We start from the raw sequence: 57,671 nt of genomic DNA on the forward strand, positions 1-57,671 counted from the left end.
CATTAAAGCCTACTTCAAGCGATTCACCCGTGTAATCCACAGTGACCTGCTCTTCTGCTTCTTCCTGCTCGGGGTTGTTGGCCACTATAGTCAGGGTGCCGTCCGACAATAACAGGCGCACACCACGATACTTTTCATTCGACAAAATCGCTGTGCGGCCAAACGCTTGTTTCAATTCCAGACGTGAACCTATCACGACTTTATTACCACCACGCGGCAATACCCGCTCGTACTCGGGGAACTTGCCATCAACCAATTTTGAGGTGAAGGTGTAATCCATAGAAGTGACGCGAATATGGTTGGAGCTGAGTACCACTTCCACTTGCGCACTGGAATCATCCAGCAAGCGTGATAATTCCAACACACCTTTGCGCGGCAAGATTGCCTGGATAACATCGCTGGTATTAACCGCTACTATGCGGGTACACATGGCCATACGGTGACCGTCGGTAGCCACTACACGCAATTGATCCTGGCGAACTTCCCACAACATACCGTTCAGGTAATAGCGTACATCTTGCTGTGCCATGGCAAAGGCAGTTCGTTCAATAAGACGTTTAACTTCTTGCTGGGCACAGCTGAAACGCAGGTTGCCGGGTGTGTCTTCCACATTGGGGAAATCTGCCGCCGGTAAAGTAGAGAGGGTAAACCGGCTGCGGCCAGACTTGACCATAATTCGGCTCTCTTCCAGAAAAAACTCAATATTGCTACCATCAGGCAGGGATTTGCAGATATCTAGCAGCTTACGTGCAGGAACTGTGATATCACCCGACACACCCGCTTGCTCCAGCGTAATACGCCCGACAATCTCAACTTCCAGATCAGTACCAGTGAGCGAGAGTTGATCGCCGTTGAGCTGGATCAACACATTGGACAACACCGGCAGCGTTTGACGACGCTCCACCACACCAGCTACCAGTTGTAAGGGTTTGAGCAGGGCTTCGCGGGATACGGCAAATTTCATGTGATGGTCTCTTAAGTAATCTTCCAGGACTTATGGTGTTTTTATCGCTACGGGATGATGCACAAAACAACAACGTTTATAAATCAAGTTGTCAGGGAACGCAGCAAGTTTTTCATATCTTCGCGGATATCTGCGGTCTCTTCCTGTAAATCCTTAATCTTGCGGCACGCGTGCAATACCGTGGTATGGTCGCGGCCGCCGAATGCTTCGCCAATTTCCGGCAAGCTGTGGTTGGTCAATTCTTTCGCCAAGGCCATCGCCACTTGGCGCGGGCGCGCCACTGAACGACTGCGACGCTTGGAAATCATATCGTTCATTTTGATTTTGTAGTATTCACATACCACGCGCTGGATATTGTCGATACCGACCTGTTTATCCTGCAGGGCTAACAAATCTTTTAAAGCTTCGCGCACCAGTTCGACATCAATTGGACGGCCGGTAAAATTGGCGCTGGCGATGACGCGTTTTAAGGCGCCTTCCAGGTCGCGCACATTGGCGCGAATACGCTGAGCGATAAAAAAGGCAGCTTCGTGCGGTAAATCAATATTCACCTGCTCGGCCTTTTTCATCAAAATTGCCACCCGCGTTTCCAACTCTGGCGGTTCTACCGCCACGGTCAGACCCCAACCAAAGCGGGATTTTAATCGCTCTTCCAACCCATTGATTTCTTTCGGGAAACGATCACATGTCAGAATGATCTGGCGGCCCCCTTCCAACAGGGAGTTGAAGGTGTGAAAAAACTCTTCCTGCGAACGCTCCTTACCAGCAAAAAATTGGATATCGTCAATCAGCAGCGCATCCATCGAACGGTAGTATCGTTTGAAATCATTTATCGCATTCAACTGCAGCGCCTTTACCATATCGGCAACAAACCGCTCGGAATGCAAGTAAACCACTTTCGCATTAGGGTTGCGCGCCACCATGGCGTTGCCGACAGCTTGCATCAAATGGGTTTTCCCCAAGCCAACTCCACCATATATAAAGAGAGGGTTGTAGGCACCGCCCGGATTTTCCGCCACTTGGCGCGCGGCGGCCAAACCTAGCTGGTTGGACTTTCCTTCGACAAAGGTAGCGAAAGTAGATGACACATTTAAATAGTTGCTGTGCTTAAGGCCGCCTTCAACTTCCAACTCGGGCGTTACACGAGTGCTATCAAAACCAGTTTCTAGAAGAATATCGCGTGACTTTGTGTCGTATTCAATGATTTTAGACGGAGATTTCGCCCTATTCGACGAATTTGAATAGCTATCACTATTAACTTCCTGCACCACACCTTGACTACCAAACGCGAGATTGTCCTCCTTCATATCAACTGAAGCTGGAGCTAAAGCAGCGGATTCATAGCTGGGCACCGAGCGCTGGTTTACCGGGTTCGCTTGAAAACCTGCTGCCGGTCGCGGCGCAACACCCACCGCCACCAGCAGGTTATTGTCCTGATGGTAGTGACTGGCCAGTTCGCGGATACGATTGAGAAATTTTTCTGTGACCCAGTCGCAAATAAATCGATTGGGTGCTAGCAAGCGCAATTCTTGGGGAGAGGCTGATTCATCAATTTGCAATGGCCGAATCCAGGTATTGAACTGCTGTGAAGGCAATTCATCCTGCAGGCTGGCGGCACATAATTTCCAAATCGATTGCAGCAAAACCAAAACTCCCGAAACGCCAATTGCGGTTATTGTTCATTGATGTGTTGATAAACAGAGATAAAGACTGAGGCCCGCTACTATTTGATGAATTCTGGATAGGATTAAACCCAGATTTATACGGGGGAGCTAAGTCTACTCCCGCCCCCCAGAGTTATCCACAACAAAAGTCAAAATTAATTTGAACGGGCTAAAATTTAGCCATTAAAATTCAATTAGTTACACCATATCAACCAGCTTATAACAGAGCCCCGCGGGGCGGCAAAAAGAATGAATAAAACGACAAACCTGTGGATAAACCTGTGAATAATATATGAATTAACTGGGGGAAAACTGGTAGAAAATGTGCACAGCTCAATTTGCCACTTTTTGTAGATTATTTGCTCAAAATAATTTGCTTTAGACAGTGGCATTCATTAGAATCCCGCCTCTTTTCGCACGCCGTGTGAATTAACTCAGGATTTTTAACAGGTTTATCATGAAAAGAACATTCCAACCCAGCAATCTAAAACGCGTTCGTAACCACGGCTTTCGTGCTCGTATGGCTACCAAAGGTGGTCGTTTGGTATTGGCTCGTCGTCGCGCCAAAGGCCGTGCCGAGCTGACTCGCGTTTAATCGTTCGCGCTTCTTGGTTCACTAGCAGTTTGTTGAAATTTGTTATTGGCAAACGTGAGACAAAGTAGTCGATAACGGTCATTCCCAGACTATTTTTAGCGCACTTATGCCAGCCAAAATAGAATTTCAACAGTCTGCTAGTTCGAATCAACCCCAAAGCGATGTCCGCTTTGGTCCAGGTTCCAACTCCGCTTCTTTTTGTTTTACCAAATCCCTGCGTTTACTCTGCGCCGCTGATTTCAAACCCGTGTTTGATGACGCTCCTTTTCGCGCTTCGCATCAGTATTTTTTGATCCTCGCCCGCCTCAACCAACAGACCCAGCCGCGTTTGGGTTTAGTGATGGCCAAAAAACACATGAAGTTGGCAGTGGAACGCAACCGCATGAAACGCTTGATCCGCGAAAGTTTTCGCCTGCAGCAGCAGGAGTTAGCCGGGTTGGATATTGTGGTGCTGTCACGCAAGGGGATGGATAGCCTGTCCAATAGCGAATTTAGCCAGCAATTAAATCAACAATGGCAGCGAATTTTCAAAAAAGTGCGCCATCATCGGTTAACATCGCAGGCGCAAAATCAAGGGGCAGAGTAAAAGGTCAATGCAGATGCTAAAGCGACTGATCAATAACGGCCATTCCGGCCTGATCTGGCTGGCAGTCAAACTACTGCACGGATATCGCTATTTTTTAAGCCCCTGGATTGGCAACCAATGCCGCTTTTATCCCAGCTGCTCACATTACTCGGAAGAAGCAATTGTGCGGCATGGATTTTTTACAGGGTCTTATCTAACCCTGCGACGCCTACTAAAATGCCATCCCTGGCATGAAGGTGGCCTGGATCCGGTACCGGAATTGAACAAGACCTGTTGTTCTTCTATTCACTCACACACTACTGATGGCAGTCATTAAGATGGATTGGCAAAAAAACCTATTAATTGCAGCAATTCTCGCTACCTTATTGATGTTGGTTATTCGCTGGCATGAATATCAGGAACAGCTACCCACACAAACACCGGTAGCCACCCAAACCACCACTAACACGGGTTCAATCCCCGCAGCGACGGCTATCAACAGTGATATTCCAGTTGCTGCTAATAGTCTGTCTGAAGCAGAAAAAACTACTTTGGCTGCAAACCAACTGATTAACGTGAAAACAGACAGTTTTGATCTGGTCATAAATCCTCTGGGTGGCGACATTGTGCAGCTTGCACTTCCACGTCACTTTCTCAAACTGGACACTCCCGACCAACCTTTTGTGTTGCTCGATAATCGCGACAACCACACTTATCTGGCACAAAGCGGTTTGATTGGCACCAACGGAACCGATACCGCCCAAGGTCGCCCACTGTTTAGCAGTGAGAAAAATGAATACATCCTGGCCGATGGTGAAAAGCAGTTGGTCGTTGACCTAGTATTGCAACAGGGCGAAGTCAAGATCACCAAGCGCTACACCTTTACCCGTGGCGATTACCTGATCAATGTTGAATACCTGATCGATAACAAAAGCGCCAATCCCTGGTCAGCACAGCTTTACGGCCAGATCAAACGCGATAGCCAAAACTTTGTAAAAGTCAGCGCTTTGGAAATGAACCCTTTCCTGGGTGCCGCAATTACCACCGCGGAAGAAAAGTACAAAAAAATCACCTTTGCCGATATGGCTGAAAAAGAAGAAAAAGTGGGCGTTCAAGGTGGTTGGGTGGCGATGGTACAGCACTACTTTATCAGTGCCTGGATTCCCGATGCCGACAGTCAAAATACCTATCATTTGCGCAAGTTAGGCGACAATGACCTTTATTTGATGGGTTTTACCGGCAAGGTTAATGAAGTTGCTCCGGGAACCCAAGCTAGTATCTCAGCCGGTTTTTACGCAGGACCCAAAGACACCGAGCGTCTGGAACAAATCTCCCCCTACCTCGACCTGACCGTAGACTACGGCTGGCTCTGGTGGGTAGCCAAACCGCTGTTCTTTGTTCTTAAGTGGATTCACGGTTTAGTAGGCAACTGGGGCTTGGCCATTATTGGTTTGACCCTGATTGTAAAAGCCTTGTTCTTCAAACTTTCGGCAACCAGCTATAAATCCATGGCGAAAATGCGCAAGTTAGCGCCGAAAATGGCTGAATTGAAAGAACGTCTTGGCGATGACCGCCAGAAGTTCTCGCAAGAAATGATGAAAATGTATAAAACCGAAAAGGTAAATCCTTTTGGTGGTTGCTTACCGCTGCTGATCCAGATGCCGGTATTCCTCGCTCTTTATTATGTGTTGATGGAATCGGTAGAACTGCGTCATTCACCGTTCTTCGGTTGGATCTTCGATCTCTCGGTAAAAGACCCCTACTTTGTGCTGCCAGTTATTTACGGTATCACCATGTATTTTATGCAGAAGCTCAACCCACAGCCGACTGATCCTATGCAAGCGCGCATCATGCAGATGCTGCCGTTGATCTTTACCTTTATGTTCCTTTGGTTCCCGGCTGGGCTGGTACTTTACTGGGTGACTAACAACACCTTGTCGATTATCCAACAGTACATCATTACCAAACAAATCGACGCCGAACCCGCCGCTAAATAAGTTAACGCTATGATCATTACCGACACCATCGCCGCCATCGCCACCGCCACTGGCCGCGGTGGTGTCGGTATAGTCCGCATCTCCGGAGCCAAAGCCCGTCTGGTTGCCGAACAACTGCTTAACATCCAACTCCAACCGCGCCACGCCCATTATTGCGATTTCAAAAACCGCGCTGGCGATGTGCTCGACCAAGGCATAGCCCTATTTTTCCCAGGCCCCAACTCTTTTACCGGTGAGGATGTCCTTGAACTCCAGGGCCACGGCGGGCCAGTTATTCTTGACTTACTCCTGCGCGAAATCACCCAGCTCGGTATCCGCCTCGCCCGTCCGGGTGAGTTTTCCGAGCGCGCATTTTTAAATGACAAACTCGACCTCGCCCAGGCCGAAGCTATTGCTGACCTGATCGATGCCACCAGCGAACAAGCGGCACGCAATGCTTTGCACTCACTGCAAGGTGCGTTTTCCAAACGTATCCATGAACTGGTTGAAGCCTTGATTCACTTGCGAATTTACGTTGAAGCATCAATTGACTTCCCCGAAGAAGAGATCGACTTTTTAAGTGACGGCAAAGTTGCGCGCGATCTGGATAACATCATCGGAAAACTGGAGCAGGTATTTAAAGAAGCGCGTCAAGGTGTGTTAGTGCGCGACGGTATGCGCGTGGTGATTGCCGGCCGCCCTAATGCCGGAAAATCCAGTTTGCTTAACGCACTGAGTGGACGTGAGTCAGCCATTGTCACCAGTATTGAAGGCACTACCCGAGATGTATTGCGCGAACATATCCATATTGATGGCATGCCGTTGCATATTATTGATACCGCCGGCTTACGCGACAGCCCGGATGAAGTTGAACAGATCGGCATCCAACGCGCCTGGCAGGAGATCCAACAAGCCGACCGGGTGCTGTTATTAGTCGATAGCCGCCAAAGTCAGCTGACTAAGCCTAACGAAATATGGCCTGAGTTTGTCGAAAAACTGCAAGATCCCAGCAAAATCACTCTGGTTCGCAACAAAATTGATCTTAGCGCTGAAGCAGCTGGATTGTTTCACTCAACATCGAATGACCTATATATAGGTATTAGTGCTGCAACCGGTGCCGGGATTGATGATCTAAAAAACCATCTGAAAACCATTATGGGTTTTAGCGGCAGTGGTGAAGGAGGATTTACCGCCCGCCGCCGCCACCTGGATGCACTTGAACGCGCACAATTGTTCCTCGCTTCCGGCAAAACCCAGCTGCAAGGTTATGCCGCCGGCGAATTGCTGGCTGAAGATTTACGCCAGGCGCAATACTCGCTCAATGAGATAACCGGCGAATTTACCCCGGATGATTTACTTGGGCGCATCTTCAGCAATTTTTGTATCGGCAAATAACCTATTATCCAGTCGCCTGTTTCCACTCAAATCCGCCTTGTGTGAACCCCTGCCAACAATGCCTTAGCGCTATGTCTATACTGTTTATTAATTAAACAATATAGACCTACGCGATGAATACCCCACCGCAAACCAGGATTGCCAAAACCCATGCAGAACCTCTGGTTGCCATCCAGTTACTTTCTGCTTGCCGGATTTTGGTAATTAATGGCAAAGGCGGATCGGGTAAAACCACCGTCAGTACCAACCTTGCCTCCTGGTTAGCAAAACGTGGGGATACCACCGTACTGGTCGATGCAGATCCCCAGGGTTCAGCCAGCCATTGGCTAAGTTCACGCGGACCCGAACTCCCAAAAATTTTCGGCGTAAAAATAGAACTCAATAGCCGCATCACGCGCAGCTTCCAATGGCGAGCGCCCAAATCGACACGCTGGTTGATAACCGATGCCGCACCCGGCCTTACTGATATGGCACTGGACGATATCATCCAGAACCACGATCTCATCATAGTGCCGGTGCTACCCTCGGATATTGATATCCGCGCCAGCGCCCGTTTTATTGGCGAACTCCTGTTAACCCGCAGCATGCGCCGCCAGCGTCGCCCTATCGCCGTAATTGCCAACCGCGTTAAACAACAGGCAAATGCCTGGGAGCGATTACAAAAATTCCTGCTCAGTTTGAATATTCCCTATCCCGCGACCTTGAGGGACACTCAGCATTATGTACGCGCCTATAGTGAAGGGCGCGGTATTGCCGATTACCCTCAGCAGAGCCATGCGCGCGATCGCAACGATTGGGAATTACTTTTATGTTGGCTTGATGCCCAGGCTTCACCTATCCAATGGTTGGATGAATCACTCGCCAATGACCCGGATACCGATGTGGTAAGTGCGTCTTGAATAGCAAAACTTCCCTCCCTGTTTACCTCTTTGTTCCTGCATTCAGATTTACACATTAACTCCTTAACCTTCCAGTAAAAGACACCTTAATACCGGCTTATCTTCATGTTTTTCCACACAGTTACACAGGTTATCCACAGTTAAATCGAGTTTTATGGTGTAAATAGTTGTTTTTAATACTATTTTGATTGTGATCAAACACTCATGTGTACAAACCTGTGGGTGTGTATGACAAAAGCTGGGCAGGCTTTTGGGGATAAGTCCCTTTTTTCTCCACTTCTGTATAACAAAGGCTTTTACAACCAGCTTCCGAGCAGCTTAAGACCAGCTTGCGCGATGCTTTTCCAGTTCCTTATCCTACAATTAACCTATTGAAAAATAATGACTTTATTGGCTTATCCACAGAAATATCGCGCTATATATATAACAACATCTTTTAAATACCTAAATAACAATACATATATTCATTTCATAAAATATTTTCCTTTGTTGTAACGCGAGCTGTTTTTTTGAATAACTAAAAACGCATGCGATCTACAAACAGGACTTAGGTATTTGAGTTGAAACGCTTAGCGGCAGGAGTTCACTGTTGAGCCCATATGGAGGGTTAAAATTTATATTGATTAATCCCTGTACAAGTTTTGTGCAAACCGCTGACAAGCCCTATAATGTCGCCCCTTTTGTCCCTCGCCTTCCCAAGGTATTTGTACGCAGCCCGGCTGCAAGGTAGTAAGCGATGATTTTCCCGGATCGTTTTGATGTGATTGTGATCGGCGGCGGCCATGCTGGTACTGAGGCTTGCTTAGCTTCCGCGCGTATGGGCTGTAAGACTTTGCTGCTGTCGCACAACATCGAAACCCTCGGCCAAATGTCTTGTAACCCGGCCATTGGCGGGATTGGCAAAAGCCATCTGGTAAAAGAAATCGATGCCATGGGCGGCGCTATGGCACTCGCAACAGACAAAGGCGGCATCCAATTCCGTGTATTGAATGCGCGCAAAGGCCCTGCCGTGCGCGCGACCCGTGCCCAGGCCGACCGCGTCCTCTACAAAGCGGCGATCCGTGAAACCCTGGAAAATCAGGAAAACCTCTGGATTTTCCAACAAGCCGCTGACGACCTGATTGTGGAAAACGATCAAGTACGCGGTGTGGTTACGCAGATGGGCCTGAAATTTATGGCCAATCAAGTTGTCTTGACTGCTGGTACATTCCTTGGTGGTTTGATCCACATCGGTATGCAAAATTATTCTGGTGGCCGCGCGGGTGATCCGCCGTCGATTGCACTTTCAAAACGCCTGCGTGAATTGCCGCTGCGCGTTGATCGTTTAAAAACCGGTACGCCGCCGCGGGTTGATGCGCGCACCGTCAATTTGGATGTGCTGGAAAAACAATACGGCGATGAGCCGCGTCCGGTGATGTCGGTGATGGGCAATCGCGCCATGCAACCGCAACAAATTTGTTGCTACATCACTCACACTAATGAAAAAACCCACGATGTGATTCGCCGCAACCTTGATCGCTCGCCCATGTACTCAGGCGTGATTGAAGGGATTGGCCCGCGCTACTGTCCGTCAATTGAAGATAAAATTCACCGCTTCGCGGATAAGGATTCACACCAGGTATTTATCGAGCCGGAAGGTTTGACTACCCACGAGCTTTATCCGAACGGCATTTCCACCAGCTTGCCGTTTGATGTGCAGTTGGAAATCGTGCGCTCGATGAAAGGTTTTGAGAACGCACATATCCTGCGACCGGGTTACGCGATTGAATACGATTATTTCAATCCGCAAGATTTGCAACACAGTCTGGAAACCAAAGTGATCGGCGGTTTATTTTTTGCCGGCCAGATCAATGGCACCACCGGTTACGAAGAAGCCGGTGCACAGGGTTTGCTTGCGGGAATAAATGCGGCGCTGCGCGCGCAAGAAAAAGCGGCCTGGTGCCCGACACGCGATCAAGCTTACGTCGGGGTATTGGTGGACGACTTGATTACCCTCGGTACCAAAGAACCCTACCGTATGTTTACCAGCCGCGCCGAATACCGTTTGTTGTTGCGCGAAGACAATGCCGATTTGCGCCTCACCGAAAAAGCGCGCGAATTTGGTTTGATCGGCGATGCGCAATGGAAAATTTTCTGCGACAAGCGTGAACAAATCGCACTTGAACAAGAGCGTCTGCGCTCCACCTGGATCCAAGCGGGTTCTGCTGAAGCAGAACAAGTAGAGCAAAAAATCCAGACTAAACTGACACGCGAATACAGTTTGATGGATTTGCTGCGCCGCCCGGAATTGAGCTACACCGATATCGCCTCGCTTAAAGGTAAAGCTATCGCCAATGAAGCAGCGGCTGAACAAGTAGAAATTGAAGCAAAATATTCTGGCTATATCGAACGTCAACAGGAAGATGTGGATCGTTTGCGTGCATATGAAAATACGATTATTCCGGATGACTTTGATTATTCGGTGGTTGATGGACTGTCCAATGAGGTCAAACAAAAATTGACCGCTGCGCGGCCACAAACGCTAGCGCGTGCAGCGCGAATTTCCGGCATTACGCCAGCGGCGATTTCGCTGGTGTTGATTTATCTGAAAAAACGCGGTGTGTTAAAACGCTTGCAGGAAGATGCTCCGGAACAACAAGCATCGTAATTGTGAAAAATCGATGGGTATCGCTTAGGCTCCACCCATCCTACAAAAAGCCTATAGCGAATTTATTAAAGAGAGACGAGTGACGGATTTAAACACTGAATTACGCGCGCAATTGTTGCGCGGCGCCATTGAGATGTCGGTTGCGCTGAGTGAAGGCCAAATTGAAAAGTTGTTGGCCTATGTGCGCGAGTTCGAAAAATGGAACAAAGCCTATAATCTATCGGCGGTGCGCGATATTCGCCAAATGGTAGCGCGTCATCTGCTGGATAGCTTAAGTGTGGTGCCTTGGTTTACTGCCAATAAAAATTTTTCCGCTACGCGGATAATTGATGTCGGCACCGGCGGTGGCCTGCCGGGAATTCCATTGGCTATTATGTTCCCGGAAAAACAATTTACCCTTCTCGATAGCAACGGTAAAAAAACCCGCTTTTTATTTCATGTTAAAACCCTGCTGGGGTTAACCAATGTAACGGTTGAGAATCGGCGGGTCGAAGAATTTCAACCCGAGCAAAAATTTGATGCAGTGATAAGCCGTGCCTTCGCCAGTTTGCAAGATATGACCGACGGTTGTGCACATATGTTGGTGCCGGGCGGAATTTTTCTGGCGATGAAAGGGATATTTCCGCAAGATGAACTTGCACCTATCGCTGGCAAAATTGAATTACTAGAAAGTGTAAAGCTGTTGGTTGCCGAAACAGATGGCGAGCGCCACCTGTTAGTCTTGCAGCCGAAACAATAAAAATTTTTCAACCACTGGGTGGTTATAGGATTTTCACTTGACCAAGATATACGCCATTGCCAATCAAAAAGGTGGAGTCGGTAAAACAACCACTTGCGTGAATCTAGCTGCATCACTGGTAGCGACAAAAAAGCGTGTCTTGCTGGTGGACCTCGACCCACAGGGCAACGCCACTATGGGCAGTGGTGTCAACAAAAATGAAATTGAAGAAAATATTTACGATGTGTTGACCGAGCGCGCTGCGATCAAAGATTGCATAGTGGTTTCGGAAAGCGGTAAATACCATGTGCTGCCCGCCAATGGCGATTTAACTGCGGCCGAAGTTGAAATGCTCGCGCTGGATAACAAAGAGCGCCGTCTACAAAATGCACTCAATCAGGTGCGCGACCAATACGATTATATTCTTATCGATTGCCCTCCTTCGCTTAACATGCTCACCTTGAATGCACTTGCCGCCTGTGACGGCGTCATTATTGCGATGCAGTGTGAGTATTATGCATTGGAAGGTTTATCGGCATTGGTTGGTACCATTAATCAAATTCAGAAAGTATTGAATCCCAATTTAAAAATCGAAGGTTTACTGCGCACTATGTATGATCCGCGCAACAGTTTGACCAACGATGTATCGGCGCAGTTGCAGCAGCATTTTGGCGATCGCTTATACCGCACTTGCATCCCGCGCAACGTACGTCTTGCGGAAGCGCCGAGTTTCGGTATGCCGGTGTTGGCGTTTGATCGTCAATCCAAAGGCGCAATTGCCTACCTCGCGCTGGCGGGAGAAATTTTGCGCCGCAACGAAACGCCCAAACAATCCGCCGCTGCGGCAGAAACCCTCTAACAAAAAATTGAAATAAGGCTGGTTGAGATGTCGACAAAACGCAAAGGATTAGGAAAAGGCTTGGATGCACTCTTGAGTGCTGGTTTGGGTGTAACTGCACCAGCGCCCGAAATGCCGATCAATCCTGCGGAAGTAGATAGCAAACTCGATTATCGCGATGGCAAGCTCGCACATTTACCGGTGGAATTAATCCAGCGCGGCAAATACCAGCCGCGCCGCGATATGCACACTGAAGCTCTGGAAGAGTTGGCGGAATCGATCAAAGCCCAAGGCGTGATGCAGCCGATTGTGGTGCGCCCGATTGGTGAAGGCCGCTACGAAATTATCGCCGGTGAACGCCGCTGGCGCGCTACCCAAATTGCCGGCTTGGATAAAATCCCTGCAGTGATTCGCGATGTCCCCGATGAAGCCGCAATTGCGATGGCGCTGATCGAAAATATCCAGCGTGAAAATTTAAATCCGATTGAAGAAGCAGTTGCGCTCAAACGCTTGCAAGACGAATTTGAATTGACCCACGCGGAAGTGGCGCAAGCAGTCGGTAAATCGCGTACAACTATCACCAACTTGCTGCGTCTGATTGCCTTGAGCGACGAAGTCAAAACCCTGCTCGAACACGGCGATTTGGAAATGGGTCATGCGCGGGCGTTGTTGACCCTCGACGATGAAACCCAGCGCGCGATTGCACGGCAAATCGTCGCCAAGGGGCTGTCGGTACGCCAGACGGAAGCCTTGGTGCGTTTGCACCAGGAAGGACAAGATACCGACAAAGTAAAACCCGAAGTTACCGTCTCTGCCGATATTCGCCGTTTACAAGATCAGCTTTCCGATACGTTGGGTGCAGGAGTTGAAATCCAGCATGGCCCCAAGGGTAAGGGTAAATTGGTGATTAGCTATAATTCGCTCGATGAACTGGATGGTATCCTTGGCCATATCAAATAAATTTATTCCTTTTCCCGCTTTGCTGGCACCTGTGCAAAGGGTGCCATTTCCCTACATCTAGTTACCGATCCCGACTCTAAACACAAATTGCAGTAATCGATAAATTGGTTGCTAAATTTACAGCAAATTTACTAGGCAGTTTTTATGTTTGGTGTTAGCCCGACGGTTGCTGCTGGGGGGCTTAATCTCTATAATGCGCCACGTTTGGGCGTCTGGAACATAAGCATGTTACTAATGGTAATAAGCAGCTCTTTGTGACAGAATGCCGCCGCAAAAAATGAGGGCGGAATCCAGAATGTCGCGTTATCTCAAAGGGCGTGACTTTGCTCTCCAGACAGTGGCAATCCAGCTATTGGTAACCTTGGTAATCAGTGCCTTGGGTCTTGCGATCAATAAGCAGATCGCAATTTCGTTGTTTGCCGGTGGAATTATTTGTGTGACAGCCAATTTGTGGCTGGCACTTGTGGCGTTTCGTCCCCAATTGGGCGCGCCACCCCAAAAGATACTCGCCGCTTTTTACACTGGTGAGCTTGGAAAATTTGTAATCACAGCCTTGATGTTTTTGCTGGCCTTTAAGCAAATTGGGCTTCTTAAAGAAGCCGCTTACGCCGCAACCATGATTCTGGCTTATGTGATGGTTCAGGTAATTGCCTGGCTATATCCGCTAGTCCGCAGCTCCGATGGGCGCCACTAGTGTGAACCGATTTCAACTTTGGTCATTTGGGATTTAACGATGTCATCCGCTGAACACGCAGAAGCTCTAACATCTTCAGAGTATATCAAGCACCACCTTACCAACCTCACCTATGGCAAATTGCCGGATGGTACTTGGGGATTTGCGCATAATAGCGACGAAGCCGCACAAATGGGCTTTTGGGCTGTTAACGTAGATACCATGGGTTGGTCGTTATTTTTAGGTGCGCTGTTTTTCTTTATTTTCCGCAGCGTTGCTAAGAAAGTAACCTCCGATGTACCCACCGGTGCACAAAACGCAGTTGAATTCGCTATCGAGTTTGTTGATAGCAATGTAAAGAGTATGTTCCCTTACAAAAACAAAATGATTGGGCCTATGGCGCTAACGATTTTTGTATGGGTATTTTTCATGAATGCGATGGATTTGATTGCCATCGATCTTCTGCCAGAAATTGCTAAATTAGTTGGTGTTTCACTTGGCGCTGATCCTCACGCGGTGTTCTTTAAAGTCGTTCCCTCAACTGATCCTAACATCACGCTGGGTATGGCATCTTGTGTTTTCATTCTGATCCTGTGGTACAGCATTACCCAAAAAGGTGTAATAGGATTTATTAAAGAATTTACCTTACACCCTTTCAGCAGCAGTAATCCCATTGTGCAAACCTTGTTTATTCCAGTAAATCTGGTGCTTGAACTGCCTGGTTTGTTTGCCAAGCCGGTATCGCTCGGCTTGCGTCTGTTCGGTAATCTCTACGCTGGTGAAATTATCTTTATCCTGATTGCGATTTTGTACGGCGCTGGATATTTGTTCGCAGGTGTTGCTGGTTTGATCCAGATAGTATGGGCACTCTTCCATATTTTGATCATCTATCTTCAAGCGTTGATTTTCATGGTGCTGACAATTGTTTATATGAGTTTGTCTTACCAAACCGATGAGCAGCATTAAGTTTTTTAGTTTGTTTTTTTAAGTTTTTGTTTTTCGTTTTTTATTTTTATCAACTTAAGTAGGAGAAAACACTGTGACTGAAGCTCAAGCTTTGATTTATCTGGCAGGTGCACTGGTAATTGGTTTAGGTGCTGTAGGTGCTGCGATTGGTGTAGGTATTCTTGGTGGTAAATTTTTGGAAGGCGGCGCTCGTCAACCAGAATTGATCCCAATGTTGCGTACCCAATTCTTCGTTGTTATGGGTCTGGTCGATGCGGTTCCAATGATTGGTGTTGGTATCGGCATGTACATCCTGTTTGCTACAGGCGCCTAATTTTAAGTAGTCGCGTTAGCGATTAATCCCTCTAACAAAGGCATCTAAACGTGAACCTGAACGCAACTTTTATCGGTCAGATGGTGGCATTTGTCATCTTTATTTATCTGACACATCGTTTTGTATGGCCACCCATTGTTGCGGCAATGGCTGAGCGTACCAAGCGTATCGCTGATGGTCTCCAGGCTGCGGATAAAGCTGAAAAAGATCTCGAATTGGCCAAACAGAAAGTGGTTGAGCAACTGACATCTGCAAAGAAAGAAGCGGCCATCATTATCGATCAAGCCAACAAGCGCGCTATCGAAATTGTTGAAGAAGCAAAAGAGAAAGCCCGTTTGGAAGGTGATCGTCTGAAAGCCTCTGCCCAAGCTGAAATTGAACAGGCTACCAGCCGTGCGCGCGAAGAACTGCGCAGCAAAGTGGTAACCCTGGCATTGGCTGGTGCAGAAAAGATTCTCGAATCTTCTATCGATCAAAATGCTCACAACGAGTTGGTAAACAAACTCGCTGCCGAGCTCTAAGAGAGGTAGATATGGCTGAACTGACCACCTTGGCTAGACCTTATGCCAAAGCAGCATTTGAATTCGCCTTGGCTGCAAACAAGTTGCAGTCATGGTTTGAAGCTCTGGAAGTTTCAGCCGCTGTAGCAGAACAAGATCAGGTGAAAAAAGCCTTGGGCGTATCTGGTCTGTCTGCCGCACAGAAAGCTTCCATCTTTGTACAAGTTTGTGGTGAGAAGATGGATGAAAATCAACAGAATTTCATCCGCACCCTTGCGAGCAATAAACGTCTGGCGCTTCTTCCGTTTGTGAAAGAGCTTTTCGCCAGAATGAAAGCCCAGCAAGAAAAAACCATCGATGTTGAGGTGACCGCAGCTTATGAGTTGCCGGTTGACTTGATAAACAAATTGGCTCAAGCACTGAGCGCCAAGTTGGATCGTAAAGTCAGTGTTCAAGGCTCGGTTGATAAGAGCCTGCTGGGTGGTGTTGTTATCCACACCGGCGACATGGTGATTGACGGTTCAGTACGTGGTCGCTTGGCGAAGCTCGCCGAAGCAATGAAATCCTAATGTTAGGGTCGAGGAACAGAGCATGCAGCAACTGAATCCTTCTGAAATCAGTGAAATTATCAAGCAGCGCATCGCTGGCCTTGAGTTTTCAACAGAAGCACAAAACGAAGGTACTGTCGTTTCCGTAACAGACGGTATTATTCGTATTCACGGTCTCGCCGATGTTATGTACGGTGAGATGATTGAATTTGAAGGCGGCATCTACGGGATGGCACTGAACCTGGAGCGCGACTCTGTAGGTGCAGTAATTCTCGGCGATTACCGCGGTGTGGCCGAAGGCCAAAAATGTAAGTGTACTGGCCGTATTCTGGAAGTTCCTGTTGGTCCGGAAGTATTGGGTCGTGTACTCGACGCATTGGGTAACCCGATTGACGGCAAGGGTCCACTCAACACCAAAATGACCGACGCGATCGAAAAAATTGCGCCCGGCGTAATTTGGCGTAAGTCGGTTGACCAGCCAGTACAAATTGGTTTGAAAGCCATTGATGCGATGGTACCTATCGGCCGCGGCCAGCGTGAGCTGATCATCGGCGACCGTCAAATCGGTAAAACCGCCATTGCGGTTGATGCGATCATCAACCAAAAAGGTTCTGGCATTAAATGTATTTATGTTGCTATCGGCCAGAAAGCATCTTCTGTAGCAAGCGTTGTACGCAAGCTCGAAGAGCACGGCGCTATGGATCACACCGTTGTGATCGCAGCGACTGCTTCTGATCCAGCTGCTATGCAATTCCTTGCAGCCTTCACCGGTTGCACCATGGGTGAATACTTCCGCGACCGTGGTCAAGATGCACTGATTATTTATGACGACTTGACCAAGCAAGCTTGGGCTTACCGTCAAATTTCTCTGTTGCTGCGTCGTCCACCGGGCCGTGAAGCTTATCCTGGCGACGTATTCTATCTCCACTCCCGTCTGCTTGAGCGCGCTTCTCGTGTAAGCGAAGCTTATGTTGAGAAATTCACCAAGGGTGAAGTGAAAGGTAAAACCGGTTCTTTGACCGCGCTGCCAATCATTGAAACCCAAGCAGGTGACGTGTCTGCATTCGTTCCAACTAACGTGATTTCTATTACCGATGGACAGATCTTCCTAGAATCGTCCATGTTCAACTCAGGTATTCGTCCTGCGATGAACGCCGGTATTTCGGTATCGCGCGTAGGTGGTGCTGCACAAACTAAAGTGGTTAAAAAGCTCTCTGGTGGTATCCGTACCGCACTGGCGCAATACCGCGAACTGGCTGCGTTTTCGCAGTTTGCTTCCGATTTGGACGAAGCGACCAAATCACAGTTGGAACACGGTCAACGTGTTACCGAATTGATGAAGCAAAAGCAATTTGCTCCATTCAGTGTTTCGCAAATGGCGCTGGTCTTGTTTGCTGCTAACGAAGGTCATCTGAAAGATATCGCCGTTAACAAGGTGCTGGATTTTGAAGCTGCCCTGCTCTCTTTCGCAAAATCAGAAATCGCAGACACTATGGCTCACATAGATGCCACTGGCGATTGGAATGGCGAATTGGAAGGCAAGTTCAAAGAGCTGATCACCAAGCTGAAAGCAAGCCGCACCTGGTAATTTGGCGGTCAATAAAAGCCGGTGATTCATTGGCTTTTATGACCTCAAGCGTCTTAGGCCGTTAACCTGAGTTCGAGAGTATGGCAAGCACTAAAGAAATCCGGACGCAAATTTCGAGCGTCAAAAGCACGCAGAAAATTACCAGCGCGATGGAAATGGTCGCTGCAAGTAAAATGCGTCGTGCGCAAGACCGTATGCAATTGGGCAAACCTTACGCCAATCGCATCCGCGAAGTAGTCGGGCACTTGGCTAACTCCAGCCCCGAGTACAAACACCGTTTTATGAAAGAGCGCGAAGTGAAGCGCGTTGGTTATGTTCTGGTATCCAGTGATCGCGGTCTCTGCGGTGGTTTAAACACTAATCTGTTTAAAGCAGCGATTAGAGATATGAAATCCTGGAACGACAAGGGCATTGCCATTGATCTGTGTCTGGTGGGTGCAAAAGCGGCCCAGTTTTTCAAAAGTTTCGGTGGCAATGTAGTTGCTTCCACACGCGATATCGGCGAAGCCCCTGTGGTTGCTGATCTTATCGGCAGTGTGAAAGTTATGCTCGATGCATTTGAAGAAGGCAAGATCGATAAACTGTTTATGGTGAGCAACGATTTTGTTAACACCATGACGCAAGCGCCGAAAGTTCGCCAGTTGTTGCCTCTGGTGGCCGAAGAAAATACCAAGTTGAAACATCACTGGGATTATATCTACGAGCCGGATGCTGAGTTCCTGTTGAAAGGTTTGTTGACTCGCTTCATTGAATCGCAAGTCTATCAAGCGGTAGTTGAAAACGCGGCTTGTGAGCAGGCAGCGCGTATGATTGCGATGAAAAGCGCAACCGACAACGCCGGTGAATTGATTGATAGTTTGAAACTGATTTACAACAAAGCGCGTCAGTCAGCCATTACGCAAGAGCTGTCAGAAATCGTCGGCGGTGCAGCAGCGGTATCTTGATACCCTGCTCCCATCCGTGCGCAGCAAGCCAAACTGTTTTTGTGTTTAATCTTTCAGCTCCCTTATATTTAATAAAAGGGATCTGAGATTTCTGGAACAAAGAGGAACCGGAAATGAGTAGCGGACGTATCGTTCAGATTATCGGCGCGGTTATCGATGTGGAATTCCCACGCGATGCAGTGCCTAAAGTTTATGATGCACTGGTCATCACCGATGGCAACCTGACCCTCGAAGTTCAACAGCAATTGGGCGACGGTGTTGTGCGCACTATTGCCTTGGGCTCTTCCGAAGGTTTGCGTCGCGGCCTGGTTGTGACCAACACCAACCAACCAATCCGTGTACCTGTGGGCAAAGAAACCCTGGGTCGTATTATGGATGTGTTGGGCAATCCAATTGACGAAGCTGGTCCAATCGGCGAACAAGAGCGTATGCAGATTCACCGCGCTGCGCCCAAGTACGAAGAGCTGTCAGCGTCAGACGATTTGCTCGAAACCGGTATCAAAGTAATCGACCTGGTTTGCCCCTTTGCTAAAGGCGGTAAAGTCGGTTTGTTCGGCGGTGCGGGCGTAGGCAAAACCGTAAACATGATGGAACTCATCAACAACATCGCTAAAGAACACAGCGGTTTGTCGGTGTTTGCCGGTGTAGGTGAGCGTACCCGTGAAGGGAACGACTTCTACCACGAAATGAAAGAATCCAACGTAGTCGATAAAGTTGCGATGGTATACGGCCAAATGAACGAGCCGCCGGGGAACCGTCTGCGCGTTGCTTTGACTGGTCTGACCATGGCGGAGAAATTCCGTGACGAAGGTAAAGACGTTCTTTTCTTCGTAGACAACATCTACCGTTATACCCTGGCTGGTACTGAAGTATCTGCACTGCTGGGTCGTATGCCTTCAGCAGTAGGTTACCAACCGACTCTGGCGGAAGAAATGGGCGTTCTGCAAGAGCGTATTACTTCTACCAAGATTGGCTCTATTACCTCTGTTCAAGCCGTATACGTACCAGCGGATGACTTGACCGACCCATCGCCAGCAACCACCTTTGCGCACTTGGACTCAACTGTAGTACTGAGCCGTGATATCGCTGCAAAAGGTATTTACCCGGCGATCGATCCACTGGATTCAACTTCACGTCAGTTGGACCCAATGATCATTGGTAACGATCACTACGAAGTAGCGCGCGGTGTACAAACCGTACTGCAACGTTACAAAGAGTTGAAAGATATCATCGCGATTTTGGGTATGGATGAATTGTCAGAAGAAGACAAACAAACCGTATCCCGTGCGCGTAAAATCGAGCGTTTCCTGTCACAACCTTTCCATGTAGCTGAAGTATTTACCGGTTCACCGGGCAAATACGTTCCACTGAAAGAAACCATTCGCGGTTTCAAAGGCTTGTTGGCCGGTGATTACGATCACTTGCCAGAACAAGCTTTCTACATGGTAGGTACTATCGACGAAGCGGTCGAAAAAGCTGCCAAACTCAAGTAATCGCCAACCCCCGTGTTAAACCGCGGGGGTTGTCTGCTGTCCTGTTGCAGGGCAGCGTTATTTCAGTGAAGAGACACAAGTATGGCCATGACTATTCAATGCGATATCGTCAGTGCTGAGCGTGAAATTTTCTCCGGCTTGGTGGAGATGGTAATTACCACCGGTAGCCTGGGTGAAGTAGGTATTGCCTATGGTCACGCGCCATTGCTGACCGGTATCAAGCCAGGTCCTGTGCGTCTTATCAAACAAGGCGGCACCGAAGAAATTTATTTCGTTTCTGGTGGTTTCCTTGAAGTTCAGCCTTATCACGTCACTGTATTGGCAGATACTGCCTTGCGTGCCGACGATATGGATGAAGCTGCGGCATTAGAAGCACAGCAACTGGCGCAACAACAGCTGTCGGAGCAATCCAGCGAGATTGATTTCCAACGCGCTGCCGCCCAATTGGCAGAAGCTGCTGCCCAATTGCGAACCCTGCAAGCGATTAAACGCAAAGCAGGTAAGTAAGCGGTTAGTGTTGAACCTGAAAAAGGCGACTTTCGAGTCGCCTTTTTTATTGGATGCGCTTTTTGTTTTAACGAGACATTGCCATTTCAATAGTGACTTAAATCGTTAAAATGCAGCAATTACCTTAGTGCTAACAATCGATAAGCTGAACACCACTCCTCTTCGAAACTCCAAAGGACTCTATCATGCTCGACATCCTCGTTCTCGCCGCTGGCAAAGGCACCCGCATGCGTTCCGACTTACCCAAAGTTTTGCACCCAATTGGCGGCAAAGCTCTGGTGCAACATGTGGTCGATACGGCGCGGCAAGTGGGTGGAGAACAGATCCTGATTATCGTTGGTCATGGCGCTGAAAAGGTCGAAGAAAAAATGGCCGCGCCCGATGTGAAATTTGTCCTGCAAGCGCAGCAACGCGGCACTGGCCACGCGGTACAACAAGCCCTGCCCCAACTTAGAAATGATGCAACCGTATTAATCCTCTACGGCGATGTGCCGCTCACCCGCGCCGAAACCCTTCAAAAACTTATCGCCGGTGTGAATGAAACCCAAATGGGTTTGCTCACCGTGAATATGCAAGACCCAACCGGCTACGGTCGAATTGTGCGCGATAATTCCGGTGCAGTGATTGCGATTGTTGAACACAAAGATGCAAACGATGAACAGAAAAAAATTGCTGAAATTAATACCGGTATCATGGCCGTCAAAGCAGTGCATTTACAAAAATGGTTACCGCAATTAAAAAACAATAATGCCCAGGGCGAATTTTACCTGACCGATATTATTGCTATGGCGAAAGCCGATGGCATCGCGATCCATGTTGAACAACCCAATGCAGTTGAAGAAGTAGAAGGAATAAATAATCGTCAACAACAGGCGGCACTTGAGCGCTTTTATCAAAAACAAAAAGCCAATGAGTTGATGGTAGCAGGTGTGACTTTACTCGATCCTTCGCGCATCGATATTCGCGGCAACCTAACCGCAGGCCGAGATGTGGTTATCGATGTGAATTGTGTATTTGAAGGTGATGTCGTGCTTGGTGATGGTGTTGTCATTGAACCTAACAGCATCATCATCAATAGCAAAATTGGTAATAATTCCCATATCAAAGCGTTTAGTCATATTGAAGATTCAGTGCTCGCTGAGCATTGCGATATTGGCCCCTATGCGCGCCTGCGTCCCGGTACAAATCTCGCTGATGACGTAAAGATTGGCAACTTTGTCGAAACCAAAAAAGCTGTGATTGCCAAGGGCAGCAAAGTGAATCACCTGAGTTATATCGGCGATGCCACTATCGGTAGCAAAGTGAATGTCGGTGCGGGAACTATTACCTGTAACTACGACGGCGTAAATAAATTCAAAACTGAAATTGGCGATAACGCCTTTATCGGCTCCAACTCGGCATTGGTTGCACCGGTTAAAATTGGGGTGGGCGCCACCGTAGGTGCAGGGTCAATTATCACCAAAGATGTTGAAACTGCAGAGCTGGCGATTGCGCGCAGCAAGCAGCGCAATATCCAAGGGTGGGAGCGTCCGACAAAAAAATAAAGTGTGAAGTAGATAAAGTGTAAAACGAGGCCAAGCGCCTCGTTTTTTATGGAACCTGCCTAATATTTAAGGAGCGTTTTATGCGCATGAATGTAAGCACCAAACTCTGGTTGGCTTTTGTCGGCACCATAACGCTGTGCGTGTTGGCGCTCTATCTTTTATTGCATAACAGCTTGCGCCAGGGTTTCCTGGATTACACATCAAAACAATCTGTGCAGCGCTTGGAAATATTACGCAGTGCCCTGGCTAATGTGTATCGCGAAGACAATTCATTCCATGCACTTGAAACCAATCCATCGCGTTGGCTTGAGTTAAAAGACATAATTTTTGCTGAAAGCGAGTCCCTGTTTGAAGGCCTTCCGGCAACACCAGAGGCTGAAGCGAGCGCTCCGCGTGCCTATTATCGCGAGTTTGTCAGTAGTATCAGTTTGCATGACGCGGATAAAAAATTATTGCTGGGTGTTAACAAACCCAACCAAACATTGGATTGGATTCCAGTGACCAATGCAAACCAGCTGGTTGGTTTTATCGGCTTTGTAAAACCCACTGTTGTGAGTAGGCAGCAAGACCAAAATTTTATCCAGCACCAGTTTAAAATCTTCAGCATTATCAGTTTATTTGTGTTGGTGATTGCGACGATTGTTGCAACCCTACTCGCGCGACGAATCAGCCAGCCGTTGACTACCCTCGCTCAAAAGGCCCATGCATTGGCGTCTGGCGATTATTCGCAAACAATTCCGGTTACTAGCCAAGATGAAATCGGCCAACTCTGCAATAGTTTTAATCAGCTCAGTGAAGCGCTGGCGGCAAACCAACAATCGCGTGCACTTTGGGTTGCCGATATTTCCCATGAAATGCGCACACCGCTTTCTGTGCTCAAAGTGCAAATAGAAGCGATGCAGGATGGAATTCGACCCGCTAATTATGAAAACCTTGCATTGCTCTATGAAAAAATTCTAGGGTTGAGCAATTTGATCGATGATTTATTTGAACTGTCATTGTCTGACGTGGGGGCACTTAGCTACAACAAAAAAACTGTTTCTCTCGCACCTTTGGTCAAAACCTGCGTTCAACATTTTCAAGTGAAAGCGGAAGCGGCGGATTTAACGTTAAAAGACAATATCGATGCAACTCAAGACTACTCAATAGTCGCTGATAGCGACCGACTGCAACAGTTATTCAGCAACTTGTTGGAAAACTCCATACGCTACACTGATGCGGGTGGTGAGATTCAAGTGGGCATCAGCACCAGCGATACGAAAGTTTTCATCACTATTGATGACAGTGCGCCCGGCGTGGCACCTGAGCAATATGACAAAATTTTTGAGCGACTTTTCCGGTTGGAAAATTCACGCAGTCGCGCAACGGGCGGCGCGGGCTTGGGCTTGGCGATTTGTAAAAATATCGTCAATGCACATCAAGGCAATATTAGGGCGGGTACTTCGGCATTTGGTGGATTGCAAATTTGCATCGAGTTACCCAAAGCCCAACAATAAATATCCATCGCGTTTATTAAGGATGTAAAGATGCAAACATCACCATTGATTTGTTTGGTTGAAGATGAAGTTGATTTGGCAAAATTGATGGTGGAGTATCTGAACGCCAGCAACTTCCAAACAATTGTATTTAATCGCGGCGATGAAGCGCATCGCTGGTTGCAGCAAAATGAACCTGCATTAATTTTGTTGGATTTGATGTTGCCCGGTATGGATGGTTTGGAAATTTGTAAGCACCAGCGCCAACACTCGGCGGTGCCAATTATTATGATGACTGCCAAAGTAGAAGAAATTGACCGGTTATTGGGGCTTGAGTTGGGTGCGGACGATTATGTGTGCAAACCTTTTAGCGCGCGTGAAGTGGTCGCGCGCGTTAAGGCAGTGTTGCGCCGCAGCCTTCACACACCACAACATTCTGTTGTTTCAGCGCCGGTTGTTGTTGATGAGCAGAGCATGAGCCTGCGAGTTTTCAATCAAGTTGTTGAATTGACCAACGTGGAATTTCAATTATTTTCCCTGCTCTATTCCCAACCCGGCAGAATATTTTCCCGCCAGTATATCCTCGACAATATCTATCAGGACTACCGCATCGTGGGTGACAGGACAGTAGATGGGCACATCAAAAAATTGCGCAAAAAGCTCAACGATGCCAATGATCAGGTTGAGTTGATCCGCTCAGTCTACGGTGCCGGTTACAAATACGAAGCGCCCTAGCCGAGCAAACCAGCGCACCGCCCTACCCGCGCAAAAGACACAATTCATTCACAATTCACACATTTTGCTTCCTCATTTGAGGCCTACATTGGCACCTGTAGACCACAACCACAGAGGAACAATATTATGAAAAAGTTAATTATCACTGGATTGATTGTTGGCAGTATCGCCTGTGCATCGTTTGTTGTTGCAAAAGATTGGAGCGGCGAGGCTAACTGGAATAGCAAGAATGATTGGACGGCTGGCCATCAGCGTTTTGTTGCTGAGTTAAATCTGGATGCCGAACGTGCCGAAAAAATGTCGGCTATCCTCGACTCATATCGCGAAGTACCCAAGCTCTACTTCACCAACCAAAGCGACAAAATTCCGGAATTTCTTGCGCAAAAAGAAACGGAATTAGCCGCGCTCTTAACGCCGGAAGAACTGGCGCAATTCAAACAGTCATTTGCTGAATGGGCCAAAACCAAAAAATTCGGCTTCATGACATTTTCATACAGCCAACCACAATCACTTCAGCAAGTTCCCGCATCACCACTGCCTGAATCCTTGCGGCAGGAAATCCGCAAGACCTTTGATAGCGAATTGATGCAACTGCGCCAGCAATTGCAGCAACAAACATTAAACGCGTAAACCTCTACTACTGCATCGATTGGTGATTCATTACATACCGGGAGTAATGCCTCCCGGTCAGTCCACAGCCACATAAAAATTAAACGGTATTCATCATGTTCAATACCCTTACCCATTTCGCTACAAGACTTGCTCAATCGTTAACGCCACTGCAATGGTGGTGTATTGCCATAGTGTTGGTTGTCATCCGTCAGTTAACTCAGGTGTGGTTGGACGGGCTTTATGTTGATAGCCAATTTCCTGTCCCTTTTTATATTGGCCAAACCACCTTTAATGCGGAAGAACTCAAAGGTTATTACGCAGTGCTCATTAGCAAGGGAACACTGGAGGATTATTTTTGGGTACAGATGGCAGATTATCTGTTTATGGTGACGGTATTTGTGTCGTTTTTTGCGCTGATGACAGCGGTCTACCGCAGCTTGCCGAATGTGAAATGGCTAAAGGATTTGGCGTGTGTGATGGTATTTATCGCGCCGACAGCTGCATTGTTTGATGCGGTGGAAAATCTGGTTTCGTTCTTTTTTATCGCCGATGCACAAGGTTTTGCTGATTGGTTGGTGTATCCCTACTCCAGTTTTGCAGTAATTAAATTTGCCATTTTTATACTGGCCTACCTCTGGGCAATTGTCGGATTGTTAATCAGCGTGATTGGCTTTTTAGTTAGACGTTTCCAGTCCTAATTGATTGTCATCGCACAAATTACATTGAAAAATCCAGCTGGAAGATATTATGAACTTACGCACTATTTCCACCATTACCTTATCCGTTGCCTTTGCCGTATTGCTGATTACTGGCGTGCTTTTGTACGCAACACCTTACAATTATTTTGTCGGCTCACTGCATATCTGGGGCGCGGTGCTATTTCTGGTTTGCATTGTGTTGCACATTAAACACAATGCAAAAACTTACAAAAATCATATGCAAAAACGTCCGGGAAAATGGTCGATGGGTTTGGCGATTGCGGGCATAGTCCCGCTGGTGATGGGGCTGATTTTTAATTTGCCGCCGGTCTCATCGGTTGCGACCTTTGGTTACAACCTGAAAAAATCCGCTGAGCAGGATAAACGCGAATACACACTCATCGATTTAAGTGCTGATCCCGCTGCGCCAAAATTGCATGTGTTTTTTAAAGCAGGCCGCGAGTATCACTCTGCACCTCAAGAGCTATTTTTGAGTTTGACTTACACCAGCACGCCGCAAATTGTGGTGTGGATGGAAACGCTGGAAGGCAAATATATCGATACGCTGTACATCACTGGCAAAACGTCCGATTCCAGTTACCGCTCAAAAGATCCGGCGATTGATGTAGTGCGCCGTCCGGAGGCCTTGCCCTACTGGAGCCATAAACGTGGCATTAAATCGGTTGACGGACTTTACACCCCTGATCAACACAATTCGGATTTGGACGGCATCGCCGCCGCTACGCCGAAAGTGGATTATCAAGTCACTATGTCTGCACCGCGTATGGGGCGCTACAAATTAATGGTTGAGGTTAATCGCACCTATGATTTTAACGACTTCTACAGCAAGACCCGTTTTCCTGATGATGCAATTTATTCTGGTACAGGTTCATCAGGCCAGCCTTCGCTGATTTATGAATCGATTATTGATTCACAAAAACCGGGACAGCATCTATTTAACCTGGTCGGCCATGGACATCATTCCGGTAGGGATGGTTCGCTTTACACCGAGCTGGATAATGTCACCACGGCAAAACAGATTCTGGAATTTATTGTGGCGAATGTGGAATAGAAAGTGACGAGCATAATGTAATTTCTACCGTACCTGTTGGGGAAAAAGGCTGTCGTGCGATAGTCGATCAGAGGGCAACCGGGTATAGTATGAGGCGCCACAGGACATGATGAAGTGGCATTTTTAAATAACTGAAAACTAAGGATTATTACTAATGAAAAAATTGATTTCGTTAATAGCGTTGAGTTTTTGCGTATCTCTATCGGCTCATGCCAGCCTGATCAGCGACACCATAAACGGAGAAATCCAAAATGATTTTGGTGGAAATATTGATCAACAATTTTCATCAAACGCAGTTGTTGATAGCAATACCGAGTTTACGGGAACTTACACCGACGTATTTAATTCTATCTGGAATTTCAACGTGGATTTTGACAGCGACTCGCTAGTACTGAACATCATGGGCTCATCAGACTGGGCAAATGTTCGTATGAGCGATAGCGTCTATAGCGTATTGAAGTTTAGTTTTACTGATCTGGATTGGGGTGTTCCCGTTCAGAGCCTCGCGCTAACAGGCTATTCATGTGTATCTACGGGTTTCTCTTGTGATGTCAGAGAGCTGATAGGTGTGGATAACGTTAATATCCTCGATTTCACTAACAATGAAATCCTTATTGGACTTAACGGTCTCTACCACGGAGAAACATACAAGTTCACGATTAATGGGGGTCAAGTACCTGTCCCGGAATCATCGTCATTGTTGCTCCTTTTAGCAGGATTGTTTGCTGTGATGCTGAAGTGTTCGCTAATCAGAAAAAAATAATAATTTAGATCAGTTAGTCAAAAGCCCAGCCTTGCGCTGGGTTTTTTATGGGTGAAAACTCAATCGACCAGCGTGGTACAAAGGTAAAGATCTAAAAAGATAACAAGAAAATGATGTATAGAAACCGCCTAAGCGGTAGTATCGCTAATTAAATCAGATAATTAATAAGAGCGATTTATGAATACGTCCAAACTACTTCTGACGGTTACCCTGAGTGGATTAATAACGGCCTGCGGTGGAGGAGGTGGAGGGGGTGGCGGATCAACGCCAGCATCCAAAGCGGCTTCCTCAGCAGCTCCTGCCAGTAGTGTGGCGCCATCGTCGATGGGAGCTTCTTCCCTTGCTGCTTCATCAACTCCGGTTGCCAGTTCAATTGCATCGGTTGCCGCCAGTTCTGTCGCCAGCGGAGCGCCAACGATTAGTGCCTTTATTGTGGTAGATCAGTTTGGCTATCTGCCTGATGCGAAGAAAGTCGCGGTAGTTCGCGATCCGCAAACTGGTTACGACGCGGCGCTCAGCTTTACTCCCGGTGCGACTTACCAACTAATCAATCTGGATACCAACACGGTGGTGCTCAGTGGCAGCGCGGTGAGTTGGAAATCCGGTGCAACCTTTGAAGCCGCCGGCGATAGAGCCTGGTGGTTCGACTTCTCCAGCGTCACTACTCCAGGCACGTTCGCGGTGGTGGATGTGGAAAAAAATGTGCGCTCACCCGGCTTTAAAATCGGGGCTGATATTTATAAACCCGTGCTGAAACACGCCATGCGCAGCTTCTTTTACCAGCGCGCCGGTTTTGCCAAACAAGCGCCGTTTGCCGAAACGGGTTGGACGGATGGCGCAAGCCACATAGGTGCGGGGCAAGATAAAAACGCGCGCCTGTTTAGTGACAAAAATAACGCCGCAACGGAAAAAGATTTATCCGGCGGTTGGTATGACGCGGGCGATTACAATAAGTACACCAATTGGCACGCCTATTATCTGGTCGCCCTGCTCCACGCCTATGCGGAAAACCCGACGGTGTGGACAGATGACTACAACATCCCCGAATCTGGCAATGGCATCCCCGATATTATCGACGAGATCAAATGGGGTTTTGATTGGCTGAAGAAAATGCAGAATGCCGATGGTTCTGTGTTGTCCATTCTCGGCCTTGCTCATGCCAGCCCGCCGTCTGCAGCGACCGGCCCCAGCTATTACGGCCCGGCCAGCACCTCAGCAACACTGACTAGCGCGGGTGCATTTGCGCTCGGCAGTAAAATCCTGGCTAGTTTGGATAACCCTGAGCTGAATACTTACGCTGCTGATCTGAAATCCCGCGCCGAAAAAGCCTGGGTTTGGTCAGTGGCCAACCCCAATATCACCTTCCGCAATAACGAAGGCACATCGGCGGGCTTGGGGGCTGGCCAGCAGGAAGTTGATGATGCCGGGCGTGCAACGAAAAAAACCACCGCTGCGATCTACCTATTTGCAGCGACCGGCGCTTCAACCTATCGCGACCATGTCGATGCCAATGCCAATAACGCGACCAATTGGGTAGATGTCTGGGGCGAGCCAGAGTTAACGGCCTGGCTCTATTACGCCAATTTACCGGACGCCACGAGCGCTATCGCCAACACCCTGAAAAGCCAATACCAGTCGGCGTTCAACGCCAATCACAATTGGCCTGCGGTGCGTAATGGCGAAGATCCCTATCGCGCCTATATCGGCACCAGCAACTTCACCTGGGGCAGCAACCGCACTATTTCGCGCAAGGGGCTGACGTTTAACAACCTGATCGATTACAACATCAGCGGCACAGATACCGCCGAAGTGCGCAACGCTACAGTGGCTTACCTCAACTACATCCACGGTGTTAACCCGCAAGGCATGGTCTACCTGTCCAATATGTACAGCCTCGGTGTGCACCGCTCCGTCAACGAGTTCTACCACTCCTGGTTTACCAATGGCAGTGCGCTCTGGGATCGTGTTGGAAGCTCTACCTACGGTCCGGCGCCAGGGTTTTTAGTGGGCGGTCCCAACCCTTCTTACGATTGGGACGGCAATTGCACTTCGGGTAGCCCGAATGCCGGTTGTGGCGCTGCCGCGCCCAATCCACCCAAAGGCCAACCGGCGATGAAAGCCTATCTGGACTTTAATACAAGCTGGCCGCTCAATTCGTGGCAGATCACCGAGAACCATAACGACTATCAGGTCGCTTATATCCGCTTGTTGTCCAAGTTTGTGAATTAATTAATCTCCCGTCAGTTTACGGAGGGCATACCAATGCCCTCCAACTCCCCGCATAATCACCGCCCGGTATTTTGATTCTTTAGTCAGGGCTGATGTGATAGAAACCAGTGTTATCTCCCATATTGATTTTTTTATCCGCTACGCCTGTATAGGTCAGTTGCTGCTATTGGTCGCGTATCTTTTTTATAAACCCTATCGCTCACAATCTACTTTTCGCGCGCAGATTATTCCGTTGATGTTGGCGTTGGGTGTTGCTGCGTATTTATTGCTGACCGCGCCTTACTCACCGCGCCCACAGGGATTTATTCGCAGCATTCTGTTGATGTTTACCCACACCATGCCGGTTTTTTTATGGTTGTATGGCAAACAATTGTTTGATGACGAATTCAATTTACAGCGCTGGCCAATTTTTGGAAAAGCAGCCTTGGTGCTGTTGGCCTGTTTTTATATTTATGTTTTCTTGATTCGTGGCGGTGGTGGCTATCTTCAAATGGCTAGCCATGTCATCGCGTTGGTGTTTATTGTGCATCTCCTGGCGAGCGTGATGCTGACCTGGCGCAATGACTTGGTGGAACAGCGGCGTGTCGCGCGCTTCTGGTTTGTGCTGCTGGTGGGATTATTTTTTCTGATGTTGGATCTGGTCGAACTCAGCAATACCCGGTTAAATCGCCACCAGATTTTTATGCTGATGAACGCATCTATTTGTTTAATTGGAACCAGTGTGACGGCTGGGCTGATATTTTTTCATGAGTTATCGATAAAACCAGAATCAGTATTCATATCAGATCCAATACCGGAGGCACCGCGCTACTCACGTTTAATCCCTCAAGAAAATGCGCTCGCTAAAAAATTGCATAGCTTTATTGAGGATGAAGGTTACTTACAACCCGATCTCACCATCAGCAAATTAGCCGAACAATTGGAATGTCCAGATCACCATTTGCGTAAATTGATCAACCAATCGCTTGGTTACACCAACTTCAACGCGTTCCTGAATCACTACCGAATCGAGGCGGCGAGCAAACGCTTGGTGGAAACGTCATTACCGGTACTCACGATTGCGCTGGATATAGGTTTCGGTTCCATCGCCTCTTTTAATCGAGCGTTTAAAGACATTGTGGGCACTACGCCGACGGTTTATCGAACTACAGCGCAACAGTCGAATTCACCTGAATAATATTGAATATTGCTGGTCAATTTTAAAATTGATCAGCTTTTTTTGATTTTGCTAAGCCAATTTCCAAATCTTTCACCAAAGTGCGTGTTTTTGATAAACACACGATGGTGAAAAACAATGCGCAATATTTCCTACAAAAAAATCAGCCTGCTCGCCGGTGCGATGGCATTTATTTGGTTTGCCGCCCCGATTTACCAATTCCTTGCCTATGAAGGCAAGGTGCCTATGTGGTTCCCAGCCGATATAGCGGCACCGGATGCTTATCCTCAAACAACGGCATTTTCTGCTCATCCGCAAGCCACCGCCGCGTTGCAATTATTGGCGCAACATCGGGAAGAAATTCACGCACCCGCAATCTCCGCCGCAGTCGCGGTGGATGGAAAAATCGTTTGGACGGGTGCAGTGGGTTGGGAAAATATCGAACAACAAATACCTGCAACCGATAGAACACAATTCCGGATTGGCAGCACGTCTAAAGCAGTGACGGCAACGCTACTAGCCAAATTGTTTCAAGATGGAAAAATCGAATTGGATAAACCCATCGCACATTACGCTCCTAATCTGCCCAATCCGCACTGGAATAAAATTACACCGCGGCAACTGGCATCCCACTCCAGCGGCTTACCGGATTATTTGGATAACTATGGCGATCTGTGGGGAATGTATTATTTATTCAAGCTCGATAAACGCTACACATCCGTGCGTGAATCGTTGGAAGTGTTTGATGATACAGCGCTGCTATTTACGCCGGGCAGCCAATTTCACTACACCAGTTTCAACACGGTATTGCAGAGTGTGGTGCTTGAGGCTGTTGTGCGAGAGCCGTTTCTTAGCGCCATGCGTCACCATATTTTTACGCCGCTGGGCATGGATTCCACCGGCGCTGAATACGAGCTTTCGCAACCCAATTCTCTGGCGACCTTCTACTGGAATAGAGATGGCAAACACTCCGCATTTCGCGTGTGGCAAACGGTCGATTTAAGCCATAGGCTCGCGGGCGGGGGATTCATCTCCACACCTTCCGATATGGCCAAGCTGGGATCAGCCTGGCTGAATGATGACTTTATCGCACCGAAAACCCGCGCGCTTTTCTGGCAACCCCAATCATTATCAGATGGCTCAATCAATCCGCAAAAGTATGCGCTCGGATGGCGTTGGGCAGAGTATGACGATGGCAAAGGGATCATCAAAAATGCCAATCACGGCGGTGTTTCGCGTGGTAGCCAAAGTTGGCTGATGGTAATTCCGCAGCGAAATATGGTGGTTGCCGTCATGATCAACGCCAATGTCGAAGAATTCTGGGATTTTGGGCAGGTGGGCATGCCCTTGGCACGCCTGTTCTTCTAGCGCCAAGTTGCTTTTTTAACCAAATAAACCTTGCCAATAAGTTTCGAAAGGCTACAATAACTTTCATAACGAAACTTATTGGCGATTCAATAATGACCAAACGAAACACCCAACAGCGCCGCCGAGCGATTATAGATCTGTTAAATGCCAGTGGCGAAGTCAGTGTCGAGACCCTCGCCGAGCAATTTTCTACTTCAGAAGTCACTATTCGTAAGGATTTGGCCGCATTGGAGTCCAATGGTTTGCTCTTGCGTCGTTACGGTGGCGCGGTTCCAGTTCCCCAAGAGTTGATGAGCGATCCAATCGAAAAAGTTTCGGTTCGTAAGCAATCCATCGCCAAGGCCGCCGCGCAACTGATCCGCGACCACAACCGCATCATCCTCGACAGCGGCAGCTCCACCACCTCGGCGCTACTTCCAGAGTTATCGCACAAGCAGGGGCTGGTGGTAATGACTAACTCCCTCAGCATCGCCAACGCCCTGCGCGAGCTGGAAAACGAACCCACGATTTTGATGACCGGCGGTACCTGGGACCCGAAATCTGAAGGCTTTCAAGGCCAACTCGCCGAGCAGATCCTGCGCTCCTACAACTTCGACCAATTTTTTATCGGCGCGGATGGTTTGGATTTAGAGCGCGGCACCACCACCTTCAACGAACTTTATAGTCTCAGCCGTGTAATGGCGGACGTTGCACGCGAAGTGATCGTGATGGCCGAGTCCGACAAGATCGGCCGCAAAATTCACAACCTGGAATTACCCTGGTCGGCGATAAAAGTGCTCGTCACTGATGATGGCATTGATGCAAAAGATAAACAGAAAATTGAACAACAGGGTGTGCAAGTGATTTGCGCATCCGCATAACTATTTATAAAAGCGTTAAGACCAGGATTTACAAAAACAAAATTTTTTACAAGAAATAAATTGTTACTACTACTAAAGCTCAAGGAGTTAATTATGTGTGGAATTGTCGGCGCAGTAGCGCAACGTGATGTGGTGGATATTCTGGTGGAAGGACTACGCCGCCTTGAATATCGTGGGTATGACTCTGCCGGTGTGGCAGTGGTAAACAGCAGCGGCGAATTACAACGTGTACGTCGCTTGGGAAAAGTAAAGGAACTATCCGATGCAGTCAAAGCGGAGCCAACACCCGGAGGAACGGGCATTGCGCATACACGTTGGGCAACCCATGGCGAGCCGAGCGAGCGCAATGCGCATCCGCATATTTCCAAAGAGCATATCGCAGTAGTACACAACGGTATTATTGAAAACCACGCAAATTTGCGCCGTTTGTTGCAAGAAGAGGGTTACGTATTTACTTCCGATACCGACACTGAAGTAATCGCGCATTTGGTGCAAAAAGAATTAAAAACTACCGATAGTTTGTTAGCGGCTGTGCAAAAAACCGTAAAACAATTGCACGGCGCTTATGGCACGGTGTTGATGGACAAAAACGATGCATCGCGTTTAGTGGTTGCGCGTTCTGGTAGCCCGCTAGTGATTGGCTTGGGCATCGGCGAAAATTTTATCGCGTCTGATCAGTTAGCGCTTTTGCCAGTAACACGCCGCTTTATCTTTTTGGAAGAAGGCGATGTAGCCGAAATTACCCGCACGACAATTAGCATTTTTGATAAAGATGGCCAAGCCGTTGAGCGCCAGATTCACGAATCTACCGCGAGTTACGATGCGGGCGACAAAGGCCAATACCGTCATTTCATGCTCAAGGAAATTTACGAACAACCTAACGCGGTACTGAATACGCTGGAAGGTCGTTTGAGTAATGAATCAGTGATGGACGAAACCTTCGGCAATGGCGCCACTGATTTATTCAAAAAAGTAAAACACATCCAAATCGTCGCTTGCGGCACCAGCTACCACTCCGCAATGGTTGCGCGCTACTGGCTGGAAACCTTTTCCGGCATTTCCTGCAACGTCGAAATTGCCAGCGAATTCCGCTACCGCAAATCCTTCGTACAACCTAACAGCATGGTAGTCACTATCAGCCAGTCCGGTGAAACTGCCGACACGCTTGCGGCGCTGCGTTTAGCAAAAGAACTAGGTTATTTAGGCAGCTTGAGTATTTGCAACGTGGCCGGCTCATCATTGGTGCGCGAATCAGATTTAGCATTTATGACCCGCGCCGGTGCCGAAATTGGTGTTGCATCCACCAAAGCGTTCACCACGCAATTGGTTGGTTTGGCGATGCTGGTATTAGCGATTGGAAAATACAACGGCCTTTCAACTGAACAACAAAAAGAAATGGTCAGTGCGTTAAAAAACCTTCCGGCAAAATTGGAAGAGTCATTAGCACTCGCACCAAAAATCGAAGCGCTCGCTGAAGAATTTGCCGATAAACACCACGCACTCTTTTTAGGCCGCGGTGATCAATATCCCATCGCAATGGAAGGCGCGCTGAAATTAAAAGAAATTTCCTACATCCACGCTGAAGCCTATGCCGCCGGTGAATTAAAACACGGCCCATTGGCATTGATTGATGCGCACATGCCGATCATCGTTGTTGCACCCAATAACGACTTGTTGGAAAAATTAAAATCCAACGTAGAAGAAGTGCGTGCGCGCGGCGGCATCTTGTATGTCTTTGCCGATGAAGATGCAAAATTCGAATCGGACGCAACCATGCGCGTCATCAACGTCCCTCATATTCACCCCTGGTTGGCACCGATTCTCTACACCTTGCCGTTACAGTTGCTGAGTTACTACGTGGCGATTATCAAGGGTACAGATGTGGATCAGCCGAGAAACCTGGCCAAGTCGGTGACGGTCGAATAGGCTGATAACTGGTAAATCGGCAATTTGCCATATACAATTAGGCAAATTGCCGTTTATTGGTTGAGGGCTTTATGCAACACAGCGAATTTACTCCTGAAAAAGCCAATAAAGGCGTATCTGCCCGCGTAATGGCGCGGGTGGGTTCCATTCTCCATATTGGTCTTAAGACCCCGTTGGATGTCGTGCGAGTCAGCCGCGAGGGTATTGTCACCTCGGCGGTAGATTTGCTCGTCGATCAGGGGTTTAACCGGCGCGACCTGGATTGGATCATTCCGCTGCGCACGCTCACCCATCGCCGTGAAAAAGGCCAAAAACTGACGACCGATGAAACCGAGCGCTGGTTGCGAGCGGCAAAAATTTCGGCTTTGGCACAAGAGGTATTAGGCGCAGACAAAGCCATGGCGTGGCTAAACAAACCGCGCAAGGTATTTGATGGTTTGTCAGCCATGGAGCTGATAAAAACCGAGCCGGGTGCGAGTTTGGTTGAAGAAACCCTTATCCAATTAGATGAAGGCTACTTCTGATAAACGCTGTTTCGGTCTTATCGGCTGTTTTAAGGTAATCGCCACCCATGAAGTTATGGAGAATCAGTAACTATCCCGATCTACAGGGAAAAGGTGGCCTGAAAGCGTCGGGCCGCTGGCATAATCGCGGCATTCCTATTGTCTATTTATCGGAAAGCCCGGCACTGGCGATGTTGGAAGTGTTGGTGCATTTTGAGTTGGATCTCAGTGAAATCCCCGCGAGTTATCAATTGTTGGAAGTGGATTACAACCAGCGTACCGGCATGTCTCATCTGCACAAAAACGCCCTGCCCGACGATTGGCAAGATGATCGCGAACTCACTCGCGCGATTGGCGATGAATGGTTAACGGGCAGCAGCTCGCTGTTATTGCGCGTGCCCAGCGCGGTAGTGCCGCACAGCTTCAACTATCTGTTTAATCCACGTCATGTCGCTGCTGCCAATGCAGAAATTATTAGTGCTAGACAGTATCCGTTTGATAAACGCCTTTTAATTTGAACTAGGGTTCAGCTTAAGTTGGTCTCGCCGTTAACGATTGGATTTCTCCCATGACCGATCTTTCCCTCTCCCAACTCATCCTCGTCTTATTGATCTTCGTCTGGAGTGGTTTTGTTCGCACCGGTTTGGGGTTTGGTGGGGCGATGATGGCGTTGCCGTTGTTGTTATTGGTGGATAATCGCCCGCTGGTGTATTTGCCGATTATTGCAGTGCATCTATTAATTTTTTCGACGCTTACGGTGTGGCAAAACAATCGTAAACGCGCAGCGACGGATGAAAAAAAGTCATCGACAGTGGATTGGGTTTATCTGAAAAAATCCCTGAAGATAATGATTATCCCCAAGCTGATTGGTGTGGCCGGTCTGTTGACGATTCCGGCGAACATTATGAGTGCGATTATTTTTGTGATTATCTCGGTGTATTCCATCACCTATATTTTGAACAAACCTTTTAAGAGTTCGCATCCGGTGAGCGATGGTATTTTTTTGTCGCTCGGCGCTTACATTAGTGGCACCTCATTGATTGGTGCGCCGCTAATTATGACAGTGTATATGGTGCATGTCGCGCGTGAAAAATTGCGCGATACCCTGTTTGTCCTCTGGTTTATTTTGGTGAGTATCAAGATGGTGGCGTTTTTAATTGCCGGGGTGGATCTGCAGTTGCAAGCGCATGTGTGGTTGTTACCCGCGACAGCCATTGGCCACTATTTTGGTTTGAAATTTCACGCACGACTGGTGAGTGCTGATCCGGTGATTTTTTATCGGGTGATCGGTAGTGCACTACTGTTTGTCAGCGCGTTTGGTTTATTTTCTGTTTACAGGTAAACGTCTTTTCATACTTATCCCTCTTCAAATTTGTGCAAGATTCAATGCAAAAAATAATTAAAAAATATCGCCTTAAACGAAAAATTTTAAAAATAAAATTGTAAATGGTTACATCGACAATATGCATATGGTTTATTTGACAATATCAAAAAGCAGATGTATACCGTGCACTTCGGAATCACCGCGCCAATTTACACAATAATCACAAGCAGTATGGCGCCCGGAAAGAACGCCTGTTCGCAATGAACAGGAGAAGCCTTCCAACAGCCCTCCTCCTTTATCGGTGGTATAGGTTGAGAGGCGTATCGGAGATTAATAATGAAATTAACGACAATCGGCAAGAGTGTCGCTACGGCACTGACTTGCGCAGCAGCCTTGTATGCGACTAGCGCCAGCGCACAAACCCTGACGGCAAACTCAACGGGAACCAATAACGGTTTTTACTATACTTTCTGGAAGGATTCCGGCGATGCTTCTATGGGCCTGCAGGCCGCTGGCCGCTATACCTCGCAGTGGACCAACAGTACCAACAACTGGGTGGGTGGTAAGGGCTGGAATCCTGGCAATAGCACCAGAGTTATCAGCTATTCAGGCAATTTTGGGGTCGATAACAGCCAAAACTCGTATCTTGCGTTTTATGGCTGGACCAGAAGCCCACTGATTGAATATTACGTGATTGAAAGTTACGGTTCGTACAACCCGGCCTCCTGCTCGGGTGGTACCGACTACGGCAGCTTCCAAAGCGATGGCGCGACTTACAATGTGCGTCGCTGCTTGCGTACCCAACAACCATCGATTGATGGTACCCAGACCTTCTATCAATACTTCAGTGTGCGTAATCCCAAGAAGGGCTTTGGTGCAATCTCCGGCACCATTACCTTTGCCAATCACGCAAACTTTTGGGCGAGCAAAGGTCTGGCACTGGGTAATCACGATTATCAGGTGTTGGCGACCGAGGGCTATCAAAGCCGCGGCAGTTCGGATATCACCGTAAGCCAAGGCACCGTTACTACCAGTAGTACACCGGCCAGCTCTACTCCGGCGGTTTCGAGCAGTTCAGTGGCTAGCTCAACTCCCAGCGTTAGCGGCGGCGTTACCGTTCGCGCGCGCGGTGTGGCGGGCGGCGAGCACATTAACTTGCGTATTGGTGGCGCTACGGTAGCCAGTTGGGACCTGACCACCAGCTTCCAGGATCTGACTTATGCCGGCACGGCTGCGGGCGATATCCAGGTGCAGTTTGATAATGACGGCGGCAGCCGCGACGTAGTGGTGGACTATATCCGCGTCAACGGCGAAACCCGTCAGGCGGAGGATATGACCTACAACACGGGTTATTACGCTAACGGTTCATGTGGTGGTGGCGGCAATTCCGAGTTGATGCATTGCAACGGCGTGATAGGTTTTGGTTTCACCTACGACTGCTTCAGTGGCAGCTGTTCCGGTGGCAGCACTGGTGGTGGCACCAGCAGTTCCGGCGGTGGTGCTGGCTCCAGTAGCAGCGCGAACAACTGTTCTGGCTATGTGGGCATTACCTTCGACGACGGTCCTACCGCCAATACTCCCACTTTGGTTAACCTGCTGAAGCAAAACAACCTGACTCCGGTTACCTGGTTCAATCAGGGCAATAATGTTGTCGCTAATGCTAACTTCATGGCGCAGCAGTTAAGTGTCGGCGAAGTACATAACCACAGCTACAGCCATCCGCAGATGGGCAGCATGAGTTACCAGCAGATTTACGATGAGCTGAACCGCGCCAATCAGGCGATTCAAAATGCGGGTGCGCCCAAACCAACCTTGTTCCGTCCGCCCTACGGCACGGTCAATTCCACCATTCAACAAGCTGCCCAGGCATTGGGTTTGCGGGTAATTACCTGGGATGTGGACTCACAAGACTGGAACGGCGCCACCGCGTCTGCAATCGCTAGCGCGGCAAATCGCCTGCAAAATGGTCAGGTAATATTGATGCACGACGGCAGCTACACCAACACCAATGCGGCTATCGCCCAAATCGCCTCCAGCCTGCGCGCTAAAGGCTTGTGCCCGGGCCGCATTGATGCGAGTACCGGTCGTGCAGTGGCACCATCTGGCGGTACAGCAAGCAGTACGCCTGCTGTTTCAAGCAGCAGCCGCAGTAGTACTCCGGCGGTCAGCAGCAGTAGCCGCAGCAGCACACCCGCATCCAGCAGTCGCGCCAGCAGCAGTATTGCCACCGGCGGCGCCTGCCAATGCAACTGGTGGGGCACTCGGTACCCAATCTGCACCGCTACAGCGAGTGGTTGGGGCTGGGAGAACAACAGAAACTGTATCACCACCAGCACCTGCAATAGCCAGGGCACTGGCGGCGGTGGGGTAGTATGTAATTAATCCTATCGGATAGGATTTAAAAATCAAAAGGCCAAAAAGGAATTCCTTTTTGGCCTTTTGATTTTGGAAACTAGGTTTGTGGAAATGATACTTGAAAGGCTATTGTTGAGACGATCGCTGAATGCCTTTTTCATCTATGCGAACGCACCACTTAACATGAGATGACCAATCAGTGCTCGTATTCATTTCTACCTTGCCACTGGCAATCAAAGGATCAGGCATACCACTTTCGTCGCAATCATCCATATAAACATCAATTTCTAATCCCTCAAATAATTGTACGATATTGCCTTCGCTGTCTAATTTTTTGTCTTCTTTAGAAAGCAGGCATAAGTTGTCATCAAGCATTTCATTAAAATCCACGTATAACTTTGCTCGTTTCATAGATCTCTCCCTTTTTTAAAGCTGATTTTTTGTTCTATTACTTTTTTTTGTTCGGGTTGGGGATTGTTGGTGTAAACAACGTTTCCAATTTTGCTCCTGTCAAACCATTAATCGTTGCATGGTTCGGATTTTTTGCATGTCCATCATGTACTAGTTCTCCACCAGCTGCTGTTACGGCAGAACTGTCCGCGACGCCTACTTGTCCATTTTTAAAAAAACCGCAAAGCGTATTCCGGTCCACCCCATCTTTACTTTGCGTGGACACACCACTTAGTTTTCCTTCGTCGCCCACAGATACTCCAGAACCTTTTACAAATTGATCTTCCAAGCAGGTTCCACCGCGCACAACATCATACAACTGAGCAGTCCCTTTTCCTGAGGGAATGTCTACAAAAGTATCAACTTTCTTCAATTTTAACTGAGCAGCTTTAGCCCCCATCACATCCGCTTCGGTTTCTAAACTCACATCGTCATTCACGGATGTGCCTTTCATTTGCGTCGTGGGTTTTACACGGCCCTGCGCTTGTTGTACAACGTGCCAGGCTTCGTGCGGTAAATGTTGTTCCTGGCCGGGGGCGACGTGGATGTCGCTGCCCTGCGCGTAGGCGTGTGCATTTAATTGTGCAGGTTTGCTGGAGTTGTAGTGAACTTTTACGTTGTCCAAACTCATACCGGAGAGGGATTCAATACCGCTTTTGAGTTGATTGGGTAGGCCAGTGTTATTGGGTTTTTCTTCGCGTTGGGCGATAGCCTGTGAACTTATGTCTGTTGAAAATTTTCCCTGCAATAGTTCTTCCTCGGCAGCTAATTGCGCGGTCGCAAATTTACCTTGCAGTGGTTGTTCTTCCTCGACACCTGCGCGCTGGGTGGTTGCAAATTTTCCCTGTAATAACTCCTCTTCTTCGGCCCGCTGTACAGTTTCAAATTTGCCTTGTAGCGGTTCTTCATCCTCCACTCCCGCGCGCTGTGCAGTTGCAAATTTACCCTGCAGCAATTCCTCTTCTTCAGCGCGTTGTACTGGTGCAAATTTTCCTTGTAAGGGTTCTTCCTCTTCAACACCTGCACGTTGCGCCGTTGCGAACTTGGCCTGTGCTGTGTGCATCATCTGCTGCTGCTGTAACTGAACACCGGTGGATACGCGCTGGTCAGTAAAGGCCGGTGCAGTTTGTTTTGCGGCAGCATCTTCCGCTGCCTGGGTTTCGCGTGCCGTTTGTTTACTGGTGTAAGCCATGGTTTTGCTCCCGGGTTATTCCTTGCATCTGATTAATGTGAGTAAAGTTCAAAACACTTGCAGTGTGCAACTTATTTTTCAACATCCTGTACTGTTTCACTATCTTCCACATCATTCGCCTCAACGGTGGATGCGGGTTGTCGCTGTGGAACAGCGGCGGTTTTTTGATATTGCAATAAATGACGGTTAGGTCTTTGTTCTTTAAGCGCTTTAATGGCTTTCACACCTGCACTGAGTGCCAAGCCGACGACAACCAAACCTAACAGGCTGGATAAATTCAGAATGTTAAATAATGGATCCACCACAATTAAATACTCCCACAACACTATAGGTGGCAGGAGCAACGTGATAACTGCAAGTGGATGTGATAACCAGCGAATATAAACCGGTAATTTTTTACAACGATGTGGATACACATAAAAAATAATGACTAAATAAGCGAGCGCCAATAACAGCCAAATGTTCATTGTTGCAATGAGTAACCAGCGATAGCCACACAGGGTTTCATTCCAGAGTGATTCGTTGTAGCCAGGTGAAAAATGTTTACCGATGTAACTATTGAAAACCGAATAATCTTTGCCGTCGCTACTGTTGGCATATTCGATCATTGGCCAGAAGCCGCCGCCGCCAAAACTTTCGTGAATGTAGGCAAGGCGTTTTTGTCGCTCGTCAATCTGATGCCGCGTGGAATTGCCATCAGCTTTTACATCCATCTCCGAATAATCGGTAAACATCAGCGGTGCAATAATAGTGCGGTCGGTGCTAGTGGTTACCGCATAAATTTCATCGAGCGCATTGTAATAGGGATCTTCCAGTAGCAGGACTACCAAGGTTTTGACAGATTCTTGAATTTCCGGGATCGACAAGTTATCGTCAGAATATTTACTAACCTGGGTTAAGAAATCGATATGCCCTGCGCCAAATATAGAACCAGCGCGCAAGAACTCGGATTGCGTGGTCATGATATTGACGTAAGTGTGATTTTTTATCCCATTCCAGCGATCGCGCGTCTCATCCAACTTTGCCAATTCTCTTTTCAATTCCTTAAAAAAAACATCAAATCTGTCTTTGGCAAAAGCGTCCCTCGGGAAATTTTTAAAATAGAAAGTAACTCCATCGCCATTCGTCGGTTGTGCCGCAAGACCAAGCGTCATCAATGGACGCAAGCGCGAACCCGCATCGGTAAGCGGTGTGCCGAGTAATTGCACAAGTTGGTTTTTTAAATTATCAAAAAATATTTTTAAACCAGCGTCGGTTTGCAAATCAGGTGCAGACGAAAATTCTTTTTCAATTATCCAATCCACTTTACTGCCATAGCGCCTCGCCTCGCGCATAAATGCCTTGGCCTGATCGCTATTATCATCGAGCAAGGTTTTACTGCCAGGACGGCTATTGATTTGTATCAGCTTGCCGTTATCGCCCGCACTCAAGCCAAAATAGGCAACGCGATTGAATGTACTGAAATCAAATGCTTGTGTAGCAGCACCGGTCTTCCAGTAAGGATAAATGCCATAAGCAGTGGTTTGTAATTCTTTGCGTACACAACCACAGTCTTTGCCTCCACCGTTCCACAACAGGGGTTTGCTGGTATAGGGGGGCATGGGTTCGCTGTAGAGCGGTGCGACTACGGGCTGCAGTTGACTGCGGTAATAATTCCCCAATTTATGAATGTGGTCTTCGTTACAATATTTGATAGTGTCCGATGCTTCGCTGGCGATATGCTGATTTATGTCATTAAAAAGCGCCGCCGTTTCAGATGGTTCCAGATTACCCAATTGGGTATCAAGTGTATTGGATTTATCGAGCTTACAAATGCCCGCGGCTTTGAGAATTTTATTTTTGATCGCAAGATCCAATAATTCGGCGCTGGGGTATTCAATATCCTTAAGTGTTTCCAATAACTTGATTACCGCAGCCGCTACGGGTTTTCTGGTGCTGAGCAGTGCCTGTGCAGCGGCTTCATCCAAGCGGTAAAACTCTTGTTCGCTCGCCAACTGGATTTGCAATAACAGCTTATCGACATTTGGTGTTGGTGCTGCGTCTGCCGCAGGGGAGGAACTCGTGGATACCTCACTTGATGTTGCCGCTATAGAAGCAACGGCAGATGCTGCTGTTTTTATCGCTGCGGTGATGGCCTTGCTGAATTCTTTCTGATCGGTAAATGTTTTATCGCGCAGTGTTGTCAGGTTTTCAAACAGCGCATCACTAATGCCCTGCTGACTTAAATTATTGAGTACTTTATCGGTGATTACATATTCTTTGTGCGCAAGAATGTGAGTGCTGAGTTTAGCGCTAATGTTTTTGCTTTCATCGGGAGATAATTTGCCAAGTTGTGCATTGATTTCTGCAATGGCCGATAATTTATCGGGAAATGATTTTCCCGCGATGGCCGTTATCGCCATATCGGCGGCGGACACTTTTGCAACTGCGCCCGCCATAGCTTCAAAATCATCGGCGCGCAATACATAAAGTTGATAGGGATCAATAACTGTCAGTGGTTCTGGTTCAGCTGCAGCTTGAGGCTCGGGTTGCAGGTAGCAGCGCACGAGTTTTTGCAAATCGCTATCGCTTCCCTGCGCAAGTGTTTGTTGGGTATCCAATTCACACGCGGTGATATGCGAAACTGCCCATTGTGCAAAAGGGATGCTGATTAGGGTTGTCACATCGTCGCGGTGCTGTAAAGAAAATGTTGCAATTGCGCGCGCGCGCAGCGGTAAGGTTGCGACGACATCATGGGTGCTATCCAATGCAAAGTTTTTACAAAAGCGCTGCATCCACGACCAGGTAATTGGGCCGAGTATGCCATCGTTAAGCGGTTTTCCTTTGCGGCTGGCATCGGTTTGCCAATCACTCTCCTGATGATACAGCTGATACATATCTGCTTGTACCTGTGCAATCACCGGTTTGGGATAGCGTTTATATTCCAGCTCATAACCGAGGCATTTATCTTTATTTTGTGTTGCACCCTCGGGCAATGTTTGCGCAGCTAATGCAAGCGGGAATATCAACCCGAGCAGCAAGAGCGGCCATTTGATATAAAAAGCACTGGTCATGGCAGTTAGAGCGTACGCCCCTCCTTGAGAAGTTCTTTATTGATGCCTTGCAACAGATCGGCTTGTTCAAGCCGGTTGCGGTTCATGCGTGTGGCGCGGATAGCCGCGTAGCGCACAACGTTGGTAAGTGAACCGCCCGAGAGTTCGTATTTATCGGCGAGAAAAGGTAAATCCACATCCTGCGCCAGCAGTTCGTTATTCGGTAATAGGTTTTTCCACAGCCGCAAACGCTCACTTTCATCGGGCAGTGGAAAATAAATAATCGATTGAAAGCGACGTGCAAAGGCCTCATCGATATTGGCTTTGATGTTACTGGCAAGAATTACCACACCGGGGAAATCTTCCACCCGCTGTAACAGATAGGAAATTTCCTGGTTAGCATGACGATCATTGGAGCTGCTAGTTTGTGTGCGCTTACCAAACAGTGCATCGGCTTCATCAAAAAATAAAATCCAGTTTTTATTTTCGGCTTGATCAAATACACCGGCGAGATTTTTTTCTGTTTCTCCGATGTATTTTGACACCACCATGGATAAATCGATGCGGTAGACATCCACGCCCACGCTCGCACCTAGCAGTGTGGCGGTAAGTGTTTTACCCGTGCCGGGTGGCCCGAAAAACAAACTGCGATAACCCGCTTTAATCGATTTTTCCAATCGCCAGTGTTTTACCAGCGATTTGCTGTGGCGCAACCAGGTATGCAAATGCTCTATTTCATCCATTACATCGCGCCCCAGCACCAAGTCATCCCAGGTGAGTTTGCTGGCAATCAATTTTGCTGGAAATTCAATGCTGTAATCGGGTTTGTGCACTTGTCCATGTGTGCAGCGATGCAAAAATTCGGCGGTGACCGAAATCGTGGCATTTAAAAAAGGTTCACCACTGGCTTGATGTTCCAGTTTGATTAGCCGCTGTTTAAGAAAATAATGTTGGTCATCAAATAATTGCAAAGTGGCAAAACGGCGTTGTAATTCCTGCCCGGCCAGAATAAAGACAGCCGTCTCCGCGGTGGGCAAAAAACCGCTGTGAGCTTTACCGCGCCAACCGCCAAATTCTGTATAGGTACGACCAGTGATTGGGCTCTGGGTGAAAAAAATATCCAGCGCTTGTGGGCGCAGATGGGGAATCAAACACAATAAAAACACCAAGCGCTCATCAAAGCCCATCGCATAGTCCCGCACAATCTGCGCGTAAGGTGATGGGTCATTGGACAAATCCGGTGGTGCGAGGCTGCGTACATCTGCGGTTGCGTGTTGCGTCTCTGGCGTACCAAAATAATGGGTAAAGCGCAAATTCAACACAGCATCAAACCAGGCAAGTTCCTGTTCGAGTGTGATGGCATTGGCTTGGCTAATGGTCATGGTGTTTGGTCTGCTCATGTAAATTGGATTAACATTTTGTTCAAGATTGATCGCGCCAGGACACTCGCAAAGGTTTATCCATCCAGCTGTGTTTGATCAGCGAAATGCTCCAGGGTAAACGGTCGAGCAACATATCAAAGGTGCGCTCCTGCACTTTCAAGCGCCAACAATCTTCTTCCAGTAATAGCCAGCCCTGACGCTGGAAAAAAGTTTCGCGTAAACCGGCAATCGATGTTGAACCCAACACTTTCCAATGTTGGATCATACTGGTGAGCATTTGCTCGATGATATTTTTTTCGTGCTCGCTGAGCTGGATACCTTCACTGATTGGCAAGCTGGTACTGATACCACACAAAATTTTATTTAAGGTCAGTTCGTATTCCGGCGTATGTGTTTCACCGCTCACCATAAATTGCACCAAGTGCGCAGCACGGTCTGCTGCTCCTGGGTGCACAAATTTTCCTTCCTGCGTTAATTCCAGCATGGCAAACAGCCGTGGCATAAATGCAGCCGCCAATACCTGGCCTGCGTTGTTGACGGGAATCCCAGCTTCCCAAGGGTAAGTATTTTCTGTCGTTTTTTGCGCGACCTGCAGATCTTGCAATCGTATTGCTGGTTGTTGCCGTGCCGGTGGCGTTAACAGTGCCGCGCGCCGCTCAGCCAGATTGAGCAGGCGTTGCACATCGTCGATACCAACAGCTGTTGCAAAAATCTGACACAGAGAGTCAGTAATTTGTTTTTTATCCAATGTCGAGGGGCGTAAAACAAACAGAGTGCGGAAAATAAATTCCCATTTGGCCTGTTTAAGAGAAAGGCTAGTGGTATCAACCGCTATCAGTGCAATTGCCTCATTTACCACTTTTACCAATGCATCCAAAGGTGGATAACTCTTGGGTTGCAAGCGCATGACAATTTGATGCAATAAATGCGCTGGCACTGCGCGGATTAATGGTGAGTGATGTTTTATCTCACCCAATAATTCCAGCCATTCACTAACAACATTTGTAGTTGCGTGCTGAAGTAAAAAATTAATATGTTGCTGTAAGACGAGTAGTTGTTCGCGCGTGAATGTGGCTTCTACGCTCAATAATTGGGCAAGGGATATAACGGGTTTGCGCAAGGAATCATCGCCCCCTGTTAATTGCGGAATCTGTGTATTAGTTATTGGTGAAATTTCTGGCGGCCGGATTGTAGATGGTCCATCCCTATTGTCCCGGGAATCTATATCAGGATCAGCAGCCAGATGATTGGTCGTCCTGTTATGCAAATTAATTGTTTGGTTGTGAGTTGTTTGACGGTCAGCTGCCATCGTTGCGGAGTTTGTTAAAGCGTCAACATGCGCTTGTGCATTATCACCAGAGAATGTAGCAAAAAATTCAAGATCAATAGGTTGCTTCTGTAACAAGGCGTTTACGACTTTGCGATAATAGTTAGCGGAATCTAGTGCTTGCTGTGCAAAGGTTTTGATTGACTGTAATAAATCAGCAGCAGCGTCTTTGCCAATAATAGCTTGACGAGAAATTAAGTCGTTACACATTTCTTGCCAGTGATCGTTATTCAAGTGCAGTTGTTGCAAGTGTTCAAGCGGTTGTGCAGCCGCCAAAAGGGTTTGCACGGAAGTTTGTATGCTCGACGGCAGAGCTTGTGTGTGTTGTGTTTCGAGTTGAGCATTATCGTCGTTGTCTGATAACACCGGTGTTTTTTCAGTATCGATTAGTGATTGGTTTGCTGCTAGATCTTTGTCGCTAGCAATATCTGCATTTTGGCTGGCGTACCCGTTAGCTGTTGAGGTTACCGGTTTTGCTGCTGTTTGAGCGTCTGTGATTGCCTGACTTAGGCCAGTTGATGCAGTTAAAACAAGAGAACTGTGTTGTACATTGTCACTTTGGGCCCTGGCAAATAATTCAAGATCAAGCGATTGCTGCTGCAATAGCGCGTGCACAACTTTGCGATAATAACCTGCAGTATTTAGTGCCTGCTGCGCAAAGGTTTTAATTGACTGCAGTAAATCAACCGCAGCGTCATTATCCATAATGGCTTGGTGCACAATTAATTCACTACAAACTTCCTGCCATTGATCTTTACTTAAGTGCAGTTGTTGTAAGTGTAGAAATGGTTGTGCGGTGGCCAAAAGGGATTGCAAATGAGTTTGTAGTGTCGACGGTTGAATTTGCACGTATTGGGTTTTGAGTAGAGCGCTCTCCATGCTTGATAACTGCGTTGTCCTATCTGTATTCATCTGGGCTTGAACATTTTGCAAATCTTTATTGCCATCATTATTCTGATTTTGATTGATGTGCCCTACAGCCGTGGTAGCCAGTGGGTTAATTGTTATTGTCTGATCAGTGGTTGCAGCGCCGGTATCCGTGGATGCAGTTAAAGCAAGAGAACTGTATTGTGCATTGGTATATGCAGCGTTAACAAACAATTCAGAATCAGGCGATTGTTGCAGCTGTTTATGTGGTTGTTTATTTGTTTCCAGCGACTCGTTAATTGCAGTGATATTGGTCGGTACATGTTCCTTTATTTCTAGTGGCAAAGAGTAAGTGTTATTTGTAACGGCAGTATCTATTGTTAATACCGCTTTCTCTTCAACAACATCGCTGACGCTCAATTTGACGTCGGTCCCCGCAGCTTCCGTTGCGTAAAATTGCTTATCAGTAAACTGCGTCTGTGCATCATCGCTATCAGCGCGAACAACCTCTGCTGCTATTATTGTATTGGCCGTTGGTGTTTGAGGGGGATTAATTTCACTTCTGCTGATAGCGTCGATTGGCGGTGATGATTTTGCTATCGCGCTGGCAATTGCTTCAAGGTCCACCAATTTATCAGCGATCAATGCCTGCAGCACGGCGCGGTAAAAGTCCACCGGTGCATGAGTTGCTGCAGCTTGATGATCGATAGCAGCAATAAAATCCCGGCTGTTTTCGGCGGTGGCGCTATGCCCCACGCGAATGTAGCTATCGATCATGCGCTGTAACAATGCAACGTCAAATGAAATTTGCGGCCAGGAAACTGCTCCGCTTTTTAAACGCAGGCAGAGATCAAATAATTGATGGTCGCTAACATTATGTAAATCCGGGTGTGCTGATGCGATGCGCGGCAAAGCATTTTCCGGTAGTGGCTCGGCGGATAAACTGGTTAGCGAAACAGCGGAAAAAGGTTGCTGATTATCGATGCGCGTTTCGTTCGTCCGCTGGGCAACGGTGTATTGGGAAGTATTGGTGTGTTCAACAGACACTGTCTGTATTACCTGACGCCATAGCTGCTGGAGGTATTGAGCATTCAGTGAATTTATATGGGCATAGTCTTCTATTAGCCGGTGTAAAAAAACTTCAGGATTTGCGTTAATAACTGCTGAGCTTGTTGCTGGAGAGGGGCTTAATAACACGCCCACCGCTAATTCCCACAAGCGACGTTGTAAATGTGCTGCTGATTCACTGCTGATTTTATCAGCGTCATCAGGCAATGCTGGGTCAATCGATACAAAATTATTGTCGCTACCGATCTGTACATTCAGCGTGCTAACCAGCTGGTCAGCCATTTGCTGTAAGCGCAAAAATAGGGGTTTTATGTCGGTTGCTAAAAATCCAATCATATCGGCCTGCATTGACAGGGGTAGTTGCATCATCAACTGCTGGCGAATTTCAGCTTGGGGCAAATAGTGTTGCAACGCGGAGAGCAATAGCGCCGGTTCCCGTGCAACCAGCGTTGGCCAGATGGTTTCTAATAAATGGATATCAGCACTAACCAATGCCTGTGAAATTTTCTGTTGCAACAATGTGCGTGGAATATTTACTACATTCTCCGGTAATAAATCAGCGGGCGAGTTTCCAGTTGGTAGATATGCAATGGAATTTTGTTGGGCATTAACGTCGGCGTTGCCAGGGACACTTTGTAAAATAAACTGATTGTCGTACTCGCGAACGCGGGTGCCCCTAAAAATCAATGACCTTAGCGGGTTGGTTTGGGCAGAGAGCTGCTGCTTACGCGGCACGAGTAAATATTTAAAATGCCTTCCAGTGTTTACATCAGCCGTGGTATCGAGGATAAGCTTGTCGGTATTGCCCGTTTCATGCTGCTGTGTTTCCCTGTATGAGTTGACCGACTGAATTAACTGAGCGATGCGCGCCTGCAGGTGTTTAAGAGGATGTGCATAGGCTTTCGGCAACGGGATGGCGAGAAAAAATTCGCCCAGTTGCACCTTACTAATTGACAAACTGGTGGCGAGCTTGTCCAGTAAACGAGTTAACCAAACGGTTTCACTGGCACCAGGAGATTCCAATGCAAGCAGTAATACCTGGTGCCAGAGTTGTTGTTGCAATGCTGTCGGGTTGGATGCAAATACTTGGGCTGCCGTTATTGAAACAGCTGCCGAAACATGATTTGTTAAAAATTCGTTTACTTGTGAGGTAACAATCGGCAAAAATGCTTGCTGCTGTCCGATAAATTCCAATAAATCCAACAGCGTTTGTACTTGCAGCAGTTGTTGTGGTGCCAGCTGACGCAATAATACCAAACGCTGCGCTGCGCTAAATTGTTTTACCAAGCGCGCTACCAATAATTCGCGTGCAGGAAATTGGCGCAATAATTCGGCTATATCCTGTTGGGCAATAACTTGCTCAAATAATTGCTGGTGAATTTTTCCTCGCGACTGCCCCTTGTCTTTTTCATTACCGGTGCGACTAAATGCATAGTGCGCTGTGATATTGCCGGTGGAGAGATAGGCAATTAATTGCTGTAATGCAGCATGCGCATCTGGAATCAATGGCACCAGTGGTGGATTGCTGAGCGCGCGAGGGTCGAGTGCGAGCATCTGGCTTTTTAACAAACGCGTGAATTGTTCCAGCAATTGCTCGCGGATCTGCTGTTGGTAGTGACGCGCATCCAGCTTGCCCAAATCAAATTCGAGGGTTTCAAATCGCAGCACCTGAGTGTGAGGCGAATACTGTGAAAATAATCTATCGAGTGCGGGCAATAGCTCCTCGCTGATCCAACTAACTAACCCGGCTTTTTCACGACGAGCGAGCCTGGTCGTAGTGAACGACAGGTCGAGAGTGAATTCGTCGATGCGATGCTCGGGATGCATGGTTTAAATCCAGTAGGCGGCCGAGGGTTTATATTGCGCCAAACACTTGCGCAGCTGTTGTGCGTAACGGTCAAGTTGTTCGGTGTTGCCGTCCTCGTGTAGCAATTGTTGTTGTTCATATTGTTGTAGCCTTTCAAGCCAAGGCTGGTAGCAGGCATCAAAATCTGTCATTGCGGGCAGATCTAACCAATAAATTTGCGGAAATAAATGGGCCGGCATATGGTTGGCAATGGTTTTTTCCGCAAACTGGCGAAAGGCGGGATTGGCAAAACGCGCGGTCCATTTCGGGAAAATAAAGCTCACCCGACAATCAAAAAAATCACTGTCTTCGGCGTTTACTTGCTGTCCGCGTGGGCGCAATAAAATATGCTCCAGAAGATAAAAACCTTCGGCTCCGGCATTGATATCGGTAATAATTTTTTTAAATTTATGCACATAGGAAATGGCTTGCACCCGATCATCCGCTTTTTTTAATTCGCGGCGGCGATTGAGCCGCTGCGAATAAAAATACACCGCAACTGCCTCACCGGATTCCACCGGCTGCAACCGATAGGCATCGATAGTGGTACCTTCGATAATCATTGCCGGGCAGAGCGTCAAACTTTTATTGGGCGTATAACTCCACTGCGATAATTTTTCTTGCTGCTTTGCCTTTAGCGCAGGTACTGTTTGTGCGTCAGTGTTAGGGGTTAACGCGTCTGTTTCAGTTGGATCTGGCACCTGATCGAGTAATTGGTCGTCGACCAGATGTATTTGGTTGTTGTTAAAGCACTGTGATAGCGGAACCAGGCTATCGAGCTGTTGTATACCTAATAAAATATTGATTTTTTTATGCAAACTACTGAGGTTGCTCGCTTGCCAATGCGCTTCACTGGTATCGAATGCGGCTGAACGCCCGCTACTGGTTTCGACCAGATGTTGCAAGTAACGGATTTTATTATCTATGGCCCAGTAGTCCGGTTGCGCTTCATGATAATAATTAAAATGCAGCAGGGCTTCCTGCGAAAACTCTTCACCATAAATCGCGAGTAAGGTATCCAGCGCACGGCTTTTGCGGTCGGTTGCCGGGTCGTGGCGCGCTTGTATATCCTGAATATCGTTTAACCCAATACGTTTGTTGTGATAGAGCAGGGCAAAGTCAGGGATATGTTGGTTGTCCAGAAATTCGGCAAAATAACTGTGGTTGGGGCGTTCACCCAAACTGAATAAATGCTGCAGGTTTTGGATATGCGCCAACATGTTGGCCATGAGTTGTTCAAAAGGATAGAGATAGGCCTTGAGCTGTTGTGCCTGTTTTTTACGCGCTGCAGTTTCATGGTTAGGCACACCAGCTGCATTGATGCCATAGACACTGGGGAAATGGTGCTGAATAGAATAATAAGCCGAGTTCCGGCGTGTACGCCCTTGCGGCAAGGGATAAAAATGTGTGCTGTTAGTTTTATTGTTGCGGAAGGCACGGTATTCAAATTCCAATTTTTGTAGTGCGCGCCGGGTTTCTTCCATTAACCGTTCGATATTGTCGCCACGCGTTTTGACAACTCCGGCGGGGTCTGTCGTTTTACCTGGATTGAAATCAATCTTAAGCCATTCTTGCTGTTGAGCTTCCGCGGGAAATTTTAAAAAAAATGATTGGTTATCAATTGTCTGGGTGTCCAGAGGTTTGCCTAGTTCATCAACTAATTCCAATCGATATACTTTTTTAACGCCCTCAATAGCAGCGACTAGGCCAGTCAATTCTTCCAGTGCTTTCGTGCTTTTATGGGCGTTAAGGTGTTCGCTATAGATATAGCCGTGTTGTGTTAACGGACCGCTAAAAATATCAGCCAGATCCATTTGTTGCGCCATAGTTTCATAGCGTTCAATACGGATGTTGGACGAAATTTTACGTGCAACCTGAAAAAAAACATCAGCATAAATATCAGCCTGGTTACGTTTGCCGTTGGTTTCAATCACTCCGCGTAAAAAACAGGGTTTGCTTTCTTCAATACTGACAGTTGCGAGATCTTCACCAAGGTTGCGATGTTTGACAAACACGCTGCGCACACGGCGTACAACTTGCTGCTTTTGTTCATCGCTATAAGCAGGGCCAGTCAGTGGTTCCAGCAATTTGATAGAAATGTTGTACAAACACGCTTGGTAACCCTCTCCCGTTGCGAGGGTAGCAACCTGAAGTGCGTCAATTTCGGGAATGTCGTCGAGCAGGCGTTTACAATAATCTTCGGCGGTAATTGGGCGTGTGGGAAAAATATCGTGTGGTTTATAAAGTGCGTAGTGATTGAAATCAATCAAGCCGCGTTCATTGGCAAGATAATCCGCGACCGGCACGCGCGTTTGATAGGCGAGTTCAGTCAATCCAAAACACAGTTGTTCGAGGATGGTGACACCGGGATCGTGCAGGTTGTAATCCGTCCAGATATTGCCGGCGAGTTCTTGCGCGCGCGCAATCGCATCGGCGCGCAAGCTGGCGAAGTCGAGGCCGTCTGCATCCTGTTGCAAACGCTGGATGACATCGGATGAACTCATTACTGCGATCCTGATGCTAACGAATTGGCATTTTGTTTTGCATCGGTCGCGTGTTGCGCCTGCAATTGCTGGTGTAAATAATTGACTAGCGTACAGACGCGGTTGTACGGCAATTCTCCCAATGCTTGCACACAGACACTGAAATCGCTTGCGCTAATAACAAACAGTGCTGGTGCATGTTGTACTGCCCCCGTTTGATAGAATTGTTGCGCCTGATGATTTAACTGGCCGATGATGTCAAATACTTTTTTAAATGGCTGCTCCACTAGCGCTTCTAACAACAGGCTGCTCTGCTCGAGTGTCAGATAAAAATGCAATTCACTGGATGCGTTCATCATAGCTGTCCTTATTCCGGTGCACGGCTGCTTTCAAGCATTAGAGGATCAAACCACAGACGGGTGATGTGATAGTTGATCCAAATATTTTTGCCGTAGGAGCACTGCGCACGTATTTGCAATTTGAAATGGAATTGGCCTTGCTCGGGTACTGGCTGCCAACGCAATTCAAGGCGATTACATTTGTTGCCGAAGTGTGCGTCCTGGGTATTGATGCTGCTTTTGCCATTAAACGTATTTAATGCAATTGCATGTACCAGCGCGTATTTTCCATCGGCGTCTTGCCCACCTACCCCGGCGACAACTTCAAAAGCTTCACAGCCGGTGAGTGCACTGGTGATGTCGTGCCATTCGCCGTCAGCGGGCGCAGCCATATCGCCCACTTTGCCCATACGCCCACTGGAGGCAATGGTACCTTCCACATCGAGTGTGGTTTGTGGATTTTCTTTATTAATGCCCACTGCAACTCGTAGATTGTTTTGTCCGTCACTACCACTGCCCTGACTATAAAGGCTAAGTACACGTGGGCTTTGCGGCGTCCCAAAATGCAATTTGTTTTCGCTGGTGCTCAATTCCAAAAACCACTGCGGACTTTCCACAGCAATATTTTTATAGAAACTCAACAGTCGACCGGAACCCATGAGCTGCGAAATTTTTAAACCATCGCGGCTGGTTTTATCAAAGCCCTCTTCCAGAATATTGACCATGGAATCGATCAAATTGGAAAAGTCCTGCTCCGAGGGCATACGTCCTTTTTTAAATTTATTTTTCAGCGCATTTCTGTCTAGTTTTTCCATCACATGGCCTATTCGGGAATAATGAAAGTACTACCCACTTCCAGCTCGTCCACACCGGTGCGCTGGGCGCGGATCTGGAGCGGTTGGTCAAGGGCTTGGATGTAATGATGCTGTAGCGGTACAGCGGTACTCCAGGCGTAAGTCGGATGCAGGGTTTGCAAGTGATGCGTGTCGCTGCTGGCAGTATCGTCCAAAATAAAAAAACCATCGCCCTGCGGCGCAATGCGCAAGAGCGAAAAATCGGTAACGTGTTCGATGTAATCCAGATTATGAATAAAGGATTTTATTTCCTGCTCACTGATGCTCCACCCAAAATGCACAGCATTGCCCTGCGCCTGCCAGGGCGAAAGATAATCACACAGCGCCTGATTTAATAAATTATGGTGACGGCCAGTGTGCAAGCCTTTTTTTAATTGCACCGCGCAGCGCACCTGGATTTCTTCATAAACCGGATTTTCCACCGCTACCTGCACACGTGCAGGTGTAAGTGGCTGAATAAATTCTTTGATGGCCAGCATCAAATGGCCGTCAAAACAGGGTTTGTAATCCGATGCATTGTTGGTCGGGTGATGGGGAATGGGAATGATCAACAAATGCCCGGGGCAAATGGGGTTGTGGTGATTACTGCGCAGGTTCGCAAAACATTTCACTTTATAAATATGCGGAAATTTTTCCAAGATCAACATTTCGTAATCAAGCGGTGTTAGCGCCCGATTTTTATGGCGCAAGCGTTCACTGATACGCGTGCGCAAGTGCGCTTGATTTTCAGCGGGTACTCCACCAAAGGAGCGGGTAATTTGGCTGACGCCGGTAATTCCCGCAATAGTCTGGCGCGTGCGTTTGATAGTATCGGGTGGTAATTGCATGGGTTGTTCACTGGCGGGGTGAGTGCCGGAAACCCAGGAGGCTTGCACCGCTTGCGCATACACACTGTAGATATCGCTGAAATGAGTGAGGGCTTTGTTGGCACTGATTTTTAACCAATACAAATTGCCCGGCATGATCGTATTGGCCGTCGTCATTTTTTCCGGCATCGTCAGTGTGACAATACCGGAGGTCATAAAACCTTCGGTACTATCGCCGAGGATGTAACGTGGATTCAGCGGGCGCCATTGGTTGTCACTCAGGTAAGACCAGCTCACCAAGGCAGCGGGTGTGAGTGCGCGCTGTTTATATTCGCTTTGTGCTTGTACAAGTAATTCTTCATCGAGCGGTAGTGAATTATCTTGTAAATGAAAAAATAAACTCAATTGTTGGATATCGCTCGCAGCGACCCCGAGGTAGAGCGTGCCGTTGTCGGGATACTGGGGCAACAAATACAAACGCGGGTGGCGCAGTGGTGATATGGCTTCCCATCCCAAAGGATGCAAGTGAAAAAATTGATCTTTGTAGAAAGGATCGTCATCGCGCCCGGTATCGGCCAATGTCAGTGTAGATACTGCAGAATAATTTAGCCGTAGCGAGCTGATCTCCGGGGTGTAGGGTGCATTGGGAATGGGCTTGGCAAAACGGGGATGTTTTACGCGTGCATTGTGTGTCAATACATCGGCCAGTAAATTGGGGTACTCGCGGTGTCCAAATGCACCGAGCGGCCCTTGCAAGGTGAATTTAAATAATCCAGCGCGCGTGAGCGGCGAATAACTAAATGGTCGCTTGGCTTGTTGTTGGTCTTGTGCTTTGTAAAAAGGAATTGCGGCGGCGGCCGACAATTTTTTATGTGCACTGACTTGCGGGGAACCGTTTTTTAATCCGCAATCAAACAGTGGTTGGTAGCGGCCGGAGTCATTTGCTGCGGGTTGCCAGCGGCCATCTACCAGCACACTAACACTGGCAACAAATTGTTGATTATCTTTTGCCAGGGTATAACCGCGATACCAGCTGTTAAAGCCGCCAGCGCTCGTGGGTAAACTGTTCCATTCAATATCCACATCGAGATCGAGCAATTGTTTGGTGCGCGTTTCTTCGTGGCCCACAATAAAATAAGAGCCTATATCAGGAAGTGGACCAAAGGGGGCGAAGGGCGCGAGCGGCGATAACTGGCCGATGTTATTGTGCAACAGCACATCGTGGCAACCTTTGACATCTACCTGGATACGCACTTCGCGCAGTACTAAACGCCGGAGGATGTCATAGGGATACTGCAAATAATTTTCTTTGAGTGTGAAACGCAATACGGGTAGCGAGCTGGTGAGTGAATCGCCATGCACCGCGCTGTTGTAAGCAGTAATGGCCGGGCAGCCTTCGGGTAAATAAAAACCCAGGCGCAGGCAATTGGATTTGACGCTGTTGTCGGTGTCGCAGTAGGCCGGTTTGTATTCGCTGATGTCCAACCAACCATCTATGGTGGTTAAGGATAATTGGAATAATTTGCTGAAATAGGCAAAAAATTTGGCTTTATCATCGGCAATACTGTCTTTGATATTGGGTAAGTGACGCAGAATTTTCTGTAGCTTGCTCCAGGGCTCACGTGCCACTTCTTCAAAGGCCAAATCGACGCAAATATAGCGCTGGCCTTCGCGCAGCAAAAGTACATTGCTGGCGATGGCAAAGCCGAGGCGTGCACTGGTGGCCGCGTCACTCGCGCGGCCATCGCTGGTAGTGCGTTGGCGACCGGCGCCAAAAAAGGGTTGGGCAATTATTTTATCGCGCAGTTTTTTATCGGCATTGGGTTGTATCGCCAAGGCATTCAGCCAGCACCCATCCGCGAGTGTAACACTGGTACGCGGGCTGGGATTTTGTTTTAAATTAAAAGTGGTGCGCGGAAAAAATAAACTGTATAGCTGCTGTACCTGGGCGTCGTTGACAATCGCATCTTCAATGGAGGCGTACACAATATCGCGGCTATTGTTATCCAAACCGGCAAAAAATTCTGTGCCCTTGGGTAAGTGAATTTCCCGCTCTTTGGCGCCCGGTTGAAATACCAGATAAACATGGTCCGGTTGGATCGGTCGTGTTTTGGCTTGCAGCACCTGGGTAAAATAAAAATCGATAAAATCCAGTGTAAAATGATTCAGCCGCGTTTGTAGTTTTTGGTAGAGCGTGACAAACGCAATACGCAGCGCTAGCGCGGGATCGTGATTTTTGCTGTGCATGGAATCGGGCAATAATTGCCGGGCGCTGGCTTGCACCATATCAGCTGCTTTTAGCAGCGATGCATAAAGTGAGTGGATATTGAGTGCAACCGGAGTTTTGATTGGTGCAGCAATTTCATCAGGCTGGCCCCCCGCAGTAATCAGCGTCATAAATTGCTCTGAAAATTGCTGCGTTTGTTTAACCCGGTCGGGCATAAACCCATGAACTCGATAGAGTTCTTTGGCTAAACCCAGTACTACACTTTCGATCAATCCATAAAGACTTTCGCCCGCACTGCTTTGCGGGTGCTTCAATAAATTTAACCAGCGATCTAAAAGCCGTGCTAGCCCAACTACTGATGCGGGATTGTGGGTTTCTCCCAAAGCCCATTCTTCATTGTCGATTTCCTGTTGCAAACGTAGATTA

General features: G+C 47.9%; 46 protein-coding genes (2 of these 46 running past the window's edge). 35 read left to right on the forward strand and 11 right to left on the reverse strand.

What is annotated here, in order from left to right; translation table 11 throughout:
• Both dnaN and dnaA read right to left on the reverse strand, forming a co-directional pair.
• On the reverse strand, positions 1 to 964 hold the 5' portion of the coding sequence (gene dnaN, locus J2X05_RS04390; protein ID WP_310069140.1) for a DNA polymerase III subunit beta. It extends 140 nt beyond the left edge of the window; 964 of the gene's 1,104 nt are visible here — the first part of the coding sequence; the start codon lies at positions 962 to 964; its stop codon lies off the left edge, out of view.
• A gap of 83 nt (positions 965 to 1,047) precedes the next feature.
• The gene (dnaA, locus tag J2X05_RS04395; RefSeq protein ID WP_310069143.1) at positions 1,048 to 2,607 is read right to left on the reverse strand and encodes a chromosomal replication initiator protein DnaA; all 1,560 of its coding nucleotides are present in this window, start codon (positions 2,605 to 2,607) and stop codon (positions 1,048 to 1,050) included.
• Positions 2,608 to 3,085: 478 nt separating this feature from the next.
• On the opposite strand from dnaA, the gene rpmH reads away from it, so the two are divergent.
• From rpmH to J2X05_RS04570, 35 genes are all read left to right on the forward strand, one after another.
• Positions 3,086 to 3,223 (forward strand): 50S ribosomal protein L34, encoded by a 138-nt coding sequence (gene rpmH, locus J2X05_RS04400; protein ID WP_084617888.1) that lies wholly within the window; start codon positions 3,086 to 3,088, stop codon positions 3,221 to 3,223.
• Positions 3,224 to 3,329: 106 nt separating this feature from the next.
• Positions 3,330 to 3,809 (forward strand): ribonuclease P protein component, encoded by a 480-nt coding sequence (rnpA, locus tag J2X05_RS04405; RefSeq protein WP_310069146.1) that lies wholly within the window; start codon positions 3,330 to 3,332, stop codon positions 3,807 to 3,809.
• 13 nt (positions 3,810 to 3,822) lie between these two features.
• Positions 3,823 to 4,125 (forward strand): membrane protein insertion efficiency factor YidD, encoded by a 303-nt coding sequence (yidD, locus tag J2X05_RS04410; protein WP_374725246.1) that lies wholly within the window; start codon positions 3,823 to 3,825, stop codon positions 4,123 to 4,125.
• 1 nt (position 4,126) lies between these two features.
• Positions 4,127 to 5,785: a membrane protein insertase YidC gene (yidC, locus tag J2X05_RS04415; protein ID WP_310069148.1), complete on the forward strand. Its 1,659-nt coding sequence runs from the start codon at positions 4,127 to 4,129 to the stop codon at positions 5,783 to 5,785.
• Between the two features lie 9 nt (positions 5,786 to 5,794).
• A complete protein-coding gene (gene mnmE, locus J2X05_RS04420; RefSeq protein ID WP_310069151.1) occupies positions 5,795 to 7,159 on the forward strand; it encodes a tRNA uridine-5-carboxymethylaminomethyl(34) synthesis GTPase MnmE in 1,365 nt (454 codons plus the stop codon).
• Positions 7,160 to 7,272: 113 nt separating this feature from the next.
• Complete coding sequence (locus J2X05_RS04425) at positions 7,273 to 8,058, forward strand: nucleotide-binding protein (RefSeq protein WP_310069153.1); 786 nt, start codon at positions 7,273 to 7,275, stop codon at positions 8,056 to 8,058.
• A gap of 736 nt (positions 8,059 to 8,794) precedes the next feature.
• Positions 8,795 to 10,705, forward strand: coding sequence for a tRNA uridine-5-carboxymethylaminomethyl(34) synthesis enzyme MnmG (gene mnmG / locus J2X05_RS04430; RefSeq protein WP_310069156.1), 1,911 nt, complete (start codon positions 8,795 to 8,797; stop codon positions 10,703 to 10,705).
• A gap of 133 nt (positions 10,706 to 10,838) precedes the next feature.
• Positions 10,839 to 11,444 carry a 16S rRNA (guanine(527)-N(7))-methyltransferase RsmG gene (rsmG, locus tag J2X05_RS04435; protein WP_374725251.1) on the forward strand — a complete coding sequence of 202 codons (606 nt, stop codon included), beginning with the start codon at positions 10,839 to 10,841 and terminating at the stop codon, positions 11,442 to 11,444.
• Between the two features lie 37 nt (positions 11,445 to 11,481).
• A complete protein-coding gene (locus J2X05_RS04440) occupies positions 11,482 to 12,282 on the forward strand; it encodes a ParA family protein (RefSeq protein ID WP_310069161.1) in 801 nt (266 codons plus the stop codon).
• Between the two features lie 27 nt (positions 12,283 to 12,309).
• A complete protein-coding gene (locus J2X05_RS04445; protein WP_310069164.1) occupies positions 12,310 to 13,221 on the forward strand; it encodes a ParB/RepB/Spo0J family partition protein in 912 nt (303 codons plus the stop codon).
• Positions 13,222 to 13,516: 295 nt separating this feature from the next.
• Positions 13,517 to 13,915 carry an ATP synthase subunit I gene (locus tag J2X05_RS04450; RefSeq protein WP_310069167.1) on the forward strand — a complete coding sequence of 133 codons (399 nt, stop codon included), beginning with the start codon at positions 13,517 to 13,519 and terminating at the stop codon, positions 13,913 to 13,915.
• A 39-nt stretch (positions 13,916 to 13,954) separates the two neighbouring features.
• The gene (gene atpB, locus J2X05_RS04455; protein ID WP_310069169.1) at positions 13,955 to 14,860 is read left to right on the forward strand and encodes a F0F1 ATP synthase subunit A; all 906 of its coding nucleotides are present in this window, start codon (positions 13,955 to 13,957) and stop codon (positions 14,858 to 14,860) included.
• 73 nt (positions 14,861 to 14,933) lie between these two features.
• Positions 14,934 to 15,173 carry a F0F1 ATP synthase subunit C gene (atpE, locus tag J2X05_RS04460; RefSeq protein WP_039916140.1) on the forward strand — a complete coding sequence of 80 codons (240 nt, stop codon included), beginning with the start codon at positions 14,934 to 14,936 and terminating at the stop codon, positions 15,171 to 15,173.
• A 50-nt stretch (positions 15,174 to 15,223) separates the two neighbouring features.
• Positions 15,224 to 15,694 (forward strand): F0F1 ATP synthase subunit B, encoded by a 471-nt coding sequence (locus tag J2X05_RS04465; protein WP_310069180.1) that lies wholly within the window; start codon positions 15,224 to 15,226, stop codon positions 15,692 to 15,694.
• 11 nt (positions 15,695 to 15,705) lie between these two features.
• Positions 15,706 to 16,242, forward strand: coding sequence for a F0F1 ATP synthase subunit delta (locus J2X05_RS04470; protein WP_310069182.1), 537 nt, complete (start codon positions 15,706 to 15,708; stop codon positions 16,240 to 16,242).
• 22 nt (positions 16,243 to 16,264) lie between these two features.
• Positions 16,265 to 17,809, forward strand: coding sequence for a F0F1 ATP synthase subunit alpha (atpA, locus tag J2X05_RS04475; RefSeq protein WP_310069185.1), 1,545 nt, complete (start codon positions 16,265 to 16,267; stop codon positions 17,807 to 17,809).
• Positions 17,810 to 17,889: 80 nt separating this feature from the next.
• The gene (gene atpG / locus J2X05_RS04480) at positions 17,890 to 18,753 is read left to right on the forward strand and encodes a F0F1 ATP synthase subunit gamma (RefSeq protein ID WP_310069188.1); all 864 of its coding nucleotides are present in this window, start codon (positions 17,890 to 17,892) and stop codon (positions 18,751 to 18,753) included.
• A 113-nt stretch (positions 18,754 to 18,866) separates the two neighbouring features.
• Entirely contained in the window at positions 18,867 to 20,246 is a 1,380-nt protein-coding gene (atpD, locus tag J2X05_RS04485; RefSeq protein ID WP_310069190.1) for a F0F1 ATP synthase subunit beta, read from the forward strand.
• 81 nt (positions 20,247 to 20,327) lie between these two features.
• Positions 20,328 to 20,753, forward strand: coding sequence for a F0F1 ATP synthase subunit epsilon (locus J2X05_RS04490; protein ID WP_310069193.1), 426 nt, complete (start codon positions 20,328 to 20,330; stop codon positions 20,751 to 20,753).
• A gap of 185 nt (positions 20,754 to 20,938) precedes the next feature.
• Positions 20,939 to 22,297: a bifunctional UDP-N-acetylglucosamine diphosphorylase/glucosamine-1-phosphate N-acetyltransferase GlmU gene (gene glmU, locus J2X05_RS04495; protein ID WP_310069196.1), complete on the forward strand. Its 1,359-nt coding sequence runs from the start codon at positions 20,939 to 20,941 to the stop codon at positions 22,295 to 22,297.
• Between the two features lie 80 nt (positions 22,298 to 22,377).
• Positions 22,378 to 23,793, forward strand: a complete 1,416-nt coding sequence (locus J2X05_RS04500) for an ATP-binding protein (RefSeq protein ID WP_310069198.1) — start codon at positions 22,378 to 22,380, stop codon at positions 23,791 to 23,793.
• Between the two features lie 30 nt (positions 23,794 to 23,823).
• Positions 23,824 to 24,507: a response regulator gene (locus tag J2X05_RS04505; RefSeq protein WP_310069201.1), complete on the forward strand. Its 684-nt coding sequence runs from the start codon at positions 23,824 to 23,826 to the stop codon at positions 24,505 to 24,507.
• 126 nt (positions 24,508 to 24,633) lie between these two features.
• The gene (locus J2X05_RS04510) at positions 24,634 to 25,137 is read left to right on the forward strand and encodes a hypothetical protein (protein ID WP_310069204.1); all 504 of its coding nucleotides are present in this window, start codon (positions 24,634 to 24,636) and stop codon (positions 25,135 to 25,137) included.
• Positions 25,138 to 25,232: 95 nt separating this feature from the next.
• Positions 25,233 to 25,817 (forward strand): hypothetical protein, encoded by a 585-nt coding sequence (locus J2X05_RS04515; RefSeq protein ID WP_310069207.1) that lies wholly within the window; start codon positions 25,233 to 25,235, stop codon positions 25,815 to 25,817.
• A 49-nt stretch (positions 25,818 to 25,866) separates the two neighbouring features.
• A complete protein-coding gene (locus tag J2X05_RS04520) occupies positions 25,867 to 26,889 on the forward strand; it encodes a DUF4405 domain-containing protein (protein WP_310069210.1) in 1,023 nt (340 codons plus the stop codon).
• Between the two features lie 154 nt (positions 26,890 to 27,043).
• A complete protein-coding gene (locus J2X05_RS04525; RefSeq protein WP_310069212.1) occupies positions 27,044 to 27,652 on the forward strand; it encodes a PEP-CTERM sorting domain-containing protein in 609 nt (202 codons plus the stop codon).
• 177 nt (positions 27,653 to 27,829) lie between these two features.
• Complete coding sequence (locus tag J2X05_RS04530) at positions 27,830 to 29,881, forward strand: glycoside hydrolase family 9 protein (protein ID WP_310069213.1); 2,052 nt, start codon at positions 27,830 to 27,832, stop codon at positions 29,879 to 29,881.
• A 94-nt stretch (positions 29,882 to 29,975) separates the two neighbouring features.
• Complete coding sequence (locus tag J2X05_RS04535) at positions 29,976 to 31,058, forward strand: helix-turn-helix domain-containing protein (protein ID WP_310069215.1); 1,083 nt, start codon at positions 29,976 to 29,978, stop codon at positions 31,056 to 31,058.
• 117 nt (positions 31,059 to 31,175) lie between these two features.
• On the forward strand, positions 31,176 to 32,405 hold the full coding sequence (locus J2X05_RS04540; protein WP_310069217.1) for a serine hydrolase domain-containing protein: 1,230 nt from the start codon (positions 31,176 to 31,178) through the stop codon (positions 32,403 to 32,405).
• A 92-nt stretch (positions 32,406 to 32,497) separates the two neighbouring features.
• Positions 32,498 to 33,265, forward strand: coding sequence for a DeoR/GlpR family DNA-binding transcription regulator (locus tag J2X05_RS04545; RefSeq protein WP_310069219.1), 768 nt, complete (start codon positions 32,498 to 32,500; stop codon positions 33,263 to 33,265).
• Positions 33,266 to 33,358: 93 nt separating this feature from the next.
• Positions 33,359 to 35,191, forward strand: coding sequence for a glutamine--fructose-6-phosphate transaminase (isomerizing) (gene glmS / locus J2X05_RS04550; RefSeq protein ID WP_310069220.1), 1,833 nt, complete (start codon positions 33,359 to 33,361; stop codon positions 35,189 to 35,191).
• 71 nt (positions 35,192 to 35,262) lie between these two features.
• Positions 35,263 to 35,715, forward strand: coding sequence for an Xre family toxin-antitoxin system antitoxin (locus J2X05_RS04555; protein WP_310069221.1), 453 nt, complete (start codon positions 35,263 to 35,265; stop codon positions 35,713 to 35,715).
• A 47-nt stretch (positions 35,716 to 35,762) separates the two neighbouring features.
• The gene (locus J2X05_RS04560) at positions 35,763 to 36,212 is read left to right on the forward strand and encodes an RES family NAD+ phosphorylase (RefSeq protein ID WP_310069224.1); all 450 of its coding nucleotides are present in this window, start codon (positions 35,763 to 35,765) and stop codon (positions 36,210 to 36,212) included.
• Between the two features lie 50 nt (positions 36,213 to 36,262).
• Positions 36,263 to 37,036 (forward strand): TSUP family transporter, encoded by a 774-nt coding sequence (locus tag J2X05_RS04565; RefSeq protein WP_310069228.1) that lies wholly within the window; start codon positions 36,263 to 36,265, stop codon positions 37,034 to 37,036.
• Positions 37,037 to 37,354: 318 nt separating this feature from the next.
• Entirely contained in the window at positions 37,355 to 39,400 is a 2,046-nt protein-coding gene (locus J2X05_RS04570) for a glycoside hydrolase family 11 protein (protein WP_310069230.1), read from the forward strand.
• Positions 39,401 to 39,499: 99 nt separating this feature from the next.
• On the opposite strand, the gene J2X05_RS04575 is transcribed toward J2X05_RS04570, so the two are convergent.
• The 9 genes from J2X05_RS04575 to J2X05_RS04615 form a co-directional block, all read right to left on the reverse strand.
• On the reverse strand, positions 39,500 to 39,784 hold the full coding sequence (locus J2X05_RS04575) for a hypothetical protein (RefSeq protein ID WP_310069233.1): 285 nt from the start codon (positions 39,782 to 39,784) through the stop codon (positions 39,500 to 39,502).
• Between the two features lie 37 nt (positions 39,785 to 39,821).
• Positions 39,822 to 41,015 (reverse strand): eCIS core domain-containing protein, encoded by a 1,194-nt coding sequence (locus J2X05_RS04580; RefSeq protein ID WP_310069235.1) that lies wholly within the window; start codon positions 41,013 to 41,015, stop codon positions 39,822 to 39,824.
• A gap of 71 nt (positions 41,016 to 41,086) precedes the next feature.
• Positions 41,087 to 44,068 (reverse strand): hypothetical protein, encoded by a 2,982-nt coding sequence (locus J2X05_RS04585; RefSeq protein WP_310069237.1) that lies wholly within the window; start codon positions 44,066 to 44,068, stop codon positions 41,087 to 41,089.
• Between the two features lie 5 nt (positions 44,069 to 44,073).
• Positions 44,074 to 45,429, reverse strand: a complete 1,356-nt coding sequence (locus J2X05_RS04590) for an ATP-binding protein (RefSeq protein ID WP_310069241.1) — start codon at positions 45,427 to 45,429, stop codon at positions 44,074 to 44,076.
• A gap of 40 nt (positions 45,430 to 45,469) precedes the next feature.
• Positions 45,470 to 50,518 carry a contractile injection system tape measure protein gene (locus tag J2X05_RS04595; RefSeq protein ID WP_310069244.1) on the reverse strand — a complete coding sequence of 1,683 codons (5,049 nt, stop codon included), beginning with the start codon at positions 50,516 to 50,518 and terminating at the stop codon, positions 45,470 to 45,472.
• 3 nt (positions 50,519 to 50,521) lie between these two features.
• Positions 50,522 to 53,041: a contractile injection system baseplate wedge protein gene (locus tag J2X05_RS04600; protein WP_310069246.1), complete on the reverse strand. Its 2,520-nt coding sequence runs from the start codon at positions 53,039 to 53,041 to the stop codon at positions 50,522 to 50,524.
• Positions 53,041 to 53,379, reverse strand: a complete 339-nt coding sequence (locus tag J2X05_RS04605) for a hypothetical protein (RefSeq protein ID WP_310069249.1) — start codon at positions 53,377 to 53,379, stop codon at positions 53,041 to 53,043. The genes J2X05_RS04600 and J2X05_RS04605 overlap by 1 nt, the downstream gene beginning before the upstream one ends.
• Before the next feature lie 8 nt (positions 53,380 to 53,387).
• Entirely contained in the window at positions 53,388 to 54,173 is a 786-nt protein-coding gene (locus J2X05_RS04610) for a contractile injection system tail -fiber like adhesin (protein ID WP_310069251.1), read from the reverse strand.
• 8 nt (positions 54,174 to 54,181) lie between these two features.
• Positions 54,182 to 57,671, reverse strand: partial view of a baseplate J/gp47 family protein gene (locus J2X05_RS04615; RefSeq protein WP_310069254.1) — the 3' portion only. The gene runs 287 nt beyond the window's last position; 3,490 of the gene's 3,777 nt are visible here — the last part of the coding sequence; its start codon lies beyond the right edge, outside the window; the stop codon is at positions 54,182 to 54,184.

The organism is Cellvibrio fibrivorans (genome assembly GCF_031457055.1).
GTDB classification, from domain to species: domain Bacteria; phylum Pseudomonadota; class Gammaproteobacteria; order Pseudomonadales; family Cellvibrionaceae; genus Cellvibrio; species Cellvibrio fibrivorans.

Coding starts and splice junctions, on each gene's coding strand:
- rpmH (WP_084617888.1), top strand. CDS start 3,086: ATGAAAAGAACATTCCAACCCAGCAATCTAAAACGCGTTCGTAACCAC.
- rnpA (WP_310069146.1), top strand. CDS start 3,330: ATGCCAGCCAAAATAGAATTTCAACAGTCTGCTAGTTCGAATCAACCC.
- yidD (WP_374725246.1), top strand. CDS start 3,823: ATGCTAAAGCGACTGATCAATAACGGCCATTCCGGCCTGATCTGGCTG.
- yidC (WP_310069148.1), top strand. CDS start 4,127: ATGGATTGGCAAAAAAACCTATTAATTGCAGCAATTCTCGCTACCTTA.
- mnmE (WP_310069151.1), top strand. CDS start 5,795: ATGATCATTACCGACACCATCGCCGCCATCGCCACCGCCACTGGCCGC.
- J2X05_RS04425 (WP_310069153.1), top strand. CDS start 7,273: ATGAATACCCCACCGCAAACCAGGATTGCCAAAACCCATGCAGAACCT.
- mnmG (WP_310069156.1), top strand. CDS start 8,795: ATGATTTTCCCGGATCGTTTTGATGTGATTGTGATCGGCGGCGGCCAT.
- rsmG (WP_374725251.1), top strand. CDS start 10,839: ATGTCGGTTGCGCTGAGTGAAGGCCAAATTGAAAAGTTGTTGGCCTAT.
- J2X05_RS04445 (WP_310069164.1), top strand. CDS start 12,310: ATGTCGACAAAACGCAAAGGATTAGGAAAAGGCTTGGATGCACTCTTG.
- J2X05_RS04450 (WP_310069167.1), top strand. CDS start 13,517: ATGTCGCGTTATCTCAAAGGGCGTGACTTTGCTCTCCAGACAGTGGCA.
- atpB (WP_310069169.1), top strand. CDS start 13,955: ATGTCATCCGCTGAACACGCAGAAGCTCTAACATCTTCAGAGTATATC.
- J2X05_RS04470 (WP_310069182.1), top strand. CDS start 15,706: ATGGCTGAACTGACCACCTTGGCTAGACCTTATGCCAAAGCAGCATTT.
- atpA (WP_310069185.1), top strand. CDS start 16,265: ATGCAGCAACTGAATCCTTCTGAAATCAGTGAAATTATCAAGCAGCGC.
- atpG (WP_310069188.1), top strand. CDS start 17,890: ATGGCAAGCACTAAAGAAATCCGGACGCAAATTTCGAGCGTCAAAAGC.
- atpD (WP_310069190.1), top strand. CDS start 18,867: ATGAGTAGCGGACGTATCGTTCAGATTATCGGCGCGGTTATCGATGTG.
- J2X05_RS04490 (WP_310069193.1), top strand. CDS start 20,328: ATGGCCATGACTATTCAATGCGATATCGTCAGTGCTGAGCGTGAAATT.
- glmU (WP_310069196.1), top strand. CDS start 20,939: ATGCTCGACATCCTCGTTCTCGCCGCTGGCAAAGGCACCCGCATGCGT.
- J2X05_RS04500 (WP_310069198.1), top strand. CDS start 22,378: ATGCGCATGAATGTAAGCACCAAACTCTGGTTGGCTTTTGTCGGCACC.
- J2X05_RS04505 (WP_310069201.1), top strand. CDS start 23,824: ATGCAAACATCACCATTGATTTGTTTGGTTGAAGATGAAGTTGATTTG.
- J2X05_RS04510 (WP_310069204.1), top strand. CDS start 24,634: ATGAAAAAGTTAATTATCACTGGATTGATTGTTGGCAGTATCGCCTGT.
- J2X05_RS04515 (WP_310069207.1), top strand. CDS start 25,233: ATGTTCAATACCCTTACCCATTTCGCTACAAGACTTGCTCAATCGTTA.
- J2X05_RS04520 (WP_310069210.1), top strand. CDS start 25,867: ATGAACTTACGCACTATTTCCACCATTACCTTATCCGTTGCCTTTGCC.
- J2X05_RS04525 (WP_310069212.1), top strand. CDS start 27,044: ATGAAAAAATTGATTTCGTTAATAGCGTTGAGTTTTTGCGTATCTCTA.
- J2X05_RS04530 (WP_310069213.1), top strand. CDS start 27,830: ATGAATACGTCCAAACTACTTCTGACGGTTACCCTGAGTGGATTAATA.
- J2X05_RS04540 (WP_310069217.1), top strand. CDS start 31,176: ATGCGCAATATTTCCTACAAAAAAATCAGCCTGCTCGCCGGTGCGATG.
- J2X05_RS04545 (WP_310069219.1), top strand. CDS start 32,498: ATGACCAAACGAAACACCCAACAGCGCCGCCGAGCGATTATAGATCTG.
- glmS (WP_310069220.1), top strand. CDS start 33,359: ATGTGTGGAATTGTCGGCGCAGTAGCGCAACGTGATGTGGTGGATATT.
- J2X05_RS04555 (WP_310069221.1), top strand. CDS start 35,263: ATGCAACACAGCGAATTTACTCCTGAAAAAGCCAATAAAGGCGTATCT.
- J2X05_RS04560 (WP_310069224.1), top strand. CDS start 35,763: ATGAAGTTATGGAGAATCAGTAACTATCCCGATCTACAGGGAAAAGGT.
- J2X05_RS04565 (WP_310069228.1), top strand. CDS start 36,263: ATGACCGATCTTTCCCTCTCCCAACTCATCCTCGTCTTATTGATCTTC.
- J2X05_RS04570 (WP_310069230.1), top strand. CDS start 37,355: ATGAAATTAACGACAATCGGCAAGAGTGTCGCTACGGCACTGACTTGC.
- J2X05_RS04575 (WP_310069233.1), bottom strand. CDS start 39,784: ATGAAACGAGCAAAGTTATACGTGGATTTTAATGAAATGCTTGATGAC.
- J2X05_RS04580 (WP_310069235.1), bottom strand. CDS start 41,015: ATGGCTTACACCAGTAAACAAACGGCACGCGAAACCCAGGCAGCGGAA.
- J2X05_RS04585 (WP_310069237.1), bottom strand. CDS start 44,068: ATGACCAGTGCTTTTTATATCAAATGGCCGCTCTTGCTGCTCGGGTTG.
- J2X05_RS04590 (WP_310069241.1), bottom strand. CDS start 45,429: ATGACCATTAGCCAAGCCAATGCCATCACACTCGAACAGGAACTTGCC.
- J2X05_RS04595 (WP_310069244.1), bottom strand. CDS start 50,518: ATGCATCCCGAGCATCGCATCGACGAATTCACTCTCGACCTGTCGTTC.
- J2X05_RS04600 (WP_310069246.1), bottom strand. CDS start 53,041: ATGAGTTCATCCGATGTCATCCAGCGTTTGCAACAGGATGCAGACGGC.
- J2X05_RS04605 (WP_310069249.1), bottom strand. CDS start 53,379: ATGATGAACGCATCCAGTGAATTGCATTTTTATCTGACACTCGAGCAG.
- J2X05_RS04610 (WP_310069251.1), bottom strand. CDS start 54,173: ATGGAAAAACTAGACAGAAATGCGCTGAAAAATAAATTTAAAAAAGGA.